The sequence below is a fragment of the Roseateles sp. P4_D2 genome (assembly GCF_056401875.1).
Genome location: NZ_JBFUIM010000005.1, coordinates 221,834 through 278,828, shown reverse-complemented (window position 1 = coordinate 278,828; position 56,995 = coordinate 221,834). Strand labels below are relative to the sequence as shown.

Here is a 56,995-nt window from a genome sequence, read left to right as displayed (position 1 = left end):
CGCAACAGCCGGCAGGCGCGCGCGATGGCCAAGCGCACGACCTTCGGCCGCCAGCAGCAGGAGGCGGCGTGGCAGAGCGCCGAGGTCGACGCGCTCTACCGCCTGGCTGCGGCCGGCGTGCGGGTGCCGCGGCCCGACAACTTCCATGATGGCGTGCTGCTGATGGAACTGGTGGCCGATGAGTTCGGCGACGCTGCACCGCGGCTCAATGACCTGAACTTCAGCGCGGCCGAGGCGCGCCAGCACCACGACACGCTGATCGGCGAGGTCGTTCGCATGCTCTGCGCGGGTGTCATCCATGGCGACCTGTCCGAGTTCAACGTGCTGCTGGCCGCCGATGGCCCGGTCATCATCGACCTGCCGCAGGCCGTGGACGCCGCCGGCAACAACCATGCGCCGCGCATGCTCATACGCGACGTGAACAACCTGCGCAACTTCTTCGGCCAGCACGCGCCGGACTTGCTGGCCACGCAGTACGGCCCCGAGATCTGGTCGCTCTACGCTGCCGGTTTGCTGGTGCCCGGCATGCCGCTGACGGGCCGCTACGAGCACAAGCGCGGCGAGGTGGACCTGTCGGGCGTGTTGAGGGAGATCGAGGACGCGCGCCTGGAAGAGGCAGCGCGCGTTCTTCGCATGAGCTAGGTTTCGCCCGGCTGCAGCTACAGCTCGCGCCGCTGGCCTGCAGCACGGCGCCGTAGAACTCGCGATGCAGACGCTGGAAGATGCCGTCGGTGATCGCCGCCTCCAGGCGGGTCTTCAGCTCGGCGGCCAGGCCGGGGCGACTCGGGCTGACGAAGAGATAGGCCGCCGCGGGGTAGTGCAGCATCAGGTTGGGCGCGATGGCCAGTCCCGCCGAGGTGACGGGGTTGACCCTAGAGCTGGTGGCGCTCGGCTTCGAGTTGTTGTTCGCGCAGCTGGTGCAGCAAAGCCGCGTCGTCCAGGGCTGCATCTTGCTGCGCCAATGCGCCGCAGCTGCGCAGGGTGTGGCCGTGCTCGCGCAGCGCCTGCTGGAGCCACTGGGCACGCCTGAGGGTGCGCGGCGTGCAGGAGCGGCCGCGCAGGTCGTCTTCGAGATCGCTGCGGTGGGCGCGCCAGGCGTCGGCCAGGTAGAGCCGACCCGGCGCGTGGACCAGTTCGTGGCGCCAGCGAACGGCCAGCCCACGGTAGTGACCGATGACGCGCCCGGTGGCGCCGCGGCAGGCCAGGCGCTCGGCCAGGCCCTCATAGGCCTGCGCTGCCAGCCGCTTGAAACCCAGGAAATGGGACAGGGCGTCGCCATCGCTGCCCGCATCGAGCAAGGCGCCGAACAGGTGGCGGCTTTCGATGCGTTCGGCGAGGTGGTATTGGGGGCGGTTGTGGCCATCGCCGGCGCTGTTGAACTGTGTCAGCGGGTCGAAGCGGTAGCAGTAGCCGAAGTCGTAGAGCCAGACGCGTTCGCCGTCGTCCAGCAGATTGCCGGCGCTGTAGTCCCACTCGAAGAAGCCGTGCTCGATCAGCGCGCAGCCGGCTTCGAGCAGCGTGCGCGCCTGGCGCTCGTCGAGCACGCCCGGGGGGCGGCCGGCAATCCAGGGCGATACGACGAGGCCATCGCGTAGCGAGCCGTAGGCGGGCGCGACGACGCCCGGCAAGGCCAGCCCGGCCAGCTCGGCGTGGCGCTGCAGCTCGTTCAGGAAGGATGTCTGGCCGTCGGGGTTGCGCACCCGGCATTCGGCGCGGGCGCGCTTGATGGCCCAGCGCTGGCCGGCGTGGTTGAGGCACAGCACCTCGGCGGTCAAGCCGCCGTTGTGCGCGGCTTCAACGCCGGGGCTGTCGGCGTTCAGTGCCTTCAGTTGCGCGACCGGCAAGGGCAGCGCGGCCGCATCACCAAAGGCGAACTCGGCACCACTGGAGATGAAAGCCAGGTTGGTTCGCTGGCGTGCTTCGTCCAGCGTCAGATCAGGCCCGGCCATGCATCGCCATGTTGGTCGAAGGCCGCGCGGACGGCGACCACCAGTTCGGCTGGCAGCGGTCCACGCGAGATCGCTTCGATGTTGCGGCGCAGGTTGGCCGGTTTGGCGGTGCCGACGATGGCGCTGGCAACGCCCGTGTGGAAGGCCGCGAAGCGCAGGGCCAGGTCAGCCCAGTCTTCCTTCGCGGGCAGGCTCATGGCCTTGAAGCGGTCCCAGTACTGGCCTTCTGCGAAGTCATCCGGCCGCTGCGCATGGCGCCAGACGGCGCCGGCCAGCGGGCGTTTGGCGATGACGCCGATGCCGGCATGGTCGGCCCGAGCGGCACGCAGGTTCAGATGGGCCTGGTCGCAAATGCTGACCGAGGTCTGCAGGCTGCCAAAGGCGTCACTGGCGATCGCGAAGTCGATCTCGGCGTTGTCACCCGAGTAGGCGGCCACGCGCAGCTTGCCGCTCGCACGGCAGTCGTTCAGCGCGCGCGTCACCTCGCCTTGCTCCAGCACATGCAGCGGGCATGAATGCAGGTGGACGATGTCGAGCCAGTCGGTCTGCATCAGCCGCAGCGCGCGCTCGACGCCCTGCACGATGCAGTCGTACGTCCAGTCCGGCACGCCTTCGACGCCGTAGCCCACCTTGGTGGACAGCACGAAGTCCGCACGGCGCGTGTTGAGGTGGCGGCCGATCCGCTCCTCGCTGAGGCCGTAGCCGCGGGCGGTGTCGACGAGGTTGATGCCAAGGTCCAGCACATGGTTCAGCAACGCGCCGGCTTCAGCCTCGGTCGTGCGCTCGTCGTTGATGTGCATCGCGCCGAAGCCCAGCGCGGAGACCTTGAGGCCTGTGTGGCCGAGAGGGTTCAGGATCATGGGGTGATGAGGACGCGGCCGAACAGCGGCGGCACGGTGAGTTGAATCCAGCCGTTCTTCACGGTCACGGTGGAGCCGCCCAGTGCGTCGCGCAGTTGGTCGGCCGGGAAGGGCAGGCCAACGCTGACGGTGCGTGGCTTGTCGCTGTTGTTGGTCGCCGTGATGGCCCAGGTCTTGCCGTCCTGGCGCGCCAGCACGACGACATGGTCGTCAACATGCAGCGGTGCGCTCAGCGTGCCATGGCGCAGCACGGGAAGGTCGTGACGCAGCTGGGTCAGGCGCTTGAAGTCGGCCAGCAGCGCGTTGTCGGGCTGGCCGCCTTCGTCGGCCCAGGGGTAGGGCGCGCGGTTGTAGGGGTCGTCGCCACCGCCCAAGCCCACTTCGTCGCCGTAGTAGATGGTCGGCGAGCCGGGGTAGGTCATCTGGAAGAAGACGGCGAGGCGCAGGCGCTGCTTGGCCAGCGCCAGATCGCGGTCCTCGCCGAAGTGGTGCAGGGCGCGCGGCTGGTCGTGGGTCGACAACAGGTTCATCAGCGCATAGAAGGACTGCGCCGGATAGGCCTCGCGCATCAGCTCCAGGTTGGCGGCCATCAGCTTGCCGCTCTTGCCGGCGGCGTAGTCCAGCACGGCGTTGCGGAAGATGTAGTTCATCGTCGAGTCGAACATGTCGCCGAGGAAGTACTTCGACGAATCGAACCAGGTCTCGGCGACGGTCAGCGCGTCGGGCTTCTTGGCCTTGACAGCCTGGCGCCATTCGCGCCAGAAGTCGTCGGGCACCCAGGGCGCCACGTCCATGCGCCAGCCGGCCGCGCCGCGGTCCAGCCAGAGGTTGGTCACCGAGTCCTTGTCGCGGTAGGCGTAGGCGCGAAAGGACGGGGCGCTCTTGTCGATCTCCGGCAGATCGGACACGCCGACCCAGCCCTGGAACTGCTTGTTGGGGTCAGTCTCCTCGGGCTTGAACTTGAACCAGCTCGCATACGGCGAGGCGGGGTTGATCTTGCCGCCGTCAAACGCACCGCCCGCGGGGAAATTGGAGAAGCGGTTGAAGTAGGGAGAGTCTGCGCCGACGTGGTTCAGCGAGGTGTCGGGGATGACGCGGATGCCGCGCTTGGCGGCTTCGGCGCACAGGCGAACGAAGTCGTCGTTGCTGCCGAAGGCCGGGTCGATCTGCTTGTAGTCGGCCGCGTCGTACTTGTGGTTGCTGGGCGCGCGGAACACCGGCGTCAGGTAGATGGCGTTGGCCCCCAGGCTCTTGATGTAGTCCAGCTTCTCGATGATGCCGGCGAGGTCGCCACCGAAGAAGTCGTTGTTGTAGAGCTTGTCCGAGCCGTCACCCGTACTCGGCTTGAAGGGCTTCTCGTTCCACTTCTCGTGGCGTTCGACGTCGCGGTCCTGGTAGCGGTCCTGTGGCCGGCCGCCGCCGGGGCGAGGGTCGTTGCCCTTGTCGCCATTGCGGAAGCGCTCGGGGAAGACGTAGTAGTAGACGATGTCCCGGGCCCAGGCCGGCACCTCGAAACCGGGCGCATGGATGGTCTGGCGGTAGCGGCGCACGCGGTTGGTGTTGGACGGCAGGCGCTCGACCGAGGCAGGCCCCATGGAGCCCTTCTCGCGCGTCCAGTAGATGGGGTCCTTGTTGTTCTGCAGCGCGTACTTGCCCTGGGCGGTCTCGATCTCGAACCAGTAGCCGTAGATGCCAGTGGCGTCGAAGCGATAGCTCGCTGTGAAGCCGATGCCCATGCCGCGCGAATGTGGCGTCATGGCGATGCGGGCCACAGATTCGTAGGCGAGCTGCTCCTGGTTACCGGTCATCTGGCGGCGTTCGATGACGAGGGTGGCCTGCTTCAGGCCGGGCACGTCGTTACCGATGCTGAAGCGGATCTCGCTGCCGGCGGGCTGGGCACCGAAAGGCGCCTTGGACTCGGCACTGCGGGAGTCGAAGTGGGTCGTCAGCGCAGCCTTGTCGGTGAGGGGCTTGGGTGGCGTGGGTTTGAAGGTCCTGGGGCCGACGGTAAGCGTGGCGCTGCCGTCGGCGGCAATCGCCAGGCGTAGCGTCTGCTCCCCCTTGAAGTCGCGCTTGAGGTTGCCACCGGCACCGCGAGCCGGGTCGCCCTTGGCGTCGCCGCCAAAGGTGAGGGCGGCCGTCCAGTCCTCATCGGCGAGCTTGAACTCCTGCGGCCCTTTGGCTTTGAGGTTGAGGAAGTAGGCATCGCAGCGGTACTCGAAGGCGTGGTCATCCTGCGCCGCCCAGTTGTTCAGCCCACCGCGCAGATAAAGAGTGGCGTCGCCGAGCGGTGCGGGTTTGCAGTTGGCGGCATGAGCCGCAGGGACGAGCGAAAGCAACGCTGCGCACAGCGCGAATGTCTTCAACATATGGATCAGCCCTTGACGCCGCCAGCAGTCAGGCCGGAGACGATCCAGCGCTGTGCCAGCAGGAAGACCAACGTGATCGGCAGGCCCGACAGCACGGCCGCGGCCGCGAAGTCGCCCCACAGGAAACGCTGGTCGTGCAGGAAGTATTTGGAGCCGACGGCCAGCGTGAGGTTGCCCTCTTCGCGCAGCAGGATGGACGCCACCGGGTACTCGATGATGGTGCCGATGAAAGCCAGCACGAAGACCACCATCAGGATGGGAATCGCCATCGGCAGCAGCACGCGCGAGAAGGCCTGCCAGTGCGTCGCGCCGTCGACCTTGGCGTTCTCCTCGATCTCTACGGGGATGGTCTCGAAGTAACCCTTGATGGTCCACACATGCGTGGCGATACCGCCCAGGTAGGCGAGCACCAGACCGGCATGCGTCTCGATGCCCAGCGCCGGCACATAGGTGCCGATGGTCTCGAAGATGGCGTAGATGGCGACGAGCGCCAGCACCGGCGGGAACATCTGCAGCAGCAGCATGCCGTTGAGCACTGGCTTGTCGAAGCGGAACTTCATGCGCGCAAAGGCATAGGCCGCGCTGGTGGAGATGGCGACGATGAGGAAGGCCGAGATGGTGGCAATCTTGATCGAGTTCCACAGCCAGGTCAGCACGGGGAAGGGCGGCTGCACGAGGCTGCCGTCGGCGGCTTGATACGGGATGCCGAGGGCCAGCTTCCAGTGCTCCAGGCTGATCTCGGTCGGGATCAGGCTGCCGGTGGCGAAGTTGCCGGGCCGCAGCGAGATGGACACGACCGCCAGCAGCGGGAAGATGGTGATGGCGATGAAGATCCACATCACCGCGTGGCCGGCGAGGGTGCGCCAGCGGGCTTGTTTGCCGAGGACGATGGCCATGGTTCAGAACTCCGAATGTCTTTCTGGATGGGTCGGGATCGGCCCGGGTGAGCGGTCTGCTCCGTGTCCCCCGCCCGTTGCGCGGTCTCCTCCTTTACCTGCGCAGCCCGCCCACCCGGCCCGATCCAACACCAGCGGTTTCCTTCGCTGAAGAAACCCACTGGGTCCAGTTGCCGAGTGCGGCGGGCGAGGGACGAAGGTAAAGGAGGAGGTCGCGTAGCGGCCGGGGGACACGTAGTCCCTCGTCTGCCGCGCTTGGCAACCCATCGATGCCAGCATCATTTTTGTGCCTTGGCGCTCATGCGAAGGTTGATCAGCGACAGCGCCGCCACGAGGAAGAAGATCAGCGTCGAGATCGCCGCGGCGAGGCCGAAGTCGGAGCCCGAGTCCTTGAAGGCGATGCGGTAGGTGTAGCTGACGAGGATGTCGGTCTGGCCCGCGGGCAGCTTGGTGGACAGGAAGTCCGGCCGGCCGTCGGTCAGCAGCGCGATCAGCACGAAGTTGTTGAAGTTGAAGGCGAAGGCGCTGACCAAGAGCGGCGCCAGCGGCTTGATGATCAGCGGCGCGGTGATCTTGAGGAAGTTCGTCGCGGGGCTGGCGCCGGCCAGGGCCGAGGCCTCGTACAGGTCCGCCGGGATCGCCTTCAGCAGGCCCGAGCACAGGATCATGATGTAGGGGTAGCCCAGCCAGACGTTGACGATGAGCAGCATGGTCTTGGCCAGCAGCGGGTCGGCAAACCAGGCCGGCTTGACGCCGATCAGTGCGTTCAAGATGGCATTGATCTCGCCGAAGTTCTGGTTGAACAGGCCCTTGAAGACGAGGATGGAAATGAAGCCCGGCACCGCATACGGCAGGAACAGCAGGGTGCGGTAGGTGGTGCGGTACTTCATGCCCTCCCAGTTCAGCAGCACGGCGAAGAGCATGCCGATGGCGGTTGAGAAGACGACGGTCAGCGCAGAGAAGATGACCGTCCAGCTGAAGATGGACAGGAAGGGGCCGCGGAACTCGGCGTCGAACAGCATGCGCGTGTAGTTCGCCACGCCGATGAAGGCCTTGAAGCCGGGTTGCAGCGTCTCGACCTTGCCGCCGTCGGCCTGGGCCTCGAAGAAGCCGGTGTCACGGTTGGGCTTGAAGACGGCGCCATCCAGCGCGCGGGTCAGGCTGCCGTCGGCATTCGTCGTCCACATCGGCTTGACGGGCCCGAACTCGCGCAGGCCGAGGTAATGCAGCTCGGTCTTGTCGGGCGCAACGAGCACGAGCTTGGCCAGCGCGTCGCGGTGCTTGATCAGCTCGGGCAAGGGCAGGGCGGCGCCTGTCGGTGCGGACGTGGCGTCCGCCGCGGCCAGGTCCACGCGGAGGTCCTTGCCCGCGCGCAGCGCCAGCGGTGGCGACATCCACTGCGGGTTGGCTTCGCCCTCGGTTTTAAGCACGAGGCGGAATTCGGCGCCGCTGGCATGCAGGCTGTAGTTCAGCACCCGGTCTTCCACCGCGTCATGCTGCTCCAGCAGGTACTCGCGCACGCGGCTTTCGCTGAGCAGGTGGATGCTGGAGTAGTTCGTCAGGCCGATCTGCGCCGTGTAGACGAGCGGGAAGGCGATGAAGACCAGCATGCCGGCCACGCCGGGGAAGAGGTAGCGCCAGGCGAAGCCGCCGCGGCTGAGGTAGACGTAGAAGCCGGCGGTGAACAGCAGCAGCACGCCGGCGGCCCAAGCGGCCTGGCCGGTCGTGTAGATCAGGAAGACGAGATACAGCGCGGCAACCATGCCGGCGATGGCGAGCGGCCAGTGCAGCCACTTGGACAGCTTCTCGGTCAGCGAGGGCGGCAGCGTCGTGTAGGCGCCTTGGCCGAGGGATGAGGACAAGGCGTTCATTTGTTCAGCAGCATCCGTGCGGCGGCGCCGTCGAGCGCGTCCTTCGGTGATTGCAGTCCGTTGGTGATGGCTTCGAGCGCCGCGTCCATCGCGGTCCAGAAGCGGCCGACCTCGGGGATGTTGGGGATGGGCGCGCCGTTGCGCGCATTGGTCATGCTGGCTGCGATCAGCGGGTTGACTGACAGCTCGGCGTAGAAGGCCTTGTTGGCCGGCACGCCGATGGGCACGTCGGCATCCAGCACCTTCAGCGCTTCGGGGCGCATCAGGTGGTTCTCGATGAACTCCTTGGCGATGTCCTTGTTCTTGCTGGGCGCCGAGATCATGCAGCCCAGCACGCCGACAAAGCTCTTGCTCGGCTTGCCGGCGATGACGGCCGGGATGCCTGCCACACCGATGTCGATCTTGGCGCGCCTGGCGTTGTCCCAGGCCCAGGGGCCGGAGATCATCATGGCCACCTCGCCACGGGCAAAGGCGGACTCCATCTCGGAGTAGCGCGCGCCCTTGGGCATGTGGCCGCCCTTGATGAGGCGCTCGATCATCTGGGCACCAGCCAGGGCGCCTTCGTTGTTGACGTCCACCTTCTTGGGATCGAAATCACCCTGGATATCACGGCCGAAGATGACGCCACCCGCGCCGGCAATCATGGGCCAGCTGAAGAAGCTCTTGTTGTAGTCCCACAGCACGGCGTGCTTGCCGCTGGCCTGGAGCTTCTTGTCCAGTGCAATCAGTTCGTCCCAGGTCGCAGGCGGCGTGGGCACCAGGGCCTTGTTGTAGATCAGGCCCGTGGTCTCGATGGCGATGGGGTAGCCCCAGATGCGGCCCCGGTAGCTCAGCGCATTCCAGGCCTGTTCCTCGGACTCGGCCTTCAGCTTGGCGGAGGGGCGCAGCGGCGTCAGCAGGCCGGCCTTGGCCCATTCGCCGACACGGTCGTGAGGCCAGCAGAAGATATCCGGGCCCTTGCCGGCGCCGGCGGCCTGCTGGAACTTGTCGGTCGCATCGACCGGGTGCTCGACGACGACCTTGACGCCCGAGGCCTTCTCGAAGGCATCGCCGACCTTCTGCAGGCCGTTGTAGGCCTTGTCGCCATTGATCCAGACCAGGAGCTTGGGTGTGTCCGCCGACGCCGCCGAAATGCCGCCACAGAGGCACAGAGACACAGTGAAACGCGAAAGGGCTTTCAGAGCTTTCTTCTCTGTGCCTCTGTGCCTCTGTGGCTGTGTTTTCTTCACAGCCGTCATGCCTGCAGCTCCGGCGCAGCCAGCCGGCGCAAGGCCAGACCGTTGGCGTCGAACACGTACAAGGCTTCAGCCGGCAGATGCAGGTCCAGATCCTGGCCGCTGCGCAGGCGGTCGCAGCCGTTGCGGCCTTCGAACTGGCAGGTCAGCGGCTCTTCGAGGCCGGGGTAGGGACAGTAGGCGAAGGTGATGCCGCCGAGGGATTCGACGAAGGCGACGGTGCTGTACACCAGGTTGTTCTCGCCACCTTGACGGATGTGCTCCGGCCGCACGCCGAGAGTCACCTTGTCGCCCACCTTGGCACCGCTGCCATCCACCAGCGCACGCAGCACGACGCCGCTGCCGGCCAGCTTCACATCCACATGACCCGGCTCGATGGCCGCCAGCTCCGCGTCGATGAAGTTCATCTTCGGGCTGCCGATGAAGCCTGCCACGAAGAGGTTGCGCGGATGCTCGTACAGCTCCAGCGGCGAGCCGACCTGCTCAATCTTGCCGGCCGACAGCACGACGATGCGGTCGGCCAGCGTCATGGCCTCCACCTGATCGTGGGTCACGTAGATCATCGTGGTCTTCAGATCCTCGTGCAGCTTGGCGAACTCATAGCGCATGCGCACGCGCAAGGCCGCGTCGAGGTTGGACAGCGGCTCGTCGAACAGGAACACCTCGGGTTTGCGCACGATGGCGCGGCCGATGGCGACGCGCTGGCGCTGGCCGCCGGAGAGGTCTTTCGGCTTGCGGTCCAGCAGGTGCTCGATGTGCAGGATCCTGGCCGCGTTGCGCACGGCCGTCTCGATCTCGGCCTTGGGCACCTTGGCCAGCTTCAACCCGAAAGCCATGTTGTCGTACAGATTCATATGCGGGTAGAGCGCATACGACTGGAACACCATGGCGATGCCGCGTTCGCTGGGCGGCACGTCGTTGACGACGCGCCCGCCAATGGTCAGCTCGCCGCCGGTGATCTCTTCCAGGCCGGCGATGGTGCGCAGCAGCGTCGACTTGCCGCAGCCCGAGGGGCCGACGAAGACCATGAACTCGCCGTCGCGGATCTCCAGGTCGATGCCGTGAAGGATGCGGATGTCGCCGTAGGCTTTCTCCACACCGGTCAGTCGAACGTCTGCCACTTCTAACCTTTCAGTCGCCGGCCGTCTGGTGGTCGGCTTGTCTCGTCATTCGACGGCTAAATTTCTCTTCTTTGGCCGTCTTTGTAGACAATATACATTCGCTACGCGCTAGCAACAACAGAGGTGATCCGTTCGAATCTTCATGAAATCCTTGAAAATCAAGGCTTTGCAAAACATCTCGGGTTTTCCATATGTAGTCAAACTACACAACAGGGCGGAGCTGGTCGATACTTCAGCCAACGCTGCCCGTCGAGTAGCATTCTTGCCTCCGTCGCTGGGGGCCGGCACTGATGAACTCCCCAACACCCAAGAGCTTCGCGTTACCCGTTCAACGCAAGCCCGCCGCCAAGGCCTCCACCGCGATGAAGAAGCCGACTGCCCTCTCCGCCGAAGACAAGGCCTTGCGCGCCGCCTTCGAGACCGCCTACGAGCGCGAGTTGTCCCAATCCAGCCATGGCCCCACGCCGCAGGCGGCCTTGCACGCGGCGGCCATCGCCTGCCGCGAGACGCTCGCCCGCCGCTGGGCCACCACGCAGGCCGCTGACGCCCAGCGTGGCGACAAGGCGCCCGTGCGCCGCGTGCACTATCTGTCGATGGAATTCCTGATGGGCCGCGCGCTGTCCAATGCGCTGGCCGCCCTGAAGCTGGTCGACCCGCTGGAAGCCAAGCTGGCCGAGCAGGGTCTGGCCCTGGGCGATGTGCTGGAGCGCGAGCCCGATGCGGCCTTGGGCAATGGCGGCTTGGGCCGTCTGGCGGCCTGCTTCCTGGACAGCTTCGCCGAACTGGAGCTGCCGTCCTTCGGCTACGGCCTGCGCTACCGCTATGGCACCTTTGCCCAGGTCATCAGCCAGGGCCGCCAGCTGGAGCAGCCCGACGACTGGACGCGCGACTCGCCCGCCTGGGAGCTGCCTCGACAGGACCTGCGCTACGAGGTTGGCTTTGGCGGCCGCATCGAGGTCGATGCCTCGGGCGTGCGCCGCTGGCAGCCGGCCGACAGCATCGAGGCCCAGGCCTTCGACTTCATCGTGCCCGCCCACCACAGCGAGCGCGTCTCCACGCTGCGCCAGTGGCAGGCCACGGCGGCGCCCATCGCTTTCAAGCCCTTCTGCGAGGGCGACTACGCCCGCGCTGCCCGCCACCAGGTGCTGGCCGATGCGCTGAACTGGGTGCTCTACCCGGACGACTCCACCGAAGCCGGCCGCGAGCTCCGTCTGAAGCAGGAGGCCTTCCTCGTCAGCGCCTCGCTGCAGGACCTGATCGCGCGCCATCTGCGCGAGTTCGGCTCGCTGCACAACCTCGGCAAGACCAACGCCATCCATCTCAACGACACCCACCCGGCGCTCGCACCCGCCGAGCTGATGCGCCTGCTGCTGGACGAGCATGGCCTGGGCTGGGACGAGGCCTGGAAGATCACGCGCCAAGCCGTGGCCTACACCAACCACACGCTGATGCCCGAAGCGCTGGAGACCTGGCCCGTGCGCATGTTCGAGAACCTGCTGCCGCGTCACCTCGAGATCATTTACGAAATCAACCACCGTTTCCTGGAAGAGGTGCAGGCCCGCTTTCCCGGTGATCACGCCTTCGCCTCGCGGGTGTCCCTCATTGACGAAGGTAGCCACGGCAGCGAGCGCCGCGTGCGCATGGCCGCGCTTGCGTTGGTCTCGTCGCACCGCGTCAACGGCGTGGCCGCGCTGCACTCGGAGCTGATGGTGCAGACCATCTTTGCCGACTACGCTCGCATCTGGCCGGAGCGCTTCCACAACGTCACCAATGGCGTCACGCCGCGCCGCTGGCTGGAGCAGGCCAACCCGCTGCTGTCCGGCCTGCTGGACAGCCGCATCGGCGAGGGCTGGCGCAAGAACCTGGCCGAGCTGGGCGAACTGGCGCCGCTGGCCGCCAACAAGGAGCTGGGCGAGGAGTTCCTGGCCGTCAAGCGCGCCAACAAGGAACGCCTTGCCGCCGTCATCCGCCGTGAGCTGGGCATCTCGGTCAATGTCGACAGCCTGTTCGACATCCAGATCAAGCGCATCCACGAATACAAGCGCCAGCTGCTGAACATCCTGCACGTCATCAGCCGCTACCAGGCGATCCGCGACAACCCCGACGCGAACTGGGTGCCGCGCACCGTCGTCATCGCCGGCAAGGCGGCCTCGGCCTACCAGACGGCCAAGAGCATCGTGCGTCTGGCACATGACGTCGCTCGCGTCATCAATAGCGACCCGCGCGTGGGCGACAAGCTCAAGCTCGTCTTCCTGCCCAACTACAGCGTCACACTGGCCGAAAGCATCATCCCGGCGGCCGACCTGTCCGAGCAGATCTCGACGGCCGGCACCGAGGCCTCGGGCACCGGCAATATGAAGTTCGGCATGAACGGCGCGGTCACGATCGGCACCTGGGACGGCGCCAACATCGAGATGGCCGAGGCCATGGGCGTGGAGAACATGTTCGTGTTCGGCCTGCGCGCCGATGCGGTCGCCAAGATCAAGCAGCTGGGCTACGACCCGCGCCTGTATGTCGAAGAGAATCGCCAGCTCAAGCGCGTCATCGATGCCATCGCGGCGGGTGTCTTCAGTAACGGCGACACCGAGCGCTACCGGCAACTTGTCGACAGCCTCCTGCACCGCGACGTCTACCTGCTGATGGCCGATTTCGCCGATTACGTCGCCACCCAGGCCAAGGTCGATGCGCTGTTTGCCGACCGTGCGGCCTGGGCCGAACGCGCCTTGCGCAATATCGCCGGCATGGGCCCGTTCTCGTCCGATCGCACGATCAACGAGTACGTGGACCGTGTCTGGTCCGTGAAGAGTCTGAACACCTGACGATGCTGAACGACGCCGACGTTGATTCCCTGCTGGCGGGCCGCCATGCCGATCCTTTCGGCCGGCTGGGCCTGCACGCGGATGACAACGGTCGGCTCTGGGTGCGCGCGCTGCTGCCCGGCGCCGCGGAAGTCGCGCTGCTGGATGCCAGCAGCAAGAAGCACATCGTCGACCTGGAGGAGCGCCGCGGCGGCTTCTTCGAGGCGCAGGTGCCACGTCGCAAGCACCGCTTCGACTACCGCCTGGCCGTGCGCTGGACCGGGGGCGGCGAGGGCGTCTATGCCGACCCCTACAACTTCTACCCCCAGCTCGGCGACGACGAGCTCAAGGCCTTTGCCGAAGGCCGCAACTTCCGGCCCTGGCTGAGCCTGGGTGCGCATGTCGTGCAGTACGGCGACGTCAGCGGCGTGCGCTTCGCGGTCTGGGCACCCAATGCGAAGCGCGTCAGCGTCGTCGGCAACTTCAACAACTGGGACGGCCGGCGCCACCCGATGCGGCTGCGCCACCTGGCCGGCGTGTGGGAGATCTTCGTGCCCCACGCCATCGAAGGCGATCTCTACAAGTTCGAGATCGTCAACGGCAACGGCGCGCTGCTGCCGCTCAAGGCCGACCCCTATGCCCGCCGCGCCCAGTTGCGGCCGGAGACGGCCAGCGTCGTCGCGGCCCTGCCCGAGCCGACGCCGCTGCCGCGCCAGCGTGAGCGCGCCAACCGGCGCGAGTCGCCCATCAGCGTCTACGAGGTGCACGCCGCCTCCTGGCGCCGCGGCGTGGCCGGTGACTTCCCGACCTGGGACGAACTCGCCGAGCACCTGCCCGCCTACGTGGTCGACATGGGCTTCACGCATGTGCAACTCATGCCCGTCAGCGAGCATCCCTTCGACGGCTCCTGGGGCTACCAGACGCTGGGCATGTACGCCCCCAGTGCGCGCTTCGGCCCGCCCGAGGGCTTCGCCCGCTTCGTCAAGGCTTGCCATGAGCAGGGCCTCGGCCTGTTGCTGGACTGGGTGCCCGCCCACTTCCCCGCCGATGCCCATGGCCTGGCAGAGTTCGACGGCACGCGCCTTTACGAGTACGCCGACCCCAAGGAAGGCTTCCACCGCGACTGGAACACGCTGATCTACAACTTCGCCCGCACCGAGGTGCGCGAGTTCCTGATCGGCAGCGCGACCTACTGGATCGAGCGCTGGGGCGTCGACGGCCTGCGCGTGGACGCGGTGGCCAGCATGCTCTACCGCGACTACTCGCGGCCCGCCGGCGAATGGATTCCCAACATCCGTGGCGGCCGCGAGAACCTCGAGGCCATCTCGATGCTGCGCGAGATGAACGAGCATGTCGGCGAGATCGAGGGCGCCATCAGCGTGGCCGAGGAGAGCACCAGCTTCCCCGGCGTCTCGGCGCCCACCTACGCGGGCGGCCTGGGCTTCCACTACAAGTGGAACATGGGCTGGATGAACGACACCTTGCGCTACATGGCCGAGGACCCGATCAACCGCCGCTGGCATCACGACAAGATGACCTTCGGCCTGATCTATGCGTTCAGCGAGAACTTCATGCTGCCCATCTCGCACGACGAGGTCGTGCACGGCAAGGGCTCCATGCTGGCCAAGATGCCCGGCGACGACTGGCAGAAGTTCGCCAACCTGCGCGCCTACTACGGCTTCATGTGGGGCCACCCCGGCAAGAAGCTGCTTTTCATGGGCCAGGAGTTCGCCCAGCGCCAGGAGTGGAACCATGCCGAGAGCCTGCCCTGGGGCCTGCTGGAAGACGACCGCCATGCCGGCGTGCAGCGCCTGGTGCGCGACCTCAACAAGCTCTACCGCGACCACACGGCCCTGCACCGGCTGGATTGCGAGCAGGGCGGTTTCGAGTGGATCAGTGCCCATGACGCCGAGCATTCCATCTACGCCTGGGTGCGCCGCGACGGCACGGGCCGCATGGTCGTCGTCGTCTGCAACATGACGCCTGTGCCGCGCGAGGGCTATTCGCTGGGCGTGCCCGACGGCGTGACCGCCTGGCGCGAGGCCCTCAACACCGATTCGGCCTACTACGGCGGCAGCAACATGGGCAACGGCGTCGCCGCGGCGGGCCTGCCCGTGCAGGCGATGCCGGCGCATGGCAAGCGCCTGTCCATCACGATCAACCTGCCGCCGCTGGCTACATTGTTCTTCGTTCCGATCTGAAGTAATGAAGCCCCCACGCTCACTCTGTTCGCTGCCCCCCGAGGGGGCGCCAACGCCCTCGGGGCGGCCCAGCGGGCGCTGAGTCCATGGCTCATCTGCCTGATCTGCAACCCGGCTGGCACGAGCCGTTGGGAGCGCTCGCCCGTGACGGCGGCGTCAACTTCGCCTTCGCGAGCGAGCACGCGACGCGCATCGAGCTCTGCGTCTTCGACGGCGAAGGCCAGCGCGAGCTGCGCCGCTACGCGCTGGACGGCCCGCACGACGGCGTGTTCCATGGCTTCCTGCCCGGCGTTGGCCCCGGCCTGGTCTACGGCCTGCGCGCCCACGGTCCCTATGTGCCCGAACAGGGCCACCGCTTCAACCCGCACAAGCTGCTGCTGGACCCGTACGCGCGCGAGATCGTCGGCCACTTCGGCTGGCGGGCCGAGCACCACGGCTACGAGCTGGGCCACCCGGACGGCCCGCGCTCGCTGGATGCGCGCGACAACGCGACGCAGGCGCTGAAGGCGCGTGTCGCGCCACCACCCGTGAATCACGCGCGTGCCCACCAGCCGCGCCGCGCGCCGGCCGACGTCGTGCTCTACGAGGCCCATGTCAAAGGCTTCTCCAAGCTGCTGCCCGGCATGCCCGAGGAACTGCGCGGCACCTATGCCGGCCTGGCCCACCCCGCATCCATCGCTCATTTCAAGCGCCTGGGCGTGACGACGCTGTCGCTGCTGCCGGTGCACTATTGCATCGACGAGCCCCACCTCGCTGAGCGCGGCCTGCACAACTACTGGGGCTACAACACGCTGGGCTTCTTCTGCCCGGACCCGCGTTGGGCGAATGCGGCTCACCGCAACGACCCGACCGCCGTGACGGCCGAGTTCCGCCAGATGGTGGGCGCCCTGCACGAGGCCGGCCTGGAGGTGGTGCTGGACGTCGTCTACAACCACACGCCCGAGGGCAACGAGTTCGGCCCGACGCTGAGCTTGCGTGGCCTGGACAACGCCACCTGGTACCGGCTCGTCGCGGATGACAAGAGCCGCAATGAGAACCTGACCGGCTGCGGCAATACCGTCAACTGTGCCCACCCGCGCGTGACGCAGTTCGTGCTGGACTCGCTGCGCTACTGGGTCGCCGAGATGGGCGTCGACGGCTTCCGCTTTGACCTGGCGCCGGTGCTGGGCCGCACGAACCAGGGCTATGACCCGAATGCCGCCTTCTTCACCGCGCTGCGCCAGGACCCGTTGCTGGCCGGCGTGCACCTGATCGCCGAGCCCTGGGACGCGGCCTACGACGGCTACCAGGTCGGCCGCTTCCCCGGCCGCTTCCTGGAGTGGAACGACAAGTTCCGCGATGCCGTGCGCGGCTATTGGCTCGGCGCCGGACCGGGCGTCGGGCGCGGAGAGCTGGCGCGGCGCTTCATGGCCTCGAGTGATGTCTTTCACCATGGGCAGCGGCTGCCCACCGCCTCCGTCAACTTCGTGGCCGTTCATGACGGCTTCACGCTGGCAGACCTGACGAGCTATTCCACCAAGCACAACCACGCCAATGGCGAAGAGAACCGTGATGGCCGCGACGGCGAGCTCTGCGCCAACTTCGGTGCCGAAGGCCCGACCGAGGACGCCGCCATCAACGCCACCCGCGAACGCGTTCGCCGCGCTTTGCTGGCCACGCTGCTGCTGGCGCAAGGCACGCCGATGCTGTGCGCCGGTGACGAGATCGGCAATGGCCAGGGCGGCAACAACAACGCGTATTGCCAGGACAACGGCATCACCTGGCTGAACTGGGACCAGGCTGAAGGCCGCACGACCGAGCTCGTCGCGCAACTGCTGACCCTGCGCGCGAGCGAGCCGCTGCTGCGCCACCCGCGCTGGTTTGCCAGTGGCCCGGGAGACGCCAGCATTGCCTGGTACGCGCCCAGCGGCCACGAGATGAGTCCGCACGACTGGCACGACGCCGGCCAGCGCGCTTTCGGCGCCCAGCTGCGCGAAGCGGATGCCGGCGCACCGCGGCTGATGATCGTCTTCAACCCCGACCCGGCGCCGCTGCCCTTCCTGCTTTGCAACGGGCCCTGGCAGCTCGTGCTCGACAGCAGCGGCGAATCGGCCGCGCCCCTCGTTCTTCCCGGCCAGCCGCTCAATGTGCCGGCCCGTTCCCTCGTCGTACTGCGCCACGCATGAACCTGAACCAACGCTCCTCGGGTGTGCTGCTGCACATCACCTCGCTGCCCGGCCCCCATGGCATGGGCGACTTCGGCCCCGACGCTTATCGTTTCGTCGACTGGTTGCAGTCCGCCGGCCAGTCCGTCTGGCAGTTGCTGCCGACGACGCCCATCGGCCCCGGCGACAGCCCCTACCAGGGCGTGTCGGCCTTCGCCGGCAGCCAGTGGATGGTGGCGCTGGAACCGCTGGTCGCCAAGGGCTGGCTGACCCAGCCGAGCGTCCCGGCCTTCAACGGCGGCCTAATCAACTATGGCGAGGTCACGCCCTGGCGCGAGCAGCAGCTGCGCGCGGCCGCCAAGGGCTTCTTCGCCAACGCGGCCGACGTCGACCGCATCGCCTTCGCCAAGTGGTGTCTGGAAGCGCAGAGCTGGCTGGACGACTACGTCCTCTTCATGGCCATCCGCTCGCCGCTGAATGGCCAGCCGTGGTGGGAGTGGAGCGAAGGCCTGAAGAAGCGTGAGTCCGCGGCACTGGCGGCGGCGCGCAAGGACTACGCCGACGAGATCGCCTTCTGGCAATTCGTGCAGTGGCAGTTCGATGTGCAGGCCGGAGCGCTCAAGAGCTACGCCAACGAGCGCGGCGTCCACATCATGGGCGACCTGCCCATCTTTGTCGCCCACGACAGCGCCGACTGCTGGTCGCGCCCCGACCTTTACGAGCTGGACGACAACTTCCAGACCACGGTGGTGGCCGGCGTGCCGCCCGATGACCTCGGCCCGCTCGGCCAGCGCTGGGGCAACCCGCTCTATCGGTGGGACAAGATGGCCGACGAGAACTACGCCTGGTGGACGGCGCGCATCCAGCGCGCGCTGACGCAGGCCGACGTCTTTCGCATCGACCATTTCCGCGGCTTTGCCGGCTACTACGAGATTCCCGCCAGCAGCCCCGACGCCACGCAGGGCCAGTGGCTGACCGGCCCGGGCATGGCCCTCTTCGACGCCATCAGACAAGCCCTGGGCCCGCTGCCCATCGTGGCGGAGGACCTGGGCTTCATCACCGATGACGTGCACGCGCTGCGCGATGGTTGCGGCTTCCCCGGCATGAAGATCCTGCAGTTCGCCTTCGGCGCTACAGCGCAGCACGAATTCCTGCCGCATATGTGGCCCAGGGCCTCGGTGGCCTACACCGGCACGCATGACAACGACACCGTGCGCGGCTGGTGGGACCAGGCCAAGCCTCGCGAGCGCGCCTTTGCCGGCTCTTACCTCGCCTGCGGCGACCACGACGTGCACTGGGCCATGATCCGCGCTTGCGCGAATTCGGTGGCCAACATGGCCGTGTATCCGCTGCAGGACGTGCTTGGCCTGGGCAGCGCCCACCGCATGAACGTGCCCGGCGTGCTGGGCGGCAACTGGGGCTGGCGCTTCCATTGGGGCATGCTGGGCAGCGAGCCGGCCCGTGTGCTCGGACTCATCACCGCCGCCTCGGGCCGCGGGCCTTTCGAGCTGTTGCGTCTGCCCTGAGCGGCTCTCCCCCGCGAACCGGGGGCGGTTTTGCCCCCCTAACATCGCTGTTTTGGTCAGAGCGGTCCCCCTAGAAAGCTATCGCTCGATAGCATCCCCCTAGTTTTTCGCGGGGCCTTTGCTCCGGTCGGTTTTCAGGGGAAGTTCAATCATGCAAATCAAGACAATCGTCGCCGCAGCAGCCCTGCTGGTTTCTGGTCTGGCCAGCGCCACCACGACGTTCAACGGTGGCGCCTACTCGGTCACCTACGACGAAACCACGACGAGCTTTGGTTCGATCAGCAGCTGGTTCGGTGGCGGTGGCGGTTTGGTCGGCTTCTCATGGTCGGTTGATCCGTCCGTGAATGTCACCAGCATTGGCGGCGCTCCTGCTTCGGCCACCTTCGCTGTTCCCGACTTCACGATCTGGGTCAACCCAGGCTACGCGCTGAGCGGCGCGCTCACGTCCAGCCTCGGCAATATCGTCTATTTCCAGAGCGGCGTTGGCGCGACGACGTCGATCACGGCGACGGGCAGCATGTCGATTGACGGAGGCCCGGTTGTTGCATTGCCGGCTGGCGCCCTGACCCAGACCCCGAGCTCGCCGTCCCTCGGCTTTTTCTCGGGCTCCACCAGCGTCCCGCTCGGAGGTTTCAGCAGCTTCGCAGTGACTGGCGCCTCGATCACGCTGAACGCCATGGGCGGCAGCTTCGCTGCCATCGGCGCCCAGCCGCAGAACAAGCTGACGTTCGAGTTCACCGCCGTCCCCGTGCCGGAACCCGAGACCTACGCGCTGCTGCTCGCCGGCCTGGGCATGGTCGGCCTGCTGGCTCGTCGCCGCCAAATGCGCTGATCGGCTCTTGCCGAACGCAACAAGGGCTCCGCAAGGAGCCCTTTTCCGTTCAGCGCGAGACTTCCAGGATCAGCGGGCTGCGCGCCGCCACCGTCAGCGTGGCGCCGAGGCTGAACTCCCGGTCACCGAGGACGTCGCGGGCACGGTCACCCGCGGCCACGCGCTCGCTGAAGCGGGACAGCGCCAGATTCACCGGCTCGGCGCTCTTGTTCAGCACGACCATGACGGTGCGGTCGGCTTCGTAGCGGAAGAAGACATGGCAGCCGTCCAGCGGTGCGTACTGCATCAGCGCGCCGTCGTGGATGGTGGTGGCGCCCTTGCGCCAGTTGAAGAGGCGGCGCGTCCAGTCCTGCATCTCACGCTGCTCGGCCGTCAGGCCCGCGCCGGTGAAGGCGTTGACGGTGTCGCCGGGCCAGCCGCCGGGCATGTCGGCGCGCACGCGGCCGTCGTCGCGCTCCACGGGGCTCTCGAGCAGGATCTCGCTGCCGTAGAACAGCTGCGGAATGCGCCGCGTGGTAGCGAGGTAGGCCAGCGCGATCTTGGTCAGGCCGACATCGCGCTTGAGCAGCGAAAACAGGCGCGGCGTGTCGTGGTTGCCGTCGAACAGCACGAGGTTGGCCGGGTCGGGGTAGACGAAGTCATGCGCCAGGCCCTCGTAGAGCTTGGTCAGGCCGGTGTGGGCGCCGTCGTCCTCGGTCAGTGCGGCCAGCAGATTGCCCTGCAGCGGGAAGTCCATCAGGCTGGGTGCGTATGACACATAGCCGTCGTGGTTCTTCTTGCCGCGCTGCCAGTAGGACACGACGGCCGGGTGCGGGCTCCATTCCTCGCCGACGATGTTCAGGCGCGGGTACTCCTGCATGACGCGGGCCGACCAGCGGGTCAGGAAGTCGCGGTCGGAGTAGGAGTAGGTGTCGGTGCGGATGCCTGACAGGCCGAAGCGCTCGACCCACCACAGCGTCATCTGCGTCAGATAGGTGGCCAGCTCGGGCCGGCGCTGGTTCAGGTCGGGCATGCCGGGAACAAACCAGCCATCGGTGAAGCGCAGGCGGTCGCTCGGCGACGCGTAAGGGTCCTGCAGCGTCATGCGCGCGTGGTGGGTTTCGGTGTATCCGGCTGGCCATTGGTTGACCCAGTCCGGCGCCGGCAGGTCGGCCATCCACCAGTGGCCGCTGCCGATGTGGTTGAGCACGATGTCCTGGATTACGCCGACGCCCTGGGCCCGAGCCTCGGTGGCGAAGGCGCCGAAGTCGTCGTTCGTGCCGAAGCGCGGATCGATCTTGTAGAAGTCCGTCGCCGCATAGCCGTGATAGCTGTACCTGGCGCTGTTGTTCTCGACCAGCGGCGTCGGCCAGACCTGGGTGAACCCGAGCCCGGCGATATAGCCCAGGTGCTGGCGCATGCCGGCCAGGTCGCCGCCGTGGCGGCCGCCGGGGTCGTCGCGGTGGATGCCTTCCTTCATGTCGGCGGGCTTGCCGCTGCCGCCCTGGGCGAAGCGGTCCGGCACGACGAGATAGATGGCGTCCCTGGGGCCAAAGCCCTGGCGCTGCGCCGAGCCCGGCGCGCGGGCCAGCAGCGGGTAGCGCAGCGTCGTGCCGGCCACGTTCAGCAGCAGTTCGCCCGGCTTGGCGTCGGGGCTCACGTCGAGGTCGATGAAGAGGTAGTTGGCGCTGGTGGCGCGGTGGCTGCCCTTCAACCTCACGCCGGGGTAGGGCGCCAGCGTCGGCTGGGCGCCGGCAATGCCGCTGCCATGCAGCATCAGTTGCAGGGAGGTGTCGCGCATGCCGACCCACCAGTTGGGCGGTTCGACATGCTGCAGGCCGGCGGCCATCGTGTTCAGGCTCATCAACAGGGCGGTGGTCAGGGTGATCAGGGACTTCATGGCGCTTGCAAGCTGTAGATGCGCACCGAAAGCGGCTGCAGCGTGGCGGAGATGGCGCCCTTGGGATAGAGCGCCCGGGCATGCGCCGTCAGTTCGATGGTGGCCGGTGTGTCGCCGTAGTTGATGGCAACGAGGGCACGCTCCTTGCCCTGCACGCGCTGGAAGCTCCAGACGGCGCCGTCGACGCGGTCGGACTCGTAGCGGCCCAATGTCAGTGCCGGCGACGCGCGGCGCAGCGCGATCAGCTCACGGTAGAAGTTGAACAGCGAGCCGGCGTCGCGCTGCTGGCTTTCGGCGTTATGGGCACTGCGGTTCAGGGCCAGCGGGCGGAAGGGCTGGGGGTTGGTCGTGAAACCACCTGCCGCGGTCCAGCTCATCGGCGAACGCAGCGGATCGTCACCCTTGCCGTCGATGCCAGCATGGCCGATCTCCTCGCCGTAGTAGACGAAGGGCGTGCCGGGCAGCAGCAGATAGCTCGCCGCGGCGAGCCGGTAGCGGGCTTCGTCGCCGTGCAGTTGGTCCCACACGCGTTGGCCGGTGAAGATGTCGTGGTTGTGCAGGAAGGTCGCCATCGTCGGCGACATGCTGCGGTAGTAGTCGGCCACCTTCTGCACCGCCGCAACCTCGCCCTTGGCAGCCTTGATGATTTCGTAGTTCTGGTTGAAGGCGAAGGCGCCGCCGCACAGCTCCGGCTTGCCATAGGCGATGGGCTCGGCCGTGGCCTCGCAGACGACGTAGCGGCCGGGGTAGCTCTTGATGAGGTCCTGGAAGCGCTTGGTCAGCACGCGGCTTTCGGGCTGGTCGTTCCAGTCCTTGGCGTTGTTCTCGATGAGGTGAGGCACGGCATCCAGCCGGTAGCCGTCCAGGCCGCGGTTGAGCCAGAAGCGCAGCGAGTCCTCGTGGTACTGCACCACGGCCGGGTTGCGCATGTTGAAGTCGGGCATCTGCGGGCCGAAGGTGCCGAAGAACACGTCCGGCGCACCAGGCTTCGGCGCGGGCAGGTCCTTCAGTTCGCCGGGCCAGTCCCACGGCTTGGTGGCGGCGTCGTACCAGGGATATTTGCCCCAGATGTCCCAGCCGGGGCCCGGCGCGGTATTCCAGACGAACCAGCTGCGCCAGGGGCTATTGCGGTCGGCCACGGCCTCTTGGAAGGGCGGGAATTGCCAGGACGCGTGGTTGATGACGTAGTCCATGACGATGGCGATGCCGCGCTTGTGCGCCTCGCGGATCAGCTCGTCGAAGTCGGCCAGCGTGCCGTACTGCGGTTCGATGGCGCGGAAGTCGGTCGTGGCGTAGCCGTGATCGTGATCGGAGCTGGCGGTGATGGGCATCAGCCACAGGCCGCTGACGCCGAGCTTCTTCAGGTAGTCCAGTCGCCGGGTCAGGCCTTTCAGGTCGCCGATGCCGTCGCCATTGCTGTCCTGGTAGCCGCGCACGAAGACTTCCATGAAGACGCCGTGCTGCCAGTTCGCGGGCAGGGCGCTGGCGCGCGGCTGGGGCGGTACCGGCCGTGTGTCGATCTGGGCTTGTGCCGTGGCCGCTGCGGCCAGTGCGAGGGTGAGCAGCAGTTGCTTTTGCATGGTGTTCAGCAGGTGGCGGTGTGGACGAGAAAACTTGTCCATGAGGCAGTCATGTAATCAAACTACTTATCAATCTGATACCGAGCATAGCGACGACATTGGGTGATTCGCTAGCGGGATTTCGATGAATGTAGTTTTGCTACTATTCAAAAACAACAAGGAGACCTTCATGCCATCTCGCCCCCTGCTGTGCTGCATGGCGCTGGGCCTGACGCTGATTGCCGGTGCAGCGTGCGCCAGCGATCTGGACGATTGCAATGCCGAAGTGCCGATCCCCGCACCTGCTGCGCGGCCGGYAGCCGAGGCCTATTGGCTGGATGCGCGGACCGTGCAGTGGCCGGGGCTGAAGCTGCAGGGCGGCGACCGCGTACGCCTGTATCACGCCCGGGCGGCGGGGCTGAAGGCGCCGGCTGGCGACAGGGTCACTGGTGCCGATGGCGCGGTCGAACTCGTGCTCGCCACGGCGGCGCTGCCGGCGCGATTCCGTTTCATCGGTGAGGGGCCGCGCTTCGCCATTGCGGGCGGCGCGGATGCCGCGGCCCTGCTGCGTGAGCAGTTGATGCTGGTGCACGAAGCTGCCGACGGCCGGGTCATCGGCGCGACGGGCCTGCAATTGCCCGGCGCCCTGGACGACCTCTATGCCGCGGCCGAGCGCGTGACGGATTTTGGCGCCCATCCCGCCAAGGCGCAGACGCGCTTTGCCGTCTGGGCCCCGACGGCCCAGCGCGTGCTGCTGTGTCGCCATGCCGGACCCGAGTCGCCCGCGGTGGCGGTCGATGCGATGCGTCTCGATGCCGCCATCGGTGTCTGGCGCGCCGAGCTGCCCGGCGACCTGAGCGGCCAGTCTTATCGTTACCTCGTCGACGTCGTCACGCCCACGCACGGTCGCGTACGCAACCTCGTCACCGACCCCTATTCGGTTGCGCTGACGGCCGACTCGCGGCTCAGCGTCGTCGCCGACCTTGCTGCCCCCGCGCTCAAGCCGCGTGGCTGGGACGCCTCGCCGCGCCCGACACGCGTGAGGCTCGCCACCGACCAGGTCATCTACGAACTGCATGTGCGCGACTTCTCGGTCAGCGACACGACTGTGCGGCCCGAATGGCGCGGCAAATACCTGGCTTTCACGCAAGGTGAGTCCAACGGCATGAAGCACCTCAAGGCGCTTTCCAAGGCCGGCCTGACCGACGTGCACCTGCTGCCGGTCTTCGACCTCGCCAGCGTGCCGGAGCGCGGCTGTATGACGCCGACGGTGCCCGACGCGCCCGCCGACGGCGAGGCCCAGCAGGCCGCCGTCATGGCCGTGGCGGCCGGCGACTGCTTCAACTGGGGCTACGACCCCTGGCACTTCAATGCGCCCGAGGGGAGCTATGCGACCGATCCGCTGAAACGAGTCGTCGAGTTCCGGCGGATGGTCATGGCCCTGCACGGGGCGGGGCTGCGGGTCGGCATGGACATGGTCTACAACCACATGTCGGCCGCCGGCCAGGCCCGCAAGTCGGTGCTGGACCGCCTCGTGCCCGGCTACTACCAGCGGCTCAACGCCAAGGGCGAGATCGAGCGCTCGACCTGCTGCGACAACACGGCCACCGAGCACCGCATGATGGCCAAGCTGATGATCGACTCGGCGGCGCTGTGGGTGCGCGATTACAAGATCGACTCGATGCGCTTCGACCTGATGGGCCACCAGCCGCGCGAGGCGATGGAGAGGCTGCAAAAGCGTGTCAATGCCGAAGCCGGCCGGCCGGTGCAACTGCTGGGCGAGGGCTGGAACTTCGGCGAGGTGGGCAACGGCGCACGCTTTGTGCAGGCCTCGCAGCTGAGCCTGAACGGCAGCGGCATCGGCTCGTTCAGCGACCGCGGCCGGGATGCCGCACGAGGTGGCAGCGCAGGCGAGGGCGGCGACGACAGCGTGCGCAACCAGGGCTGGCTCAATGGCCTGGTGTACGCGCCCAATGCCTTGTCGAACGCGAAGCCGGAAGAGCTGCTGGCCGCCGCCGACATGATCCGTGTCGGCCTGGCCGGCTCGCTGCGCGGCTATGAGCTGACGACCTGGCGTGGCGAGACCAAGCGCCTCGATGCCATCCTCTACGGCGGCGACCAGCCGGCCGGCTTCGCGTCCGAGCCGGGCGAGGTCGTCAACTACGTAGAGAACCACGACAACCAGACGCTGTTCGACGTCAACACGTTGAAGCTGCCGCTGGCGACCAGCCGCGCGGACCGCGCCCGCGTGCAGATGCTGGGCGCTGCGGTGGTGGCTTTCAGCCAGGGCATTGCCTACTTCCATGCCGGCCAGGACATCCTGCGCAGCAAGAGCATGAACCGCAACAGCTACGACAGCGGCGACTGGTTCAACCGGCTGGACTGGAGCTACAAGAGCAACCACTTCGGCACCGGCCTGCCGCCCAGGCAGGACAACTTCGGCAAGGACGGCCGCGACTGGGCGCTGGCCCGCGAGCGGCTGACCGATGGGGCCATTTCCCCCGGCCCGGCCGAGATCGCCTGGGCCCGCGACGTCTTTCGCGACCTGCTGCAGATCCGCGCCAGCACGCCGCTGCTGCGGTTGAGCAGCGCCGCCGAGATCAAGAAGCGGTTGAGCTTCCCCGGCAGCGGCCCAAGCCAGAACCCGGTGCTGGTGGCGACGCGAATCGACGGAAAGGGCCTGCCGGGCGCTGGCTTCAAAGCCGTGATGACGCTGATCAACGTCGCGCCGACGGCGCAGACGCTGAACCTCCCCGAGGAGGCCTCTGCCGTCTGGCGCCTGCACCCGGCGCAGCGCCATTCACAGGCGGCGGATCGGCGCGTGGCGCGCGAGGCCAAGGCGGTTCGCGGTGTCTTCGATGTGCCGGCCCGCAGTGCGGCCGTGTTCGTGCTGGATTGAGGGCGCCGTTGGCGGGATTTGCAGCGGCGCGAACAAGCAACGATATTCCGCCAACGGCTTCCGGTGAGACGCGACGACACGCTGGTGCGCGGGCTTGCCGGTTGAGGATTCAAGGAATGGGTCAACAGAGGTCAGGCGACGTCAACCATGCAAGCTGCGCAAGATTTCGACAAGAACGTCCGCAGAAAGAAGATCCTTCTCAAATATACGACGCTTGTTTTTGTCGCGTATGCCATCACACAGATTGCGACTCTGGGGGCCTACCTTGCAGGAATTTCTTCGGTCAGGCTTCCTGAGGTCTTGCTCCTTGCGTCGATATCGCTAGGTGTTACGGCGATATTCCTGCTGTGGATCAGGCTGAAGAATGTAGCTACCAAGAAATTCGCCAACTTCGTCTTCTTCGGCCAGTTTGCCGTCTGGCTCGTCATGTATTCGGCCTGGTTTCTCGTTCTCAGGGAAGTACGCGGCGCTGCGCTGTTTTGCGCCCTGATGGCGCTGTCGTTTCTCTTGTCGAACGCAAACCTGATCCAGTCCCTCATCGTTACTGCCAGCGCGACATTGCTGCAGATGGCCGGCTCATATGTTGCAATCGTTCATCTGAAGCAGCCTGGATCACTGGGTGTCGAGATTTTCTACGCACTCTGTTTTCTCCCCGCCGCCCTTTTTATCTGCAATCTTTCCGACCAGTATGCCCGTCAAAGATCCGAGGTGAAGGCGGCGAAAAGCGCTGCTGAACAAAGCCGGGACGCTGCGCACCAGCTCAATGCCGAACTGGAAAAGGCATTGAAGATGGTGCACGATATGTCGATTCATGACGAATTGACGGGCCTGTTCAATCGGCGCCATTTGATGGATGTGCTGTCCGTCGAGAAGAATCGCGCCGACCGCACCGGCCAGCTATTCTCAATCGTGGTTGTCGATATTGATCATTTCAAACTGGTCAACGACAGCTTTGGGCATCTCAAAGGAGATGAGGTGCTCAAGGAGGTGGCCAACGCACTGCAAAAGACTTTGCGTGGCTGCGATTTTTCAGCGCGCTTTGGCGGAGAGGAGTTCATGATGATCCTGGGGCAGGCGGGTGCAGATGGCGCAAAGGCCTGCGCAGAGAGAATCCGTCGGCTGATCGAAGCCATCAGATTCCCCGGATTTGGAGATGACTTCAAGGTCACGGTGTCGATGGGGCTGACCGAGTATCGGCCGGTGGAAGACATATCGGAATCGATCTCGCGCGCAGACCAGGCGCTTTACCGTGCCAAGAATTCCGGCCGTAACCGCGTCGAATATGCGAAACGCTGAAACGCGCGGCAGCCAGGGCCTTTGATTTGAATGGTGCGCGACTCAGCCGCGCCGGGTGCGGTGCCCATGCGCGCCGATCAGGCCGAGGCCCAGGAGCACCAGCGCCGCAGTAGCCGGCTCGGGCACGGTGCTGACGTCGAAGCTGAGATTGCCGCTGACCCACTGGCCCTCGGCGACGTTCAGCGCGAAGTCCTTGAAGCCCTCGCTGAACTCGATGCGCAGCTGGCCGTCGGCGCCAGCGCTGACGCCCAGGAGCGTCAGGTCAAGCGAGCCGGCGTAGCTGCCGCTGCCGCTGGTGCTGTCCAGGGCGCCCGGCGCGAAGGTGAACAAGTCCAGACCGCTGGAGTTGCCGAAGCTGAGCTGCATCTCCGACAACACGCTGGGCGCGAAAGCGTTCAGGTCCAGCGTCCAGGCCAGCGAGTTCAGTACCGCGTTGGCGCCGATGTCGATGAGCCAGACAGTGTTGCCCGCTTCGCCCAGCAGGTTGATGCTCTGCGCGCCGCTCACGTCGACGACGACGGGCGCGGCCTGGGCGGTGAGTCCGGCGAAAGCCAGGGTCGCCGCAGTGGCCAGGCGTTGGAGTTGCTTGTTCATGCCTTGGGTTCTCAGTTGGATGCCGCGGGGCGAGCGACGAAGACGACGGCCGTGCGGGCCGGCACGTTGAAGGCGCCGGTGGTGCGGTCGAACGTGGCTGCGCGAGCGTGCTGGTCGGCGGTGTGCGCCGGGTGCAGTTCCAGCGCGTGGCCGGCGAGCGTGGGCAGCGTGAGTTGCTTGGCGGTCTTGTCGACGTTGATCAGGTAGACGAGTTCATCAAAGTTGGCGCCCGGGTAGCCCACGCCGTTCAGGCGGCCGACCAGCACGGTGGCCTCCTGGTTGGAGCCGGTGTTCAGGAAGCTCAACCGCGCCTTGATGTCCTCGGCCGTGCGCAGGCGCAGCAGCGTGCTGCTCTTGCGGATGCGCAGCAGGTCGCGGAAGGCGTCGCGCGTCCAGGCGATGTCGTTGGGGTGGGGCTTGAGCAACGGGTTGGTCAGCAGCGGGCGGGCGAGGTTCCAGTTGTCGCCGTTGTCGCGCGAGGGCGGCAGGCCGACGCCGAAGTTGTTGTCGGCATAGCTCCAGTCCAGGCGGTTGAACCAGTCGCCGCTGTCGTAGCTGTTGCGGTCCAGGCTCTTGCTGCGCAGCGTGTCCACGCCGGCGTGGAAATAGGCCACGCCCTGGCTGAAGGCATTGATGGCGCTGGCCAGGATCTGCACGCGGGCGCGGTCCTCCTTGCTGGTGCCGGTGGGCAGGCGGAAGGCGTTGTTGTCGAACAGCGTCAGGTTGTCGTGGTTCTCCACGTAGTTGACGACTTCGCCGGGCTCCAGCACCCAGCCGGCCGGAATGCCGCCGACGTCGATCTGGTCCAGGCGCAGGTTGGCGTCCCAGCTCGTCTGCATCTGGAAGCTGCGGATGGAGCCGGCCAGCGAGGCCTTGAGGCGGTCGGCCTGCCACATCAGCGTGCCGCGGTTCTGGCCCGAAGCACTGGCGTTGGAGTCGTAGAAGTAGCCGTTGACGTAGCCCTGCTCGCTGACCAGCGCGTTGCCGGAATCGCAGCAGCCGCCGCCGCGCACCGCGTCGCGGATCAGCGGGTTGAAGCTGCCGATGCCCGAGCCGTTGAGCGACAGCATCTCGGCCTGCACGAAGCGCGCGCCGTTGGCCACTTCACCGAAGTTCCAGCCCTCGCCGACGATCTGCACCTCGCGGCCGGTGGCGACCTTGACGCGCGCCTTCAGTGCCTCGATGACCGAGCGCGGGTGGTGGCCCATGATGTCGAAGCGCAGCGAGCTGATGCGGTAGTCGCGCGTCCAGGTGACGGCCGAATCGATCATCAGCTTGGCCATCATCAGGTTCTCGGCCGCGGTGTTCTCGCAGCAGGTCGAGCGCTCGATGCCGCCGGTCGCGCTGAGGCGGTAGTAGTAGCCGGGCACGACCTTGTCGAGCACCGAGTTGGCGTTCTGGCCCGACGAGGTGGTGTGGTTGAACACCACGTCCATGCCCACGCGCAGGCCAGCCACGTTCAGGGCCTGCACCATGCGGCGGAACTCGACGACGCGGGTCAGCGGGTCGTTGGCATTGCTGGAGTAGCTGCCTTCGGGCGTGCTGAACTGCAGTGGGTCATAGCCCCAGTTGAAGCAGTCGGTGCCGGCAGTAGCCGCGACCGTGGCCTGCTGCGAGTCGCTGTCGGGCGCGCCGCTGGGGGCGGGTGTCACGCAGCTCTTTTCGTTGACGCTGGCGATGTCGAAGACCGGCAGCAGGTGCACGTCGGTCAGGCCGGCTGCGGCCAGTGCCGTCAGGTGCTTCATGCCATTGGACTGGCTTTCGGTGAAGGCCAGGTATTTGCCGCGCTTGGCGGCGGGCACGGTGGCGTCGTTGATCGAGAAATCGCGGACGTGCAGCTCGTAGATGCTGAGGTCCGACGGCGCGGCCACGGTGGTGGGCGGCGCGCTCTGGTCCCAGCCATTGGGCTTGGTGGCCTGGGCCTGCAGGTCCATGACAACGCTTTGCTGGCTGCCCAGGGTCAGGCCGAGGGAATAGGGGTCTGTGACGAGGTTCTTCACCAGGCCCGTGCCCTTGACGAAGACCTGCACCTGGTAGCGGTAGGTGGCGCCTTGCAGATGGCCTTGCTTGCTGAGGCTCCAGACGCCGGTGGCAGCGTCGCGCGCCATCGGGTCGGTAGTGGTGCGGGTCAGGCCCGAGTTGCCCAGGGCCGTCGTCAGCACCAGCGATACGTTTTGCGCGGTGGGTGCCCAGAGCTTGAAGCTGGTGCTGCCATTGCTGGCGACGGCGCCGAGGTCGGGCACGTTGTTGGCGGCGGCATAGAGGTCGTCCAGCGCGCCGGCGATCTGCGCGGTGGTGGCGTTCTGCACCTTGCCGTTGGCGTCTTCCTGCACAAGCACAAGCTGCTGCTGGTGCAGGGCGGGCAGGCGGCTCAGGTCGGCTGCACGCACGTTGAAGACGGTGCCGCTGGCCACGTACTTGAAGCGCAGCGCGTCAGCGGCGGGCACGGTGCCGGTGAAGGCGTCCAGCGTGATGTAGCCGTCAGCGCCTTGCACGGGGGCTTCGAGGCCGACACTGATCTGGCCGGTGGCCGAGTAATAGAGGCGAACCGGGCTGCTGGTGGCCACACGCGGCCACTTGACCATGCTCTTGTTCAGCCACACGGCGCGGGCGTCGGTGCTGGAGACCTGGCGCAGGTCCGGCGGCGCGAAGTAGACGGTGGCGTCGCGCTCCACCAGCCAGATCTGGCCGACCTGGTTCTGGATGTTCAGCGCGGCGTACTCGACATGGATGTTGTCGTTGCGGCCATCCTTGTCGTTCTCGTTGGGCGGCATGCCGTGGATGATGAATTCCAGGGCCTTGCGATTCACGTCGCCCTGCGGGTTCAGCACGGGGATGTCGAACACGACTTCGCCGTCACCGACCGCGTAGCCGGGCATGGCGCTCAGCGGGACGGGCTGGCCCCAGTTCTCGATGTTGACGCCGGCGGGCAGTGCCGGAGCGTTCAGGCCGCTGCCGTTCCACAGATGCAGGCCCCAGGCGCTGTAGCCGCTGTCGAAGCGCTTGTAGTGCACGCGCAGGGTCTTGATGTCGGGCGCGGGCAGCAGCAGCGGGTTGCTGGCGTAGCTGGTGCTGTCGCCTGCCAAGCGCCAGATCTCGTTGGCGCCGGCCTGGAGCGCATAGCTCTGGTCGGCGCCGCCGTTGTCCTTGTTGTCGCCGTTGTGCAGCAGGAAGCCAACGGTGCCGCTGCCCGCGGCCAGGGGCACGTCGTAATAGACGCCGAAGTCGTCGCTGCCGGCCGCGTTCCAGCCGCCGTTCCAGTTCGGGCTTTGGGCGGCGTTCCAGGTGTGGATCTGCCAGCCGGCGTAGTCGCCGCCCGAGCGGCGGTAGTGCACGCGCAGCGAGGTGGCGGGTGCACCGGGCGTAGCCACGGCGGCAATCTTGGCGCGTGGCGCCTGCTGGGCGGCTGGCACGCTGGCCAGCAGCTCAACGCCGCTGCTGTCTTCGGCTGCCGCGCTGCTGACGCTGCTCATGGTGGCCTGCGGTTCGACGCTCCCGCCGCCACAGGCCCCCAGCAGCGCCAGCGCGCCGATTGCCAAGCCCGTGATCGCCTGTCGCGCCTGCAGCGCCCAGCCTGCCCATGCCTTCATGTCGTGCACTCCTTGGAAGTGCGCGGATGCTATTGAAGCAAAACTACATATGGAAGTTGGTGAAATCCCGAGGGGAAGTTCATGAATTTCCACTATGTATAGAGAGATTCGCCCAGAAGGCTCATGGATCTATTTGATCTATGTGTAGTTTTATTTCAATCATGATGCCTTGCGTCTGGAAGGAAACGAAAGATGTGACGACTGAGGAAATCGTGAGGATGACTCACGACATGCGGGCAGCGCAGGACTAAGCTTCAACCAGGAGACTGCAGCGAGAGCAGGGGACTGCCATGAACAAGATCCGTACCTTGAGCGCCGCCCTGGCCGTGATCGCCACGGCGGTCGGCCTGAGTGGCTGCGCCGTCGAAACCAGGCCACCGCCGACCACCGACGTCTTCGTCGATTCCGCGTTCAAGCCGCCCAGCGTCCACATCGATGCGCAGGAGGCGCTGGCTCTGAGCCCGGCGATGAAGCGCTTCGCCGAGACGGAGATGGCCAGCGAGATCCGCAACAAGGGTCTGCGCGATGGCCTCATCGACGCCCTCTACACCAAGGGCCGGCTGCAGCTGGACTACGACGCCGAGACCACCCGCACGGCGGCCGAGGCCTTCGAGGCCAAGCGTGGCAACTGCATGTCGCTGGTGCTGATGACGGCGGCCTTCGCCCGCCACCTGAACATGCCGGTGCGCTTCAACAGCGTCTTCCTGGAAGAGAGCTGGACCCGTTCCAACGGCATCTTCTTCGTCGCCGGCCACGTCAACATCAGCCTGGCCCGGCCGCTGGCCGTCGGCCGCACAACCGTCTTCGGTGACCCGGAGCTGCTGACCATCGACTTCCTGCCGCCCGACCAGGTGCGCGGCCATCGCGGCCGGGTCGTCGACGAGTCCACCATCCTGGCGATGTTCCTGAACAACCGTGCCGCTGAGGCGCTGACGGTGGGCAAGGTTGATGACGCCTACTGGTGGGCGCGCGAGGCCATCCGCACCGATGCACGTTGGCTGTCGGCCTACAACACCCTGGCCGTGCTCTACCGCCGCAAGGGCCTGATGGACCGCGCCGAGGCGACGCTGCGCCTGGTGCTGGACCGCGAGCCGCTCAACACCCAGGCAATGTCCAACCTCGTTCTCGTGCTCAGCGACACTGGTCGCCGGGAGGAGGCTCTGGTCTATTCCAACCAGCTCGCCCAGATCCAGCCCATTGCGCCCTACAAGTTCTTCGACGAAGGCCTGGCGGCCATGCGGGCGGGCGAGTACGCGGCCGCCCGCCAGCTGTTCCGCAAGGAGTTGGCGCGAGCGGCCTATGTGCCCGAGTTCCATTTCTGGCTGGGCCTGGCCAACTACGGCATGGGCGATGTGTCGGGTGCGCGCGGCGAGATCGCCAAGGCGCTGGAGAACAGCGCGACGGTCAAGGACCGCGAGATGTACGGCGCCAAGCTGGCCTGGCTGAACGAGATCCGCGAGCAGCAGCGCCAGCAGCGCATACCGCTGCGAGGGCCGGCGGGATCCTAGTCGCCATCAGATCGCAGCGAGCCCGTGCCGGGCTCGGGCCCGGGCACAGGCCTCGTCACCAATGCCCATGGGCGCCCGCTCGCCGAACTCGCGGCAGGGCGAGGGGCGCCACTCGTGGATGCCGCAGCTGGCCTTCACGCCCACCTTGCCGCTGAGCGCCGCGCAGCGCGGCTGGGCATGGTCGGTGCCGCGCATGCGCACCAGGCGGCCGGTGAGCTCCACCGCCAGGCCATCGGGCACGCCGCCGCCTTCGCTCTCCAGCTCGCTGCGGTCGAAGTCGACCCGAAAGCTCGCGCAGCAGGCGCCGCAGCTCAAACAGGGGTTGTCACTCATCCAGCCAGTGTAGGCAGCGGTGAGACACTGGATCGCTCCCACCTCATCCCAGCCCACCATGCGCGCATTCCTTGGCACCCTCCTGCTGCTGGCCGCCGGCGCAGCCCAGGCCGCGGATCTGACCGTCACCGTGATGGATCGCAACGGCAAGCCGCTGGCAGACGCCGTCGTGCTGGTCGACAGTGCGGTGCAGGGCCTGCGGCCCACCACGGTGATGGAGGCGACCGTCGTGCAGGAGAAGCTGCGCTTCGTGCCCACGGTCAGCGTCGTCGGCCTGGGCGCCAAGGTCAGCTTCAGCAACCTGGACACCTGGGACCATCACGTCATCCTCGGGCTGATGGGCGCCGGCGGTGTCTACGTCGACCCGGGCCAGAACACCCAGTTCCGACTCGCCGGCCGCGTTGGCAACAAGCCACCGGCCTCTGACAGCAAGGTGCTGAGCCAGCCCGGCGCCTATCTGCTGGGTTGCCACATCCACGGCTCCATGCGCGGCCACATCTACGTGGCCGACACGCCCTGGGCCAAGCTCGGCGGCGAGGACGGCAAGGCTGTGCTGCAGGGGCTGCCGGAAGGCCCGGCCCGGGTGCGCATCTGGCACCCCGACCAGCTCGTCGAAGGTTCGCCGACGGACGTGAAGGTCGCCGCCAATGGCAGCGCGGTGACGATCACCACGCAGATCGCTCCGGCGCGCAAGAAGCGGCCCGCGGGCGATCCGTACTTCGGGGGCTAGTGAGCGAAGGGGTTTGCGGTCGCGAACCACAGCCCGATGCCGGTGGCGATGATGAAGGCGCCATCGGTCACGCCGACCGCCAGGAAGAACTTGGTCTGCAGCTCGGGCGCGATCTCGGGCTGGCGAGCAATGCCCTCCAGCAGCTTCATGCTGGCCAGGCCGATGCCCAGGCAGGAACCGAAGGCGGGAATGCCGATCAGCAGGGCGACGGCGAGGGGCAGGACATCGAAGGCAGGCATCTTGATTACTCCTTTGTGTTGGCGAGAAGGAGTCTGGCCGCGTCACTGCGGCGCGTCGATGACCTCGCAAGTCATTGAGTTCAGTCGCCGGTTCAGGTCAACTGGAGGCTTCCTTCTTCCTTTTTGTCAGCCGCCTGCCGGCTCGCGCACGACGGTGACCGTGCAGTCCGACTCGGCCACCACCTGGCCCGACACGCTGCCCAGGTAGCGCCGCAGCGCCGACGCGCCGCGGGCGCCCATGACGATGTGGTCCACGCCGTTGCGGTGGGCGAAGTCGATGATGGCGCCGGCTGCGTCGGGCGCCTCCAGCACGTGGAAGGTCAGCCGCCCGTCCTCCAGCGACAGCGCCTTGCTGATCGGGCGCGCCCAGTGCTTGAGCGCGATGAGCTGCTTCACATGCAGGCTCTGGCCATGCTGGTCGGTCAGCTCATCGATGCCGATACGGTTCACGCGCATCACGGACACGCAGGCCAGCCGGGCGCCGGCCTCGGTCTGCACGATGCGGCGCACCGTCTCGCAGAGCTGGGCCAGCAGCTCGGGCGTGGCGTTGTCCACGTCCACCGCCGCCATGACGATGGGGCTGCGCGCCAGTTGCTGGCCGGCCGGCGCCGCGGGCGCGGGTTCGGCGCCCAGCGCGAGGAACCAGCGCCTGAGCCGGCTCATGCTGCCGCTGACTTGCAGCTTCTCGGCGCGCGCGGTCAACGCCACGCCGGCGGGTTCGCGCAGGTCCAGCGCGAGCTGGGCGGCGCTCTGGTAGCGGCGCTCGGGCTTGACTTCCAGGCAATGCAGGATGACTTCCTGCAGCCAGGGCGGCAATTCGGGGCGGATGGCGCGCGGCGGTACGGGCTCGACGAAGAGGCGCCGGCGCAGGCCGCGCACCGAGTCCGGCTGGCCGAAGGGGCGCTCGCCGGTGGCCAGGTGATAGAGCATGACGCCCAGGGCGAACAGGTCGCTGCGCGGGTCGTTGCGCACGAACTGCACCTGCTCCGGGCTCATATAGGGCCCCGTGCCCATGGGCAGCGTGAACTCCTCTTCGAGCAGATCGGGCAGCTGCTCGTGCCGGCTCAGGCCGAAGTCGACCAGCACGGCCGTGCCGTCGGCGCGGAACATGATGTTGCTCGGCTTGATGTCCAGGTGCACGACATGCTGGCGGTGCAGCGCGGCCAGGGCCGTGGCGACGCGGGCGCCGATGTCGGCCACTTCCTCGGGCGGCAGCGGCGCATCGTCCAGCCGCGGGCGCAGCGTGTCGCCAGGAATGTGCTCCATGACGATGAAGGCCTGGCGTGTCCAGTCGCCGCGGGCGACGAACCGTGGCACATGCGGGCCGCTGAGCTGTGGCATCAGCATCTGCTCGACTTCGAAGCCGACGATGGTGGCCGGATCCTCGCCGCCCTTGATGCGCGGCACCTTCATCAGCAGTTCGATGCCGTCATCGGCCCCGCTGTCACTGCCTTCCACGCGGCTGACCCGCCACAGGTTGGCCATGCCGCCCTGGTGCAGGCGAGCCTCCAGCCGGAAATCGTCCAGCACCTGGCCCGCTTCTAGCGGAGCTGGCGGGGCGGGTGAGGCAGGGGCTGTCGTGCTCATCACTCTCCGCGGGTGAGGCGGCCGGCGAGACGCTCAGCTATCAGCGGCGGCAGGTCGGTTGCGCGCAGGGCCGCGACGGCCGCGTCAACGTCGTAGGCCACTCGTTGGAAGGTGATGCGGGCATCGTCCAGATCGGACTTACCGGGGTCGAGCAACGCGTAGCAGGCCGCCGGGTTGCCGTCACGCGGCTGGCCGCAGGAGCCGGGAATGACCAGCCACTGGCGGTGCGCCGGCAGCGGCATGGGCACGCCGGCCACGGGCCGGAAGTCGCCCGCCTTGCCGGTGCCGGAGAGGTGGAAGAGCATGGGCTCGTGCATATGGCCGCAGACCTGGATGCGCGCCGCGCTGGCGTGCAGGCTCTTCACGGCCTCGGCGCGGCCTTGCACGTATTCCCAGCCGTTGGGATCGAAGGCATTGGCATGCACGAACAGGCAATGGCCCGGCTCGCCGTGAGCCTGCAACGGCAGCCGCGCGAGAAAGCGCAACTGGTCTTCGTTCAGCTGGGCGCGCGTCCAGTCGATGACCGCGCGGGCATCGGGGTGCATGCCCGGGGTGCCGCCATGGACCACGGCTTCATCGTGGTTGCCCTGCACGGCGATGGCGCCATCGGTGACCAGGGCCATGACCTGATCGACCACCCAGGCCGGGTCGGCGCCGTAGCCGACAAAGTCGCCCAGCAGCGCATAGCGCGTGGCGCCCTGGGCCCGCGCGTCCGCCAGGACGGCTTGCAGGGCCTGTTTATTGGCATGAATGTCTGTGATGAAAGCCCAACGCATGGGCCGCAGCTTGCCACGAAGGGCTGACGCCGGCCCAACACCGGGTCAGGGGGCGGCGAGATCGGGGCGGATATCGGCCAGGGATGCGAGCAGGCGTTGCGCGGTTGCCGGGTCGCGCGGGGCCAGCGCTTGCGCGATTCGGCGCAGCGGTTCGGCAGCGGGCTGGAAGTCGGGGCTTTGGCGCAGTACGGCCAGCAACGGCGGGCCGACGCGGGCCAGCATGACGGCCGGGTCTGCGCTGGGTGTGGTGCGGCGGCCCAGGTCCAGGTAGTCGCGGCGGGCCTGGGTGTAGGCCGAGAGGCGCGCGGCCGCTGCGGCATCGGGCTGGGCGAGCAGGGTGCTCATGTCGACGCTCACCTCGCCAAGCAGCGCCAGCAGGCGGTCGCGCGGTGCGGTGTCGGGCGCATAGGTGACGCGCGGTGCGCGGTAGGCCACCCAGGGGTGATCGTCGGTGTTCAGCGGCGCGTCCGCGGCGAGGCGGCGCAGCGCGGGGGCATCGGCGATGAAGCTGCCGAGCACGGCGAAGTTGTCGCCAAGGCCGAAATGACCCGCCAGCGCCGGCGCAACCCTCGGCGCAAAGCGGGTACCGCCGGTTCGCCCGACAAGGCCCAGCGTGGGCGTGTCCAGGCTGTTGCTGGCGAGGACGGCGGCGCCGTCGGGGAAAGCTTGCAGGAAGGCCGCCGTGATGCTGCGCAGCGTTTCCAGGTCGAGCTGGTGCAGCGGCAGCCATTGGCAGAACAGGCCTTGCGGCGCAAGCCGCTCGCGCACGGCGCGGAAATGTTCGACCGTGTAGAGAGCACCCGAGCCGCTGCGGGCGGGATGGAAGTTGTCGGAGACGATGACGTCGTAGTGGTGCGCGGTGGTGCGTACGAAGCGGCGCGCATCGGCGGCACGCAGGCGCGGGCTGGGGCCTTCGCCCAGCGCGGGGCGGAACAGCGCGGAGGCTTCGATGACTTCGGGCAGCAGTTCGACGGCCTCCACCTGCACGCCAGGCAGCCGCGCGGCCACGCCGGCCGTGATGCCCGAGCCCAGGCCGAGGAAGAGGGCGCGCTGCGGCGCCGGATGCAGCAGCAGCGGCAGCAATGCCTGGCGGCCGTCGACATGCAGCGTCGCGCTGCTGCCTTCCTGCTGGCGGTTGTTGATGCGCAGCCGCGCCACGCCCGTGGCGTCCTCGACGACGCTGACGGCGGCCATCGCGCCCTCGCGGTAGCTGAGGATGCGGCCGCCTTCGGGCTGGTCGACGAAGGCCAGCGGCGGCGCCAGTACGGCAATCGCGGCGGTGGCGGCGGCAGGCAGCGACCAGCCGAAGCTGCGCCACGCAGGCAGGAGCAGCAGATAGCCCGCTGCGACGAGGATCAAGGCGAGTTTGGGGCCGAGGGCGGGCGCGATGAGCACGCCGAACAGCGGCGCGGCCAGCGTGGCGCCCAGCGTGTTGACGCCGAGTGCGCGGCTGAACGCGATGCCGGCCGCGGACGCGTCGGCGCTGAGCTGGCAGAACAGCGCGCCCATCAGCAGCGTCGGCAGCGCGAACACGGCGACGGCGAGCACAGCCTCGGTGGCCAGTGCTGCGGCCAGCGTCTCAGGCTGCAACCATGACTTGATCGCGTCGGCGCTCCACAGCGCGGCCATGCCGAGGAGGATGCTCACGGCCAGGGCCTGCAGCAGGCGCGGCGCGTTGCGCAGCGCTGGCCAGCGTGCATGGGCTGCGGCGCCCAGCGCGCTGCCAGCGAGATAGACGGCCAGCAGCAGCGCGAAGGTGTAGACGGTGTCCTCGGCCACCTGGCTGAGCACGCGCACGGCCAGCACTTCGTAGGCGATGCCGAGCAACCCGCTCAATGCCAGCAGGACGAGTGGCCGGCTCGATGTCGGTGAGCCAGGCGCCGGCGCGGGGCGGGACTGCAATGAAACGCCGGCCAGCAATGCGCAGCCCAGGTTGAGGGCGACGCAAAGCCCTGCGCTGCGTGTCAGTCCCCAATTCGGAATCAGCCAGAAGGCGGTGGCCAGCACGCCGGCGACGGCGCCCAGTGTGTTCGCGGCATACAGCGGCGCGACGCCCGCGGTACCGATGCGGGCCATGGCTGGCAGCGTGGCGCCCATCGCGGCGGTGGCCGGCAGCAGCAGCATGAAGCTCGCTGCAAAGGCAATGCTCCACTGCCACAGCGGCGTGGCGTCCGGGCCGATCAGCGCGAGCGCCGCGTTGCTGGCCATGGGCATGGCAGCCATCAGCACGGCACCCCAGATGCCGATCAGCGCCTCGCAGGCGGCATACCAGCGCTGCGGTTGTGGGCTCGCGTCGATGCGTGGGCCCAGCAGCAATGACCCCAGCGACAGCCCGCCGAAGAAAGCCGCGACTACCGCGAGAACGGCGGCCGATTCGTGGCCCAGCACGAGGCCGAGCTGCTGCGTCCAGACGATCTGGTAGCCCAGCCCGGCAAAGCCGGACGCGGCCATTAAAAGCAGCGCGAGGTGCTTCAAGCGTTGAAGCTCAGCGTATAGCCCCAGCTCTCCAAACGCGTCGGGATCGCGTTGAAGGCCAAGCTGATGCGACGCCCGCCAGCGTTGGGCGGCACGGCGTGCATCAGATAGCTGGGGAACAGCACCATGTCGCCCGGGCTGGGCGCGGGGCCGACCCATTTCTCGGCGTTGTAGGGGCCGGCGGTCACGCCGGCGTGGTCGTTCTTCAGCGCGAAGTCATGGCCGCCGGGTGACTTCATGAAGACGGTGCGGGCCGAGTCGTCGGTCGCGGTCAGGTAGACCACGCCGGAGGCAAAACTGTTGGCGTGGTTGTGCATGGCCTGGCGCCCGCCGGTGTCCAGCACATTGACCCACATCTCCTTGATGGCCCAGCCCAGGGTCTCGCCGAAGAGGTGGCGGCCGAACTCCGCGATCCTGGGCGTGATGAGGGCGGCGGCCTGCACGAGCAAGGGGCTGTCCGAGGGCTGCAGCATGCGGGTGTGCGACAGCGCGCCGGAGCTGTTGTTGGCTTGTAGGGCCTGGGTGCTGAAGTGGTCGACCAGCGCGTTGACCAGTGGCGGTGGCAGCACGCCGACCGAGCGCTGCAGCGGCACCGGAAACAGGCCGATCACTTCATCGGTCATGCGATCACCGCCGCGACGCGCAGCCAGGACCAGTAGGCAGCGACGGCGCCGATCATGTAAAGCAGCGCCGGGCGCATCCGCTGCGCCGCTGGCCAGCGGCTGGCGAGGTGCCACAGGCACCAGCAGATGCCCACCGTCAACAGCTGACCGATCTCGACGCCGACGTTGAAGGTCAACAGCGCGACGAGCAGGTGGTTCTCGGGCAGGCCGATCTCCTTCAGCGCGCCGGCGAAGCCCAGGCCGTGCACGAGGCCAAACAGGAAGGCGACGAGGGCCGGCCAGCGGCGTGCGATCGTGTCGCGCTTGTGCAGCGCCTCGCCCGCGACCAGCACGATGGACAGCGCGATGCTGGCCTCGACGGGCGCCGAGCGCAGCGTCAGCCAGCCCAGGGCACTGCTGGCCAGCGTCAGGCTGTGCGCGGCCGTGAAGGCAGTGATGGTCCAGACGAGCCTGCGCTGGAAGCCGACGAGGAACAGCAGGCCAATGACGAAGAGCAGGTGGTCGATGCCGCCGAGGATGTGCTCGACGCCCAGCAGCGTGTAGGCGCTGGCGATCTCGCCCATGCCGCGCGGGTCGTTGGCGGCACCGTAGAGCTGCACCGTGGGCTGGGCCTTGGTCAGCGTGTAGACGCGGGTGTCGCCGTTCATCCAGACGACCTTGACGACGGCCGCGGAGTAGCGTTCACCGACGCCCTTGACCGACATCGTGCCGGCCAGGCCCTGGTCGCCGCAGCGCAGCGCATTGGCCTGGGCCGCGCAGCCTTGGGGCCATACGGGCGTCAGATCCTGTCCCACCGGGCGCTTTTCGCCCGCCGACCACTGCCAGACGAATTCGCCGCGCTGCGTTTCGCGCAACTGCAGCTCGGCCATGCTCATTTCGTGTGCCGAGGCGGGCAGGGCGGCGGCCGCAACGGCGAGCCACAGCATGGCACGCAACCACATCCACCCGCGCTTCATGGGGCAGTCGCCTCCACCTTGACGGTGTATTTCCTGGCGAGGGCTGCCACTGCGGCGCTGCGTTGGGCGGCCAGGGTCGCGTCCGTCCAGTCCTGCAGCACCACGCCGCGCAGCGCCTCGAAGCTGGCCGGTCTGGCGCCGCTGCTGGCGTCCAGCCGCACGGCGTGCCAGCCCTCGCGCGACTGGAGCGCCAGCCATTGGCCCGCGGTGGCTCCTTCCAGTGCCTTCGCGAAGTCCTCGCCATAGCTCTGTAAAAGGTTGCTGTGCGGCCTCCCCTTGAAGACGCGCAACCCGGCCTTGGTGTCGCCCGGCACGCCGTTGTTCAGCAGGTCGACGAAAGCGCGCACGGTCGCCTCGTTCGCCTCGCCGCCCAGCACGGCCTCCTGGAAGTCGAACCGAGCCGGCTCGTCGTAGCGGGCGCGGTGTTTCTCGAACCAGTCGCGCAGCACCGGCTCCTTGACCGGCGGCAGCTGGGTGCCGCCGTCGACCACGCTGAGCGCCTTGAAGATGACGCGTTCTCGGATCGCGGTGTCGCCTTTGTCGAGCTGCAGCGCCAGGCCTTCGCGGTAGAGCACCTCGTTGTCGAGCCAGACCTTGCGCAGCGCGGCGGTCTCTTCGGCGTTGGGCTCATGGCCGCGCTTGGCTTTGAACAGCTCGCGGGCCTCGCGATCGACTTCGGCGCTGATGACGATCTCGTTGGACCCCGCGGTGTCGCGGTTGAGCAGGCGGTCGGCGCCGAACAGGGCAGCGCCCAGCAGCAGGAAGTGCAACAGCGGTTCGCGGGTCCAGTTCGGCAGGCCGGATAGGCGGGGCGGCGCCTTGGCGGTGGGGGTCAAGGAAAGCTGGGCGGACATCGGTCTCTGGGGGCGGGGCACAGGCGGCGGATGCTATCGACGCTGCAAGACAAATTGACGACAAGCGTGGCCGCTGGGGACGCGCACGCGCGACGAAAAAAAGGGCGCCGCATCGCTGCGGCGCCCTGGCAAGTGTTGTCGGGAGCAGGGCTCCCGGCTCCTTTACTTGACGCCTGCGACGGCGACCGAATTGGCCACTTCGACGTAGATCGGGTTGCTGTAGAACCAGAGGTCGGCCCAGGCCGCGACGTCGTAGGACACCGCTTTCTGGCCCACGATCGGGTTGCCCGCGCCGGTGGCCGTGGCCAGGTGAGCCGGGCAGCCGTTGATGGTGCCGTTGGCCTGCGTCCAGGTTGCGCCAGCGGCCGGCAGGTTGGTGGCCACCGTCGTGCAGGGGATGCGCAGCATCGTCGTGTCGTTGGCGTTGGTGAACAGGTCGGCCAGCGGGTTGCCGTTGGCGTCCGTCTCGTAGGGCACGGCAGCCGGCATGTTGGTGCCACGCAGGCGCACGTACTGCGAGGCCTGGACCGCCGGGATGCGCAAGCTCATCTTCAGGAAGACGCTGTTGTCCACGCCTGACGACACTTGCGTCCAGGCCGAGCCGCCGTTGCCGCTGAAGGTCTTCAGGATGGCGGCCGACGTGTTCTTGGCGGCGGCCGGCACGGCCGACAGGCCGGCGGTGCTGCCGTCTGCGCGCAGCCAGTCGGTGTTGCGCGGCCATTCGCCGGCGTAGTCGGCCGAGCCGGGCGTCCTGTAGCCGGTCACGAGGCCACGGACGACGTCGACGTGGTCCAGCACCGGCTTGTTGATCGGCTGGTTGATGCCGACCTGGAGCAGCGACGGGTTCGGGAACGAGTAGGGAGCGAAGTTCGCACCGTCCGGGTCGCGCAGCACGACGGCCACGACGATCTCGGCACCAGGGCGGACCGCGAGCTTCTCGCCCATGGTGGCGCAGCCGGTCTTGTCGATGTCGGTGGCGTTGGTCGCCGCGGCGACGGCAATCGCCTCGACGGAGGCGTTCGTCCGGGCGGCGATGCCCGGGTACGAAGCGCAGGCCACGAACGCCAGGCGGTCGATCAGCTGGCCGGAGGCCGCCCAGGCGTTGCCGGTGCGCAGTCCGTCGACGATGGTCTGCGGGCGCAGCTTGTCGGCACCGTTGCGGACCAGCACGTGTGTGCGCTGGTATTCGCCGGGGTAGAAGTCCTGCGACGAGCGGCGGTCATCCGGGCCGAACTGGCCGCGGTTGTGCCAGTCGGAGCTGGCGAAGAACCAGAAGCCGCGGCCTTCGCCGAGCAGGGCGTCCCAGACGCCGCCGACCTGGCCTGCATAGACGCCGGTGCCGCCGTAGGTGGTGCCGCCGACGGAGTCGGTCAGCACGCCGCCGATATTGTTGCGCTTGACCTGGTACTCACCGCGGTTGTCAGACGCGCCGTGGCCCGGCTGCGACTCGAAGCCGAAGGCGACGTTGGGCGCGGCGTTGTTGAAGTTGCGCAGGTGCTCGATGTTGTAGCCGTTGTTGCCGTTCGGGTTGAACGGGCCGGCGCGCTCCAGGTGGGCGGGCACGTAGTAGCTGGCATTGCCGTGGAAGTTCGCCATCCACTTCATGGCTTCGACGGTCTTGAGGTGGCCGCGCGTGCCGACGCCGGTGCCGGTGGCGGGAATGAGCTTCTGGCCGGTGGCGCTCCAGCCCAGGGTGGCGGAGGTGGAGTCGGCGCTGTTCGGGTTGGCGCAAGTCCAGTTGTTGCCCGTGCTCGAGCCGGTCACGTTGCCGCGACTGGTATCGGTGTCGTTGCGGTCGAAGCAGTAGGACCACTGGGCCAGCGCGTTGGCGTTGCCGAGCGGCGAATAGCCGGGGGCGGTGGGCAGCGTGACGGAGTCGACGGAGGCCGGCATCTGGCCAGTGATCACCGACATCGAGCTGTGCTCATGGCCGGCGACGACAGACTCCAGCCCGAGGAACAGCGGCAGGTTCTTCTGGGCCGCGAGGTACTCGATGACGGGGTACTGGTACTCCTGCAGCGACTGCCAGCGCCACATGTTGCCCGTGCCGCCGACGCCGCCGCCGTTGCCCTTGAGGTTGGCCGCGCCGATGCTGTTGGCCCAGGTCGTCGTCGGGCCCTGGCCGGCGACATAGGGGAAGGCCGGTGTGGACAGCGAAGCATCCTCGACCAATGTGCAATTGCGGTTGCCATTGCCGCCGTGGCCGGCCTGCACGAACCAGTCCAGGCCCCATGGCGTCTCGGACTTGTCGGTGACCTTCTTCACCAGCTTCTGCATCGAGATGGAGCCGTCCGAGCAGGTGGTGTGGTTGTGGAAGTCACCGGAGACGTATTTGCCCGGCGTCTTGCCTGCGGCGGTGGCGACGGTCGGCACGATGACGACGATGCTGCTGAGGGCAGCCACGGCGGCCAAGGCGATCTGGCTCTTGGTGAAATAGTGGGGCATGGAAGCGGCTCCGAAAGGGAATAGGGGAGGCGTGGAACGGGGCGGATGCTAGGAAGCGGCCGTGACCCTGGCGTGACGGCATCGCGACGCTGCTGAGACGCGTTCAGGGCAAGCCGGCGAAGTCGACGTTGAGCGTGGCGTTGACGGGCTCGGCGAACTCGAAGATGAGACGCAGGGGATAGCTGCGGCCGATCTGCAGCGGCTGCTGCAGATCGAGCAGCTCGATGTGCAGGCCGTCCTCGGTCAGCTCCAGCGTCTGGCCTGGTTGGATCGGCAGGGACAAGTCTTGCGCCTTGGCGGGTGCGCCGGGCCCGGCCAGGCGTGCTCCAGCAGCCACCGGGGTTTCGACGCCGATCAAGCGATCCGCGCGCTGCACCTCATCGAAGCGCATGCACAGCACAGCCGTGTCGGCGTCGACGCGGGCGGTGCGAGTCCAGGGGTGCCAGATGCGCAGATGGCTGCTGAAGAACTCGCAGGCCCGTGCCGGGCGGGCCAAGCCCAGGTAGGCAGCGCTGGCGGCGAGCAGCAGTCGGCGGCGGGGCAGGGGAGAGGCGGGCATGGGCGGCAACCATCGCAGGCGCAGGTGACGGCGCTGTGACGAAGCCGATGACTCTCGGGCGTCACGCGCCTGTCGTCTTTGACCACCACACTCCGGCCCGATTCAAACGCAGCGGCGTTCTTCCATTTGCCGCCTCAACCTTCAAGCTCTGGAGTTTTCAATGAAGCTCGCCACTCTCGCCCTGGCCCTTGGCCTGGCCTCGCCGGCTTTCGCGGCCGCTCCGCTGTCCGTGGACTTTGAAAAGAACTGGTCCTATGGCGACGAGGTGGCCAACACCTACGCGGCCGACGGCGTGACCTTCACCAATGTGCTGGGGCTGTCCAACGACGCCAACTTCAGCTACTTCGGCAATGCACCGTCGCCGCTCGGCGTGGCCTTCGTGCAGCTCGATGGGGTCGTCAATACGGCTGCCTACATGAATGTCGCCGCTGGCGTTGCCGGCGGGCTGAGCTTCTATTACGCCGGCACTGACACGGCCACCATCAGCGCCTATTCGGGCCTGAACGGTTCAGGCTCGCTTCTGGGCACCATCACGCTGACCGCGACCGGTGACTACTCGACCTGGTCCCAGAAGATCCTGAGCTACAGCGGCACGGCACTGTCCTTCGACCTGACTGGCACGAACGGCGTTGCCGCGCTGGACAACATCTCCGCCGTCCCCGAGCCGAGCAGCATCGCACTGCTGCTCGCCGGGGGCGCCCTGGTGCTGGCCCGCCGCCGTCGCGCCTGATCAGCGAGCGCCCAAAAGAAAAAGCCGGCTGTTCGCAGCCGGCTTTTTGCTTTCGAGATGAGGCGTGTCAGCCAATGCGTCCAAGCAGCAGGTACTCCATGAGTGCCTTCTGCACGTGCATTCTGTTCTCCGCTTCATCCCAGACGACCGACTGCGGTCCGTCGATGACGTCCGCCGCCACTTCCTCGCCGCGATGGGCCGGCAGGCAGTGCATGAAAAGGGCGTCCGGCTTGGCGCGAGCCATCATCTGCGTGTCCACGCACCAATCCGCGAACGCAGCCTTGCGAGCCTCGTTCTCGGCTTCGTAGCCCATGCTGGTCCAGACGTCGGTCGTCACCAGGTCGGCGCCGTCGCAGGCCTCGCGCGGGTCGTTGAACACGCGGTAGCAGCTCGCGTCCTTGATGCCGGCCACTGCCGGGTCCACACCATAGCCGCTGGGTGTGCTGACATGCACCTTGAAACCCAGGATCTCGGCCGCCTGCAGCCAGGTGTTGGCCATGTTGTTGCCGTCCCCCACCCAGGCGACGACACGGCCCTTCAGGCAGTCCATGTCGATGGCGCCGCGCCGGTCCATGCCGCGGTTCTCGATGAAGGTGAACAGGTCGGCCAGGATCTGGCAGGGGTGGTACTCGTTGGTCAGGCCGTTGATGACCGGCACGCGCGAATGCGCCGCAAACGCCTCGAGCTTGCTCTGCTCGAAGGTGCGGATCATGACGATGTCGACCATGCGGCTGATGACGCGCGCCGAGTCCTCCACCGGCTCGGCTCGGCCGAGCTGGCTGTCGCCCGTCGTCAGGTGCACAACGGAGCCGCCCATCTGGTACATGCCCGCCTCGAAGCTGACGCGCGTGCGCGTGCTGGCCTTCTCGAAGATCATGGCCAGCGTGCGGTCCTGCAATGGCTGGTATTTTTCGTAGTTCTTGAAGCGGCGCTTGATGATGCCGGCGCGGTCGAACAGGTGGGCGTATTCCTCGGCGCGCAGGTCTTTGAACTGCAGATAGTGACGCATCAGTGCATCCCCCGGCTTCATGGCTTGGGCTGCGCAAGCAGCGCTTTGATCAGCGGCACGAGGCGGGCAGCGATTTCGCGCGCTTCGTCGTGCGTCAGGATCAGCGGTGGCAGTAGGCGCACCACGCGGTCGGCCGTCACGCTGATCAGCAGGCCGGCATCCAGGGCTTGACCCAGCAGCGGGCCGGCCGGGCGATCCAACTCGATGCCCAGCATCAGGCCCTGGCCGCGGATCTCGACCAGGCCCGACTCGCCAGCCAGGCCCTCGGCGAGGGCGCCGCGCAGCGTGGCGCCCACGGCTTCGGCATTGGCCAGCAGGCCGTCCTCTTCCATGATCTTCAACGTCTCGACGCCGGCGCGCATGGCCAGCGGGTTGCCGCCGAAGGTGGTGCCGTGGTTGCCGGCCTTCAGCACACTGGCGGCGCGCGGGCCGCAGACGACAGCACCGATGGGCACGCCCGAACCCAGGCCCTTGGCCAGCGGCATCACGTCCGGCTTGATGCCGGCCCACTGGTGGGCGAACCATTTGCCGGTGCGGCCGATGCCGCATTGCACTTCGTCCAGCATCAGCAGCAGGTCGCGCTCGTCGCAGACGCGGCGCAGGGCCTGCAGGAACTCGATGCGGGCGGGGTTGATGCCGCCTTCGCCCTGGATGGTCTCCAGGAAGATGGCCGTGATGTTGGGGTGAGCGGCCAGGGCGGCCTCGAGGGCGGCAATGTCGTTGAGCGGCACGCGCACGAAGCCCGGCACCAGCGGCCCGAAGCCGGCCTGGATCTTGGGATTTGCCGTGGCCGACAGCGTCGCGATCGAGCGGCCGTGGAAGGCGCCCTCGAAGACAAGCACCTCGGGCGAGGTATTGCCGCGGTCATGGCCGAACTTGCGGGCGATCTTCAACGCCGCCTCGTTGGCCTCGAGTCCGCTATTGCAGAAGAAGACATTGGCCAGGCCCGAAACCTCGCAGAGCTTGGCGGCCAGTTGCTCCTGCAGCGGCACGCGGTAGTAGTTGCTGGTGTGGATCAGCTTGGAGAGCTGATCTTGCAACGCCGGCACCAGGCGCGGGTGGTTGTGGCCCAGCGTGTTGACCGCGATACCGCCCAGTCCATCCAGCAGTCGTCGGCCTTCCGTGTCCCAGACCCAGCAGCCCTGGCCGTGCGAAAGCGCAACGGGCAGGCGGCCATAGGTCGGCATGACATGGGGCTCGGACGAGGGAGGGACAGCGTTCATCGGGTCTCCTGATGAGTCGAGAAAAAAGGAACTTTTGATTCTAAGGTTGATGCCGCAGCAATTGCTGCGCCGCAGCAGATGGCTTGGCGTCGAGGCACAATACCGGTCTTTGGCAGCGGCGCCCCGCTGTACCGCGAAGCCCCTCTGTCCATGACCGTTGCCCCCCCGCCGCGCGAAGTCTTCATCCAAGGTGTCACTCTGGATGGAAAAACCTTCCGACCGAGCGACTGGGCCGAGCGGCTGGCGGGCGCAATGTCCTGCTTTCGACCCGGCGGCGCGCGCGGCGGCATTGGTGCCTACATCGGCTATTCGCCGCTGTGCGTCCCCACCGTCATCAACGGCGTGAAGTGCGTTGTCGTCAACGAAGAGCTCAAGCGCCTCGAACCCATGGCCTGGGACTTCGTCATGAACTTCGCGCGCGACAACAACCTGCAAGTTGCCGACGCCTGCCTGCTGCCCGACGGCCCAGGCGGTAAATCGGGCGCTTGATTTCGTCTCTCCTAGCAAGAGTCCCAGGACGCACCTGGGCGGGGCGCCGTTATCCTCGCCGGCAATGTTTGGAAACATGCCGATAAACGCCAGCGCCGCCACCATCGCCGCAGATCCGCTCCCCACCGCGCCGGCCGTGGCGGCGGAGCGCACGCTGACGCCGGTCTGGGTGCTGTTGCGCGGCCTGTCACGCGCCAGCGGGCATTGGGGGGTTTTCCCCGAACATCTGCTGCGCGAATTGCGTGCGTTGCAACCGGCGTCCCGGCTGCTGCTGCTGGATCTGCCCGGTACGGGTGCGCTGCGCCGCCAGGCCAGTCCTACCCAGGTGTTGGCCATCGTTGATGCTTGCCGTGAACAGTTGCGACGCCTCGGCGTCAATGGGCCGGTGTCGCTGGTCGGCATGTCGCTGGGCGGCGCGGTGCTGAGCGAATGGGCGAGCCGCTATCCCAGCGAGGTTGAGGCCGGCGTGCTGATCAACCCCAGCCTGCGGCCTTTCAGCGAGTTGTTTCGCAAGCCGCATCCGCTGAACTATCTTGGCCTGTTGCTGCTGTCCCTGAGCCGCTTCAGCGCCCGTATGCGGGAGGAGAGGGTGCTCAGCCTGACGACGCGGTTGACGCCGACTCCGGCCATCATCGACCGCTGGGTGGAGTTGCAGCGCCAGCACCCGCTCGGTGTTCGCAACACGGCCCGCCAGTTGCTCGCCAGCATGCGCTATCGCGCCAGCCGCACTCGCCCGGCTGCGCCCATGCTGCTGTTGTGCAGCAAAGCGGATGGGCTCGTCGACTGGCGTTGCTCGCAGGCCATCAGCCGTGCCTGGGGAGCGCCGCTGCGCCTGCACACCAAGGCCGGCCACGATCTGCCGCTGGATGACCCGCAGTGGGTGGCCCGGGCCGTCGCCGAGTGGCTGCGCGATCGCAGCATCCAGGGCGTCGTGCCAGGCGAGTGGCATTGAAATGCAAGCGGCCCGCAGGTGCGGGCCGCAGATGCAAAGAGGCCCGCTTGCGCGGGCCTCTTTGCTTGCACCAGAGCTGGATTGTTTCTTAGGCGGCGAGCGCCTTGATCTTGGCGGACAGGCGGCTCTTGTGACGAGCAGCCTTGTTCTTGTGGAAGATGCCCTTGTCGGCGACAGAGTCGATGACGGCTTGGGCAGCCTTGAACAGGTCAGCGGCCTTGGACTTGTCGCCCGCGGTCACAGCCTTTTGCACGTTCTTGACGACCGTACGGTATTTGGAGCGAAGCGCAGTATTCGCGGCGTTGAGCTTGGCGTCCTGGCGGACGCGCTTGAGACCCGACGCCAGGCGAACCGTCTTCTTCTTGGCTTTGGAGCTGGTAGCCATGCTGTATCTATACCCAGTTGGTGCAAAGACGACGAGTATAGCCCGAAATCAGGGTTAAAGCCAAGTGCCTGGGACGAGTATCGAAGAAGGCGCCATTCACGACACAGATAATCCGCCGCCATGAATCTGCTGCGCGCTGCGTCGACCATTTCCCTGCTGACCCTGACCTCGCGCATCACCGGCCTTGTCCGCGAAACCATGGTGGCGGGCCTTTTCGGCGCCACCGGAATGACCGATGCGTTTCTCGTCGCGTTCCGGATCCCGAACCTGCTGCGACGTCTGTTTGCTGAGGGCGCATTTTCGCAGGCCTTCGTGCCGCTGCTGGCGGCGACGCGGGCCACCGAGGGCGAAGCGGCAACGAAGCGCCTCATCGACGCCGTCGCGACCGTGCTGTTATGGGCGCTGATGGCGACCTCGGTGATTGGTGTGGTCGCAGCGCCCCTCTTGGTCTGGCTGCTCGGCGGCGGGCTGCCGGAGCCGGCGTTCGACGCATCCGTCGTCATGACGCGCTTCATGTTCCCCTATATCGGCTGCATGTCGCTGGTGGCCCTGTCGGCGGGCATCCTGAACACCTGGCGACGCTTTGTCGTGCCGGCGGCAACGCCGGTGCTGCTCAACCTCAGCGTCGTCGCCGTCGGCTGGGCCTTGGTCGGGCCGCTTGAGCGCGCGGGCTATCCGGGTATCTATGCGATGGCCTTCGGTGTCATGCTCGGCGGCGTGCTGCAATTGCTGGCGCAGTGGCCGGCGCTGCGGGCCATCGGCGTGACGCCGCGCATGCGGTTCAGCTGGCAAGGCTTCCGGGAGGCACGTGCCAATCCGGGTGTCAGCCGCGTCATGCTGGGCATGGGGCCGGCGCTGCTGGGTGTCGGTGTGTCCCAGCTGTCGCTGATGATCAACACGCAGATCTCCAGCCGCCTCGGCGAGGGCGCGACCTCCTGGCTGAACTATGCCGACCGCCTGATGGAATTCCCCATCGGCCTGCTCGGCGTGGCGCTCAGCGCGGTCCTGACCCCGCAGTTGTCCGCTGCCCAGGCTTCGGGCGAGAGCGAGCGCTACAGCCGCCTGCTCGACTGGGGCCTGCGCATGGTGATGCTGTTCGCGTTGCCCTGCGCCGTCGCCCTGCTGGTCTTCGCCGAACCGTTGACGGCCGTGCTCTACCACCGCGGCGCCTTCACGGCGACCGACGTGGCCCACACAGCGCAGTCGGTCATGGGCTGGGGTGTTGGCCTGCTGGGCCTGATCGCGGTGAAGGTGCTGGCGCCCGGCTTCTTCGCTCGCCAGGACACCGGCACGCCGGCCAAGATCGCTGTTGCGGTGCTGGTGCTGACGCAGGGATTCAACCTTGTCTTCGTGCCCTGGATCGGTGTCGCGGGCCTAGCCCTGTCCATCGGCCTGGGCGCGCTGGTCAATGCGGGCTGGCTGTTCTGGGGGCTGAAGAAGCTGGGTAGCTACCGCCCCGAGCCTGGCTGGCTGGCCTTCGGCCTGCGTGTGGTGCTGGCTTGTGCAGCCATGGGCCTGTTGCAATGGCAGTTGGCCAGCAGGCTGGACTGGCTCGGCCTGGGCGCGCACGAGATCCGGCGCGGTCTCGTCATGGCGGCCAGCCTGGCGGGCAGCGCCCTCGTCTATTTCGCGGTGCTGCTGCTGGTTGGCATGCGGCCCCGTGCGCTCGGACGCCCAAGCTGATGAAGTACGTAGCGCCGACTCCGCTGGACTACTTCGCCACGCTGGTGGCGGAGGATGAGAGCCTCAATCTGCTCGAGGCCGCCATCAGCTTGGCCCAGGACGAATATCCCCAGCTTGATGTCCAGGCTGCGCTGTCCAAGGTGGATGCGCTGGCGCGCCGCCTGCGTGAGCGCATCACGCCGGAGACTGTGCCGGCCGAGCGGCTGCATCAGCTGACACGTTTCTTCCACGGCGAACTCGGCTTTGCCGGCAATCTGAACAATTACTACGCGGCCGAGAACAGCTTCGTGCATCGCGTGCTGGAGACGCGGCGTGGCATTCCCATCACGCTGGCCGTGCTGCTGTTGGAGCTTGCCGAGCAGGCGGGCCTGCGCGCTGCGGGCGTCGCTTTCCCGGGGCATTTCCTCGTCAAATGCCGCGTCGGGCTTGGCGAGGTCGTTATCGACCCCTTCACGGGCGAATCGTTGTCAGCCACGCGGCTGGACGAGCGCCTGGCCGTCTACCGCCATGGCAGCGAGCTGCCCGCCGACCTGGAGTTGCCGCTGGAGTTCTTCCTGCGCGCTGCATCCAAGCGCCAGATCCTGGCACGCATGCTGCGCAATCTGAAGGAAGTTCACCGCGCCGCCGAGGACTGGCCGCGGCTGCTGGCCGTGCAACAGCGCCTCGTCATCCTGCTGCCGGGCGACCCGGTCGAGCGCCGCGATCGCGGCCTGGTGCTGGCGACGCTGGGCGCGTTTGCTGCTGCCGCCGACGATCTGGCCTTCTATCTTGCCGAGCGGGGCGATGCACCCGACGCCGCGGGATTGCGAACCCGCCTGGCGATGCTGCTTGACCAGGCCCGGCCGCCGCTTCAGTGACAATCCGCGCCCGCCCGCCCACCACCATGATGAAGCTCAGCAAGCACCAACGCACCGCCCTGGCCTGGGGCGGTGTCGCCCTGGGCGTCATTCTTCTGCTGTGGCTGCTGTCGCCCGTGCTGGCGCCCTTCATCGCGGCCCTGGTGCTGGCGTACGCGTTGGCGCCCGCGGTGCAGGCCCTGGTGAACCGGCGCGTGCCGCGGTCGCTGGCGGTGCTGATGGTCGAGCTGCTGTTTGCGATGGCCCTGCTGGCTTTGGTGCTGCTGGTGCTGCCCATCCTCAGCAAAGAGCTGCCGGCGCTGCGCGAGCAGATTCCTGCATTGGCGAAACTGGCCAATGACAAGCTTTCACCCTGGCTGGCGGAGCACGGCATCTACATGCAGCTCGACCCGGCCAGCATCAAGGCCTTCGTGCTGAAGTACCTGGATGCCAATTTCGAAGAGTGGCTGGCGACGGCGCTGAGCTCGGCCCGCATCGGCGGCAGCTTCCTGCTCGCCTTCATCGGCAATGCGGTGCTGCTGCCCGTCGTGCTTTTCTATCTGCTGGACGACTGGCCGGGCCTGGTCGAGCGCATGCGCGCTCTCGTGCCGCCAGCGGCGCGCGATTCGGTTGGCAGCTTCCTCGACGAATGCCATGAGACGCTGGGCCAGTACCTGCGCGGTCAATTGCTCGTCATGGGGGCTCTGGCCATCTTCTACAGCGTCGGCCTGGCGCTGGCGCGCTTCGATCTGGCCTTGCCCATCGGCGTCTTCACCGGCTTGGCGGTTTTCATTCCCTATCTGGGCTTTGGCCTGGGCCTGGTGCTGGCGCTGCTGGCAGGCTTGCTGCAATTCGCAAATCTTTATGGCGTTCTCGCCGTCGCCATCGTCTTTGGCATCGGCCAACTGCTGGAAAGCTTCGTGCTGACGCCGCGCTTCGTCGGCGAGCGCATCGGCATGAGCCCGCTGATGGTCATCTTCGCGCTGCTGGCCTTCGGTCATCTGCTCGGCTTTGTCGGCGTGCTGATTGCGCTGCCGCTGTCGGCTGTGGCGGCAGTCGCGGTCAAGCGCCTGCATCGCGCCTATCTCGAGAGTTCGCTGTTCCGTTAGCCGTTCAATGAGGCAGATCCCGCTTGCGCTGCTGGCGCCGCCCGCGCACAGCTTCGACAACTTCCTGCCCGGCGCCAATGCCGAGGCTCTGGCCTACCTGCTGGGCCTGCAGCCGGGCGATCCACCCGCGCTGCTCTGGGGCCCGACCGGCTCGGGCAAGAGCCATCTGCTGCAGGCATTGGCCGAGCGCTGGCAGGCGGCCGGCCAGCGCGTCGCCTGGTACGACGCCGAGACGGCCTTGCCCTGGGAGCTGCCGGCCCACGAGAGCCTGTTGCTGCTGGACGATTGCCAGCGCTTTGACGCCGGCCAGCAGCATGCCGCTTTTGCCCTTTTTGTAGCGACGGCGGGGCAGGGCTATACCGTCGTTGCAACGGCCGATGCGCCAGCCGTCGACCTGGCCGTGCGCGAAGACCTGCGTACGCGCCTGGGCTGGGGCCCGAGCTTTGCGCTTGAACCGCTGCGCGAGGCCGAAATGCGTGCCGTGCTGCGCCGCGAGGCCGATCGCCGCGGCCTGCTGCTCGGCGACGAGGTGCTGTCCTATCTGCTGACCCGCTTCGAGCGCAATCTCAAGGGGCTGATGGCCTTGCTCGAGCGGCTGGATGAATTCGCGATGTCAGCCAAGCGCGCGCTGACACTGCCGCTGCTGAAGGCCATGCTGGCCGACGAGGCCGTTGAAGAAAAAATCGACTCTGACCCTAATTTATGAATCTCACGCTGTTTGACCTGGATGGGACGCTGATCCCCATGGATTCCGACCATGCCTTCGGTGGTTTCATGGTGGAGGTGGGCTGGGTGGACGGCGTGGTCTGGGGTGCGAAGAACGACGAGTTCTTTGCCCAGTACAACGCGGGAACGTTGGACCTGCCGGCGTATATCGACTTCGCGACGTCCGCCTGGCGCTCCCGCCCGCTGGCCGAGGCGCTGGCCATGCGGGAGCGCTTCATGGCCGAGGTCATGCGCCCGGCGCTGCGGCCCGAGGCCGTCGCTCTGGTAGAGAAGCACCGTGCAGCGGGCGACCTCATCGCCCTGGTCACGGCGACCAATGAATTCGTCACCGCGCCGATTGCCGCGGCCTTTGGCATCGAGCACCTGATCGCCGTCGAGCTGGAACGCGACGCCAAGCAGTGCTATACCGGAGCCATTCGCGGCATCCCGAGCTTCCGCGAGGGCAAGATCGCGCGCGTCGAGGGCTGGTTGCAGGGCCTGGGGGCACAATGGCGCGATTTCGAGCGCGTGAACTTCTTCAGCGACTCGACCAACGATCTGCCCCTGCTTGAACGCGTCAGCCACCCCGTGGCGACCAATCCCAGCCCGACCCTCGCTGCGATCGCCGCCGAACGGGGCTGGCCCCAGTTGCACCTCTTCGCATGATCAAAAAGTTCATCGACAAACTGCTTGGCAAACCCGCCGCAGCCCCCAAGAAGACCAGCCCGCTGGGCAAACGGGTGGAGGTGACGGCCGAGGTTCACGGCATCAACCCGGATCTGCTTGACGAGCGCGCCGTCAAGGTCGTCAAGACGTTGACCGATGCGGGTTTCGAGGCCTATATCGTCGGCGGCGCCGTGCGCGACCTGCTGCTGAACATGCGGCCCAAGGACTTCGACGTCGCGACCAATGCGACGCCCGAACAGGTCAAGGGGCTGTTTCGCCGCGCTTTCATCATCGGCCGGCGCTTTCGCATCGTTCACGTTGTCTACGGCCGCGGTCGTGAGCACGAAGTGATCGAGGTCTCGACCTTCCGCGCGCTGCCGACGGAATCAGAAGCCATCGCCGGCAACGAGAAGACGGGCAAAGCCGAGCTGGATGGCAAGCATCACGCTGTGGATGCCAGCGGCCGCGTGCTGCGCGACAACGTCTGGGGCCCGCAGATCGAGGATGCTGCCCGTCGCGACTACACGGTCAACGCGATGTATTACGACCCGCAGCGCCAACTGGTGGTGGACTACCACGGTGGCCTCGCCGACGCCAAGGCCAAGCTGCTGCGCATGATCGGCGATCCCGAAACCCGCTACCGCGAGGACCCGGTCCGCATCATCCGCGCCGTGCGCTTCGCCGCCAAGCTGGGCTTCACGCTCGAGCCCAAGACACTGGCACCGGTGAAAGCCTCGTTGGCGCTGCTGGCCAATGTGCCGGCCTCGCGCCTCTTCGACGAGATGATCAAGCTGTTGCAGACCGGCCATTCCCTGGCCAGCATCGCGCAGCTGAAGAAACTGGGTCTGGGCCGCGGCGTGTTCGCAGTGCTGGACGCCATGCTGACCGAAACCGGTGACCTGCACGAGGGCATTCGCGGCAACTTCGTGCGGCAGGCCTTCGAGGACACCGACCGGCGCGTGCAGGAAGGCCGCGGCGTCAGCCCCAGCTTCATGCTCGCCTGCATGCTCTGGCATGAAGTGCTGGACCGCTGGACCAAGATCCGCAACGGCGGCGAGCCGCCAGTGCCGGCACTGGCCCAGGCGATCGACGCCGTCTTCGATGCCCGCATCGGCGACATCTCCGGCCGCGGCAAGCTGGCGGCCGACATGCGCGAAATCTGGATGATGCAGACCCGCTTCGAGCGCCGTACCGGTTCGGGTGTGTTCAGCCTCATCGAGCAGCCGCGCTACCGTGCCGGCTTTGACTTCCTGCGCCTGCGCGCCGACGTCGGCGAGATCGACCCGGCCCTGGCCGACTGGTGGGAGGACTTTGCACTGGGCAGCGATGACGACCGTCAGGCCCTGCTGGCCGACGCCCGTGCGACCCAGCAGAAGCAGCCTCGCGTCGTGCGTGCACCGCGTCCCGAGGCGCCGGCCGGTGAAGAGACCGAACCGGCGGCCGATGACGCGCCGGCCAAGAAACGCCGCCGTCGCCGCCGCAAGCCGGGTGGCGGGGAGGGCGCCGCAGCGCCCGCAACTGCCGCCGAGTGAGCTCGCGCGCCTACGTCGGACTGGGCGCCAACCTGGGCGCCGACCCTTCTGCCACGTTGACGCAGGCAGCGTTGCGCCTTGCGGCGCTGCCGGGCAGCCATGTCGCGGCGCTGTCCAGCGTCTGGCGCAGCGCGCCGGTGGATGCTGGCGGTCCGGACTTCCTGAACGCCGTCGTGGCACTGGACACGACGCTTCTACCCATTGAACTATTGGACGCGCTGCAGGCCATCGAACTGGCGCACGGCCGGGAGCGGCCCTACCGCAATGCGCCGCGCACGCTGGATCTCGACTTGTTGCTCTATGGCGAGCTGACCCTCGACACGCCACGGCTGACGCTGCCCCACCCGCGCCTTGGCGAACGCGCCTTCGTGTTGCGCCCGCTGCTGGAGATAGCGCCGGAGCTGGTGCATTTGGCGGCGGGGAAGGGCTGGCAGACCCAGCGCGTCGAGCGGCTCGGCCCACTGTCCCTCTGACCTGGAGATACGAAGATGTTCTCGACCCTCGCCGGCTGGCAGACCGTCGGCTTGCTGCTGCTGTCCAACGTCTTCATGACTTTCGCCTGGTATGGCCATCTCAAGGGCCTGGCGACCAAGCCTTGGTGGATAGCCGCCCTCATCAGCTGGGGTATCGCGCTGTTTGAGTACTTGCTTCAGGTGCCGGCCAACCGCATCGGCCATGGCGCCGGCTTCAGCCTGGCCCAGCTGAAGATCACGCAAGAAGTCATCACGCTCGCCGTCTTCGTGCCCTTCAGCCTGTACTACATGGGTGAACCGCTGAAGCTGGATTTCCTCTGGGCGGGTTTGTGTCTGATGGGCGCTGTCTACTTCATCTTCAGGTCGGCTTGATGACGGTTCGGTGACGGCGCCCGGTAAACTCCGACCCTTCGAGAGATCAAGGACGCCCATGCTGTTTGGCAAGCTGCTGCCCCGTGAGGGCAATTTTTTTGAGCTGTTCAATGAGCACGGTGGCTTC

At 67.2% G+C, this 56,995-nt stretch carries 46 protein-coding genes (2 of these 46 cut by a window edge); 22 read left to right on the top strand and 24 right to left on the bottom strand.

The features are described 5' to 3' along the window. Positions 1–642 carry the 3' portion of a PA4780 family RIO1-like protein kinase gene (locus tag AC1DW0_RS11340; RefSeq protein WP_477945882.1) on the top strand. It extends 198 nt beyond the left edge of the window, so 642 of the gene's 840 nt are visible here — the last part of the coding sequence; its start codon lies beyond the left edge, outside the window; its stop codon occupies positions 640–642. Positions 643–872: 230 nt separating this feature from the next. Here the strand turns inward: AC1DW0_RS11340 and AC1DW0_RS11335 are convergent, their stop codons facing one another. From AC1DW0_RS11335 to AC1DW0_RS11305, 7 genes are all read right to left on the bottom strand, one after another. Beyond that, positions 873–1,949 (bottom strand): hypothetical protein, encoded by a 1,077-nt coding sequence (locus AC1DW0_RS11335; RefSeq protein WP_457352947.1) that lies wholly within the window; start codon positions 1,947–1,949, stop codon positions 873–875. Continuing rightward, positions 1,931–2,809 (bottom strand): aldo/keto reductase, encoded by an 879-nt coding sequence (locus AC1DW0_RS11330; protein WP_457352945.1) that lies wholly within the window; start codon positions 2,807–2,809, stop codon positions 1,931–1,933. The genes AC1DW0_RS11335 and AC1DW0_RS11330 overlap by 19 nt, the downstream gene beginning before the upstream one ends. Beyond that, positions 2,806–5,178: a glycoside hydrolase family 13 protein gene (locus AC1DW0_RS11325; RefSeq protein WP_457352943.1), complete on the bottom strand. Its 2,373-nt coding sequence runs from the start codon at positions 5,176–5,178 to the stop codon at positions 2,806–2,808. Before AC1DW0_RS11325 ends, AC1DW0_RS11330 begins: the two co-directional genes overlap by 4 nt. A 5-nt stretch (positions 5,179–5,183) precedes the next feature. Continuing rightward, entirely contained in the window at positions 5,184–6,074 is an 891-nt protein-coding gene (gene malG, locus AC1DW0_RS11320) for a maltose ABC transporter permease MalG (protein WP_457446334.1), read from the bottom strand. Between the two features lie 278 nt (positions 6,075–6,352). Continuing rightward, positions 6,353–7,936, bottom strand: coding sequence for a maltose ABC transporter permease MalF (gene malF, locus AC1DW0_RS11315; protein ID WP_477945879.1), 1,584 nt, complete (start codon positions 7,934–7,936; stop codon positions 6,353–6,355). A gap of 5 nt (positions 7,937–7,941) precedes the next feature. Continuing rightward, positions 7,942–9,183, bottom strand: coding sequence for a maltose/maltodextrin ABC transporter substrate-binding protein MalE (malE, locus tag AC1DW0_RS11310; RefSeq protein WP_457352939.1), 1,242 nt, complete (start codon positions 9,181–9,183; stop codon positions 7,942–7,944). Further along, complete coding sequence (locus AC1DW0_RS11305) at positions 9,180–10,301, bottom strand: ABC transporter ATP-binding protein (protein ID WP_477945876.1); 1,122 nt, start codon at positions 10,299–10,301, stop codon at positions 9,180–9,182. Before AC1DW0_RS11305 ends, malE begins: the two co-directional genes overlap by 4 nt. A 362-nt stretch (positions 10,302–10,663) precedes the next feature. On the opposite strand from AC1DW0_RS11305, the gene AC1DW0_RS11300 reads away from it, so the two are divergent. The 5 genes from AC1DW0_RS11300 to AC1DW0_RS11280 all read left to right on the top strand — a co-directional run bounded on the left by AC1DW0_RS11300 (position 10,664) and on the right by AC1DW0_RS11280 (position 19,802). Next, complete coding sequence (locus tag AC1DW0_RS11300) at positions 10,664–13,120, top strand: glycogen/starch/alpha-glucan phosphorylase (protein ID WP_457352937.1); 2,457 nt, start codon at positions 10,664–10,666, stop codon at positions 13,118–13,120. A gap of 2 nt (positions 13,121–13,122) precedes the next feature. Further along, positions 13,123–15,300 carry a 1,4-alpha-glucan branching protein GlgB gene (glgB, locus tag AC1DW0_RS11295; RefSeq protein WP_457352935.1) on the top strand — a complete coding sequence of 726 codons (2,178 nt, stop codon included), beginning with the start codon at positions 13,123–13,125 and terminating at the stop codon, positions 15,298–15,300. A gap of 86 nt (positions 15,301–15,386) precedes the next feature. Beyond that, positions 15,387–17,465 (top strand): glycogen debranching protein GlgX, encoded by a 2,079-nt coding sequence (gene glgX / locus AC1DW0_RS11290; protein WP_457352933.1) that lies wholly within the window; start codon positions 15,387–15,389, stop codon positions 17,463–17,465. Beyond that, the gene (gene malQ, locus AC1DW0_RS11285) at positions 17,462–18,970 is read left to right on the top strand and encodes a 4-alpha-glucanotransferase (protein WP_056201826.1); all 1,509 of its coding nucleotides are present in this window, start codon (positions 17,462–17,464) and stop codon (positions 18,968–18,970) included. Before glgX ends, malQ begins: the two co-directional genes overlap by 4 nt. Before the next feature lie 151 nt (positions 18,971–19,121). Then, a complete protein-coding gene (locus AC1DW0_RS11280; protein ID WP_477945874.1) occupies positions 19,122–19,802 on the top strand; it encodes a PEP-CTERM sorting domain-containing protein in 681 nt (226 codons plus the stop codon). A 49-nt stretch (positions 19,803–19,851) separates the two neighbouring features. On the opposite strand, the gene AC1DW0_RS11275 is transcribed toward AC1DW0_RS11280, so the two are convergent. Continuing rightward, positions 19,852–21,681: a glycoside hydrolase family 13 protein gene (locus tag AC1DW0_RS11275; protein WP_056201830.1), complete on the bottom strand. Its 1,830-nt coding sequence runs from the start codon at positions 21,679–21,681 to the stop codon at positions 19,852–19,854. Beyond that, positions 21,678–23,303, bottom strand: a complete 1,626-nt coding sequence (locus AC1DW0_RS11270) for an alpha-amylase family glycosyl hydrolase (protein WP_056201832.1) — start codon at positions 23,301–23,303, stop codon at positions 21,678–21,680. The genes AC1DW0_RS11275 and AC1DW0_RS11270 overlap by 4 nt, the downstream gene beginning before the upstream one ends. A gap of 127 nt (positions 23,304–23,430) precedes the next feature. On the opposite strand from AC1DW0_RS11270, the gene pulA reads away from it, so the two are divergent. Both pulA and AC1DW0_RS11260 read left to right on the top strand, forming a co-directional pair. After that, on the top strand, positions 23,431–26,139 hold the full coding sequence (gene pulA, locus AC1DW0_RS11265; RefSeq protein ID WP_477945871.1) for a pullulanase-type alpha-1,6-glucosidase: 2,709 nt from the start codon (positions 23,431–23,433) through the stop codon (positions 26,137–26,139). Between the two features lie 147 nt (positions 26,140–26,286). Continuing rightward, positions 26,287–27,435 carry a GGDEF domain-containing protein gene (locus AC1DW0_RS11260; RefSeq protein WP_056201836.1) on the top strand — a complete coding sequence of 383 codons (1,149 nt, stop codon included), beginning with the start codon at positions 26,287–26,289 and terminating at the stop codon, positions 27,433–27,435. 42 nt (positions 27,436–27,477) lie between these two features. On the opposite strand, the gene AC1DW0_RS11255 is transcribed toward AC1DW0_RS11260, so the two are convergent. Beyond that, a complete protein-coding gene (locus tag AC1DW0_RS11255) occupies positions 27,478–28,029 on the bottom strand; it encodes a PEP-CTERM sorting domain-containing protein (RefSeq protein WP_056201838.1) in 552 nt (183 codons plus the stop codon). An 11-nt stretch (positions 28,030–28,040) separates the two neighbouring features. Continuing rightward, entirely contained in the window at positions 28,041–31,619 is a 3,579-nt protein-coding gene (locus AC1DW0_RS11250; protein WP_477945868.1) for an alpha-1,6-glucosidase domain-containing protein, read from the bottom strand. 290 nt (positions 31,620–31,909) lie between these two features. On the opposite strand from AC1DW0_RS11250, the gene AC1DW0_RS11245 reads away from it, so the two are divergent. Beyond that, a complete protein-coding gene (locus AC1DW0_RS11245) occupies positions 31,910–33,127 on the top strand; it encodes a tetratricopeptide repeat protein (RefSeq protein WP_477945866.1) in 1,218 nt (405 codons plus the stop codon). A 6-nt stretch (positions 33,128–33,133) separates the two neighbouring features. On the opposite strand, the gene AC1DW0_RS11240 is transcribed toward AC1DW0_RS11245, so the two are convergent. Next, entirely contained in the window at positions 33,134–33,460 is a 327-nt protein-coding gene (locus AC1DW0_RS11240; protein WP_457352917.1) for a YkgJ family cysteine cluster protein, read from the bottom strand. A 58-nt stretch (positions 33,461–33,518) separates the two neighbouring features. On the opposite strand from AC1DW0_RS11240, the gene AC1DW0_RS11235 reads away from it, so the two are divergent. Next, entirely contained in the window at positions 33,519–34,190 is a 672-nt protein-coding gene (locus tag AC1DW0_RS11235; protein WP_477945864.1) for a cupredoxin domain-containing protein, read from the top strand. On the opposite strand, the gene atpE is transcribed toward AC1DW0_RS11235, so the two are convergent. The 9 genes from atpE to AC1DW0_RS11190 form a co-directional block, all read right to left on the bottom strand. Next, the gene (atpE, locus tag AC1DW0_RS11230; protein WP_056201848.1) at positions 34,187–34,429 is read right to left on the bottom strand and encodes a F0F1 ATP synthase subunit C; all 243 of its coding nucleotides are present in this window, start codon (positions 34,427–34,429) and stop codon (positions 34,187–34,189) included. The genes AC1DW0_RS11235 and atpE overlap by 4 nt on opposite strands. Positions 34,430–34,555: 126 nt before the next feature. Beyond that, entirely contained in the window at positions 34,556–36,016 is a 1,461-nt protein-coding gene (locus AC1DW0_RS11225; protein ID WP_056201851.1) for a bifunctional serine/threonine-protein kinase/universal stress protein, read from the bottom strand. Then, positions 36,016–36,792, bottom strand: a complete 777-nt coding sequence (locus tag AC1DW0_RS11220; RefSeq protein WP_457323550.1) for a metallophosphoesterase family protein — start codon at positions 36,790–36,792, stop codon at positions 36,016–36,018. The genes AC1DW0_RS11225 and AC1DW0_RS11220 overlap by 1 nt, the downstream gene beginning before the upstream one ends. 45 nt (positions 36,793–36,837) lie before the next feature. After that, positions 36,838–39,267, bottom strand: coding sequence for a fused MFS/spermidine synthase (locus AC1DW0_RS11215; RefSeq protein ID WP_477945861.1), 2,430 nt, complete (start codon positions 39,265–39,267; stop codon positions 36,838–36,840). Next, a complete protein-coding gene (locus AC1DW0_RS11210) occupies positions 39,264–39,890 on the bottom strand; it encodes a TIGR02466 family protein (RefSeq protein WP_477945860.1) in 627 nt (208 codons plus the stop codon). Before AC1DW0_RS11210 ends, AC1DW0_RS11215 begins: the two co-directional genes overlap by 4 nt. Beyond that, entirely contained in the window at positions 39,887–40,846 is a 960-nt protein-coding gene (locus tag AC1DW0_RS11205) for a HupE/UreJ family protein (RefSeq protein ID WP_477945858.1), read from the bottom strand. Before AC1DW0_RS11205 ends, AC1DW0_RS11210 begins: the two co-directional genes overlap by 4 nt. Continuing rightward, positions 40,843–41,682 carry a peptidyl-prolyl cis-trans isomerase gene (locus AC1DW0_RS11200; protein WP_235532056.1) on the bottom strand — a complete coding sequence of 280 codons (840 nt, stop codon included), beginning with the start codon at positions 41,680–41,682 and terminating at the stop codon, positions 40,843–40,845. The genes AC1DW0_RS11205 and AC1DW0_RS11200 overlap by 4 nt, the downstream gene beginning before the upstream one ends. 180 nt (positions 41,683–41,862) lie before the next feature. Beyond that, a complete protein-coding gene (locus AC1DW0_RS11195) occupies positions 41,863–44,145 on the bottom strand; it encodes a hypothetical protein (RefSeq protein ID WP_056201865.1) in 2,283 nt (760 codons plus the stop codon). 103 nt (positions 44,146–44,248) lie between these two features. Further along, complete coding sequence (locus AC1DW0_RS11190) at positions 44,249–44,704, bottom strand: copper chaperone PCu(A)C (protein ID WP_457352903.1); 456 nt, start codon at positions 44,702–44,704, stop codon at positions 44,249–44,251. 160 nt (positions 44,705–44,864) lie between these two features. Between AC1DW0_RS11190 and AC1DW0_RS11185 the strand changes: the two genes are divergently transcribed. Further along, entirely contained in the window at positions 44,865–45,434 is a 570-nt protein-coding gene (locus tag AC1DW0_RS11185) for a PEP-CTERM sorting domain-containing protein (protein ID WP_056201870.1), read from the top strand. 67 nt (positions 45,435–45,501) lie between these two features. Here the strand turns inward: AC1DW0_RS11185 and argF are convergent, their stop codons facing one another. Both argF and AC1DW0_RS11175 read right to left on the bottom strand, forming a co-directional pair. Continuing rightward, positions 45,502–46,464, bottom strand: coding sequence for an ornithine carbamoyltransferase (gene argF, locus AC1DW0_RS11180; RefSeq protein ID WP_056201873.1), 963 nt, complete (start codon positions 46,462–46,464; stop codon positions 45,502–45,504). Next, on the bottom strand, positions 46,461–47,666 hold the full coding sequence (locus AC1DW0_RS11175; RefSeq protein ID WP_457352901.1) for an aspartate aminotransferase family protein: 1,206 nt from the start codon (positions 47,664–47,666) through the stop codon (positions 46,461–46,463). The genes argF and AC1DW0_RS11175 overlap by 4 nt, the downstream gene beginning before the upstream one ends. Before the next feature lie 150 nt (positions 47,667–47,816). Between AC1DW0_RS11175 and AC1DW0_RS11170 the strand changes: the two genes are divergently transcribed. Both AC1DW0_RS11170 and AC1DW0_RS11165 read left to right on the top strand, forming a co-directional pair. Beyond that, positions 47,817–48,155, top strand: coding sequence for a DUF3579 domain-containing protein (locus AC1DW0_RS11170; protein WP_056202489.1), 339 nt, complete (start codon positions 47,817–47,819; stop codon positions 48,153–48,155). A gap of 76 nt (positions 48,156–48,231) precedes the next feature. Then, on the top strand, positions 48,232–49,107 hold the full coding sequence (locus AC1DW0_RS11165) for an alpha/beta fold hydrolase (RefSeq protein WP_477945854.1): 876 nt from the start codon (positions 48,232–48,234) through the stop codon (positions 49,105–49,107). An 88-nt stretch (positions 49,108–49,195) separates the two neighbouring features. On the opposite strand, the gene rpsT is transcribed toward AC1DW0_RS11165, so the two are convergent. Continuing rightward, positions 49,196–49,492: a 30S ribosomal protein S20 gene (rpsT, locus tag AC1DW0_RS11160; RefSeq protein WP_056201882.1), complete on the bottom strand. Its 297-nt coding sequence runs from the start codon at positions 49,490–49,492 to the stop codon at positions 49,196–49,198. Positions 49,493–49,612: 120 nt separating this feature from the next. Between rpsT and murJ the strand changes: the two genes are divergently transcribed. The 9 genes in view from murJ to AC1DW0_RS11115 are tightly spaced (at most 58 nt apart) and all read left to right on the top strand, a layout consistent with a single transcriptional unit that may run on beyond the window. Continuing rightward, a complete protein-coding gene (murJ, locus tag AC1DW0_RS11155; protein ID WP_056201885.1) occupies positions 49,613–51,175 on the top strand; it encodes a murein biosynthesis integral membrane protein MurJ in 1,563 nt (520 codons plus the stop codon). Further along, positions 51,175–52,032 (top strand): SirB1 family protein, encoded by an 858-nt coding sequence (locus AC1DW0_RS11150; protein WP_477945852.1) that lies wholly within the window; start codon positions 51,175–51,177, stop codon positions 52,030–52,032. The genes murJ and AC1DW0_RS11150 overlap by 1 nt, the downstream gene beginning before the upstream one ends. Positions 52,033–52,058: 26 nt before the next feature. Beyond that, positions 52,059–53,120, top strand: a complete 1,062-nt coding sequence (locus AC1DW0_RS11145) for an AI-2E family transporter (RefSeq protein WP_327082893.1) — start codon at positions 52,059–52,061, stop codon at positions 53,118–53,120. Positions 53,121–53,127: 7 nt separating this feature from the next. Next, complete coding sequence (hda, locus tag AC1DW0_RS11140; protein WP_457324811.1) at positions 53,128–53,826, top strand: DnaA regulatory inactivator Hda; 699 nt, start codon at positions 53,128–53,130, stop codon at positions 53,824–53,826. Continuing rightward, entirely contained in the window at positions 53,823–54,491 is a 669-nt protein-coding gene (locus AC1DW0_RS11135) for an HAD family hydrolase (RefSeq protein ID WP_457446290.1), read from the top strand. Before hda ends, AC1DW0_RS11135 begins: the two co-directional genes overlap by 4 nt. Beyond that, positions 54,488–56,023, top strand: coding sequence for a polynucleotide adenylyltransferase PcnB (gene pcnB / locus AC1DW0_RS11130; protein ID WP_477945849.1), 1,536 nt, complete (start codon positions 54,488–54,490; stop codon positions 56,021–56,023). The genes AC1DW0_RS11135 and pcnB overlap by 4 nt, the downstream gene beginning before the upstream one ends. Continuing rightward, the gene (gene folK, locus AC1DW0_RS11125) at positions 56,020–56,496 is read left to right on the top strand and encodes a 2-amino-4-hydroxy-6-hydroxymethyldihydropteridine diphosphokinase (RefSeq protein ID WP_056201900.1); all 477 of its coding nucleotides are present in this window, start codon (positions 56,020–56,022) and stop codon (positions 56,494–56,496) included. The genes pcnB and folK overlap by 4 nt, the downstream gene beginning before the upstream one ends. 15 nt (positions 56,497–56,511) lie before the next feature. Further along, positions 56,512–56,868: a DMT family protein gene (locus AC1DW0_RS11120; RefSeq protein ID WP_056201903.1), complete on the top strand. Its 357-nt coding sequence runs from the start codon at positions 56,512–56,514 to the stop codon at positions 56,866–56,868. A 58-nt stretch (positions 56,869–56,926) separates the two neighbouring features. Beyond that, on the top strand, positions 56,927–56,995 hold the start of the coding sequence (locus AC1DW0_RS11115) for a DUF47 domain-containing protein (protein ID WP_056201905.1). The gene runs 579 nt beyond the window's last position; only the first 69 of its 648 coding nucleotides appear in the window; its start codon is at positions 56,927–56,929; its stop codon lies beyond the right edge, outside the window.

What these genes read in the sequence shown, in the direction of transcription:
- AC1DW0_RS11300 (WP_457352937.1), top strand. Translation starts at nt 10,664, where the DNA reads ATGAAGAAGCCGACTGCCCTCTCCGCCGAAGACAAGGCCTTGCGCGCC.
- AC1DW0_RS11135 (WP_457446290.1), top strand. Translation starts at nt 53,823, where the DNA reads ATGAATCTCACGCTGTTTGACCTGGATGGGACGCTGATCCCCATGGAT.
- AC1DW0_RS11165 (WP_477945854.1), top strand. Translation starts at nt 48,232, where the DNA reads ATGCCGATAAACGCCAGCGCCGCCACCATCGCCGCAGATCCGCTCCCC.
- glgB (WP_457352935.1), top strand. Translation starts at nt 13,123, where the DNA reads ATGCTGAACGACGCCGACGTTGATTCCCTGCTGGCGGGCCGCCATGCC.
- glgX (WP_457352933.1), top strand. Translation starts at nt 15,387, where the DNA reads ATGGCTCATCTGCCTGATCTGCAACCCGGCTGGCACGAGCCGTTGGGA.
- hda (WP_457324811.1), top strand. Translation starts at nt 53,128, where the DNA reads ATGAGGCAGATCCCGCTTGCGCTGCTGGCGCCGCCCGCGCACAGCTTC.
- AC1DW0_RS11235 (WP_477945864.1), top strand. Translation starts at nt 33,519, where the DNA reads ATGCGCGCATTCCTTGGCACCCTCCTGCTGCTGGCCGCCGGCGCAGCC.
- AC1DW0_RS11270 (WP_056201832.1), bottom strand. Translation starts at nt 23,303, where the DNA reads ATGGACAAGTTTTCTCGTCCACACCGCCACCTGCTGAACACCATGCAA.
- atpE (WP_056201848.1), bottom strand. Translation starts at nt 34,429, where the DNA reads ATGCCTGCCTTCGATGTCCTGCCCCTCGCCGTCGCCCTGCTGATCGGC.
- AC1DW0_RS11325 (WP_457352943.1), bottom strand. Translation starts at nt 5,178, where the DNA reads ATGTTGAAGACATTCGCGCTGTGCGCAGCGTTGCTTTCGCTCGTCCCT.
- AC1DW0_RS11330 (WP_457352945.1), bottom strand. Translation starts at nt 2,809, where the DNA reads ATGATCCTGAACCCTCTCGGCCACACAGGCCTCAAGGTCTCCGCGCTG.
- pcnB (WP_477945849.1), top strand. Translation starts at nt 54,488, where the DNA reads ATGATCAAAAAGTTCATCGACAAACTGCTTGGCAAACCCGCCGCAGCC.
- AC1DW0_RS11275 (WP_056201830.1), bottom strand. Translation starts at nt 21,681, where the DNA reads ATGAAGTCCCTGATCACCCTGACCACCGCCCTGTTGATGAGCCTGAAC.
- AC1DW0_RS11255 (WP_056201838.1), bottom strand. Translation starts at nt 28,029, where the DNA reads ATGAACAAGCAACTCCAACGCCTGGCCACTGCGGCGACCCTGGCTTTC.
- AC1DW0_RS11170 (WP_056202489.1), top strand. Translation starts at nt 47,817, where the DNA reads ATGACCGTTGCCCCCCCGCCGCGCGAAGTCTTCATCCAAGGTGTCACT.
- AC1DW0_RS11260 (WP_056201836.1), top strand. Translation starts at nt 26,287, where the DNA reads ATGCAAGCTGCGCAAGATTTCGACAAGAACGTCCGCAGAAAGAAGATC.
- AC1DW0_RS11145 (WP_327082893.1), top strand. Translation starts at nt 52,059, where the DNA reads ATGATGAAGCTCAGCAAGCACCAACGCACCGCCCTGGCCTGGGGCGGT.
- AC1DW0_RS11220 (WP_457323550.1), bottom strand. Translation starts at nt 36,792, where the DNA reads ATGCGTTGGGCTTTCATCACAGACATTCATGCCAATAAACAGGCCCTG.
- AC1DW0_RS11335 (WP_457352947.1), bottom strand. Translation starts at nt 1,949, where the DNA reads ATGGCCGGGCCTGATCTGACGCTGGACGAAGCACGCCAGCGAACCAAC.
- AC1DW0_RS11195 (WP_056201865.1), bottom strand. Translation starts at nt 44,145, where the DNA reads ATGCCCCACTATTTCACCAAGAGCCAGATCGCCTTGGCCGCCGTGGCT.
- AC1DW0_RS11240 (WP_457352917.1), bottom strand. Translation starts at nt 33,460, where the DNA reads ATGAGTGACAACCCCTGTTTGAGCTGCGGCGCCTGCTGCGCGAGCTTT.
- AC1DW0_RS11185 (WP_056201870.1), top strand. Translation starts at nt 44,865, where the DNA reads ATGAAGCTCGCCACTCTCGCCCTGGCCCTTGGCCTGGCCTCGCCGGCT.
- murJ (WP_056201885.1), top strand. Translation starts at nt 49,613, where the DNA reads ATGAATCTGCTGCGCGCTGCGTCGACCATTTCCCTGCTGACCCTGACC.
- malE (WP_457352939.1), bottom strand. Translation starts at nt 9,183, where the DNA reads ATGACGGCTGTGAAGAAAACACAGCCACAGAGGCACAGAGGCACAGAG.
- malG (WP_457446334.1), bottom strand. Translation starts at nt 6,074, where the DNA reads ATGGCCATCGTCCTCGGCAAACAAGCCCGCTGGCGCACCCTCGCCGGC.
- AC1DW0_RS11150 (WP_477945852.1), top strand. Translation starts at nt 51,175, where the DNA reads ATGAAGTACGTAGCGCCGACTCCGCTGGACTACTTCGCCACGCTGGTG.
- AC1DW0_RS11175 (WP_457352901.1), bottom strand. Translation starts at nt 47,666, where the DNA reads ATGAACGCTGTCCCTCCCTCGTCCGAGCCCCATGTCATGCCGACCTAT.
- argF (WP_056201873.1), bottom strand. Translation starts at nt 46,464, where the DNA reads ATGAAGCCGGGGGATGCACTGATGCGTCACTATCTGCAGTTCAAAGAC.
- AC1DW0_RS11250 (WP_477945868.1), bottom strand. Translation starts at nt 31,619, where the DNA reads ATGAAGGCATGGGCAGGCTGGGCGCTGCAGGCGCGACAGGCGATCACG.
- AC1DW0_RS11280 (WP_477945874.1), top strand. Translation starts at nt 19,122, where the DNA reads ATGCAAATCAAGACAATCGTCGCCGCAGCAGCCCTGCTGGTTTCTGGT.
- AC1DW0_RS11120 (WP_056201903.1), top strand. Translation starts at nt 56,512, where the DNA reads ATGTTCTCGACCCTCGCCGGCTGGCAGACCGTCGGCTTGCTGCTGCTG.
- AC1DW0_RS11205 (WP_477945858.1), bottom strand. Translation starts at nt 40,846, where the DNA reads ATGAAGCGCGGGTGGATGTGGTTGCGTGCCATGCTGTGGCTCGCCGTT.
- AC1DW0_RS11245 (WP_477945866.1), top strand. Translation starts at nt 31,910, where the DNA reads ATGAACAAGATCCGTACCTTGAGCGCCGCCCTGGCCGTGATCGCCACG.
- AC1DW0_RS11225 (WP_056201851.1), bottom strand. Translation starts at nt 36,016, where the DNA reads ATGAGCACGACAGCCCCTGCCTCACCCGCCCCGCCAGCTCCGCTAGAA.
- malQ (WP_056201826.1), top strand. Translation starts at nt 17,462, where the DNA reads ATGAACCTGAACCAACGCTCCTCGGGTGTGCTGCTGCACATCACCTCG.
- AC1DW0_RS11210 (WP_477945860.1), bottom strand. Translation starts at nt 39,890, where the DNA reads ATGACCGATGAAGTGATCGGCCTGTTTCCGGTGCCGCTGCAGCGCTCG.
- AC1DW0_RS11190 (WP_457352903.1), bottom strand. Translation starts at nt 44,704, where the DNA reads ATGCCCGCCTCTCCCCTGCCCCGCCGCCGACTGCTGCTCGCCGCCAGC.
- rpsT (WP_056201882.1), bottom strand. Translation starts at nt 49,492, where the DNA reads ATGGCTACCAGCTCCAAAGCCAAGAAGAAGACGGTTCGCCTGGCGTCG.